55 protein-coding genes (1 of these 55 running past the window's edge) are annotated in these 57,018 nt (G+C 71.3%); 34 read left to right on the top strand and 21 right to left on the bottom strand.

Annotated features, from left to right (window positions below; all coding sequences use genetic code 11):
* Together ACZ619_RS03815 and ACZ619_RS03810 are read right to left on the bottom strand one after the other, a co-directional pair.
* Positions 1-460, bottom strand: partial view of an MBL fold metallo-hydrolase gene (locus ACZ619_RS03815; RefSeq protein ID WP_469593703.1) — the 5' portion only. The gene continues 197 nt to the left of window position 1, outside the view; the window shows 460 of its 657 coding nt (coding positions 1-460); it begins with the start codon at positions 458-460; its stop codon lies off the left edge, out of view.
* A 44-nt stretch (positions 461-504) separates the two neighbouring features.
* Positions 505-1,194, bottom strand: a complete 690-nt coding sequence (locus ACZ619_RS03810; RefSeq protein WP_469593701.1) for a maleylpyruvate isomerase family mycothiol-dependent enzyme — start codon at positions 1,192-1,194, stop codon at positions 505-507.
* Between the two features lie 224 nt (positions 1,195-1,418).
* On the opposite strand from ACZ619_RS03810, the gene uvrA reads away from it, so the two are divergent.
* Complete coding sequence (gene uvrA, locus ACZ619_RS03805; protein WP_469593699.1) at positions 1,419-4,469, top strand: excinuclease ABC subunit UvrA; 3,051 nt, start codon at positions 1,419-1,421, stop codon at positions 4,467-4,469.
* Between the two features lie 178 nt (positions 4,470-4,647).
* Here uvrA and ACZ619_RS03800 read toward each other — a convergent pair whose 3' ends face one another.
* Positions 4,648-5,559: a carbohydrate kinase family protein gene (locus ACZ619_RS03800; RefSeq protein ID WP_469593697.1), complete on the bottom strand. Its 912-nt coding sequence runs from the start codon at positions 5,557-5,559 to the stop codon at positions 4,648-4,650.
* Entirely contained in the window at positions 5,556-6,806 is a 1,251-nt protein-coding gene (locus ACZ619_RS03795; RefSeq protein ID WP_469593695.1) for a LacI family DNA-binding transcriptional regulator, read from the bottom strand. Before ACZ619_RS03795 ends, ACZ619_RS03800 begins: the two co-directional genes overlap by 4 nt.
* 237 nt (positions 6,807-7,043) lie before the next feature.
* Between ACZ619_RS03795 and ACZ619_RS03790 the strand changes: the two genes are divergently transcribed.
* Positions 7,044-7,472, top strand: coding sequence for a Rieske (2Fe-2S) protein (locus ACZ619_RS03790; protein ID WP_469593693.1), 429 nt, complete (start codon positions 7,044-7,046; stop codon positions 7,470-7,472).
* Between the two features lie 142 nt (positions 7,473-7,614).
* Here the strand turns inward: ACZ619_RS03790 and ACZ619_RS03785 are convergent, their stop codons facing one another.
* Positions 7,615-8,562 carry a hypothetical protein gene (locus ACZ619_RS03785; protein ID WP_469593691.1) on the bottom strand — a complete coding sequence of 316 codons (948 nt, stop codon included), beginning with the start codon at positions 8,560-8,562 and terminating at the stop codon, positions 7,615-7,617.
* 758 nt (positions 8,563-9,320) lie between these two features.
* Between ACZ619_RS03785 and uvrC the strand changes: the two genes are divergently transcribed.
* The 12 genes from uvrC (at position 9,321) to pgi (ending at position 25,201) form a co-directional block, all read left to right on the top strand.
* Positions 9,321-11,528 carry an excinuclease ABC subunit UvrC gene (gene uvrC / locus ACZ619_RS03780; protein ID WP_469593690.1) on the top strand — a complete coding sequence of 736 codons (2,208 nt, stop codon included), beginning with the start codon at positions 9,321-9,323 and terminating at the stop codon, positions 11,526-11,528.
* Positions 11,525-12,565, top strand: a complete 1,041-nt coding sequence (gene rapZ, locus ACZ619_RS03775) for an RNase adapter RapZ (RefSeq protein ID WP_469593688.1) — start codon at positions 11,525-11,527, stop codon at positions 12,563-12,565. Before uvrC ends, rapZ begins: the two co-directional genes overlap by 4 nt.
* Positions 12,562-13,629 carry a gluconeogenesis factor YvcK family protein gene (locus ACZ619_RS03770; RefSeq protein WP_469593686.1) on the top strand — a complete coding sequence of 356 codons (1,068 nt, stop codon included), beginning with the start codon at positions 12,562-12,564 and terminating at the stop codon, positions 13,627-13,629. The genes rapZ and ACZ619_RS03770 overlap by 4 nt, the downstream gene beginning before the upstream one ends.
* The gene (gene whiA, locus ACZ619_RS03765; protein ID WP_030791337.1) at positions 13,620-14,609 is read left to right on the top strand and encodes a DNA-binding protein WhiA; all 990 of its coding nucleotides are present in this window, start codon (positions 13,620-13,622) and stop codon (positions 14,607-14,609) included. The genes ACZ619_RS03770 and whiA overlap by 10 nt, the downstream gene beginning before the upstream one ends.
* A 168-nt stretch (positions 14,610-14,777) precedes the next feature.
* Positions 14,778-17,729 carry a M14 family metallopeptidase gene (locus tag ACZ619_RS03760; RefSeq protein ID WP_469593684.1) on the top strand — a complete coding sequence of 984 codons (2,952 nt, stop codon included), beginning with the start codon at positions 14,778-14,780 and terminating at the stop codon, positions 17,727-17,729.
* Positions 17,730-18,026: 297 nt separating this feature from the next.
* Positions 18,027-19,037 carry a type I glyceraldehyde-3-phosphate dehydrogenase gene (gene gap / locus ACZ619_RS03755; RefSeq protein WP_469593683.1) on the top strand — a complete coding sequence of 337 codons (1,011 nt, stop codon included), beginning with the start codon at positions 18,027-18,029 and terminating at the stop codon, positions 19,035-19,037.
* 150 nt (positions 19,038-19,187) lie between these two features.
* Entirely contained in the window at positions 19,188-20,399 is a 1,212-nt protein-coding gene (locus tag ACZ619_RS03750; protein WP_469593681.1) for a phosphoglycerate kinase, read from the top strand.
* Positions 20,400-20,405: 6 nt separating this feature from the next.
* Positions 20,406-21,182 (top strand): triose-phosphate isomerase, encoded by a 777-nt coding sequence (gene tpiA / locus ACZ619_RS03745; RefSeq protein WP_469593679.1) that lies wholly within the window; start codon positions 20,406-20,408, stop codon positions 21,180-21,182.
* 131 nt (positions 21,183-21,313) lie between these two features.
* Positions 21,314-21,550 (top strand): preprotein translocase subunit SecG, encoded by a 237-nt coding sequence (gene secG, locus ACZ619_RS03740; protein WP_469593677.1) that lies wholly within the window; start codon positions 21,314-21,316, stop codon positions 21,548-21,550.
* 258 nt (positions 21,551-21,808) lie between these two features.
* The gene (locus tag ACZ619_RS03735; protein ID WP_007448238.1) at positions 21,809-22,096 is read left to right on the top strand and encodes an RNA polymerase-binding protein RbpA; all 288 of its coding nucleotides are present in this window, start codon (positions 21,809-21,811) and stop codon (positions 22,094-22,096) included.
* Positions 22,097-22,216: 120 nt separating this feature from the next.
* Positions 22,217-23,476 (top strand): MFS transporter, encoded by a 1,260-nt coding sequence (locus ACZ619_RS03730; protein WP_469593675.1) that lies wholly within the window; start codon positions 22,217-22,219, stop codon positions 23,474-23,476.
* A gap of 72 nt (positions 23,477-23,548) precedes the next feature.
* Positions 23,549-25,201 (top strand): glucose-6-phosphate isomerase, encoded by a 1,653-nt coding sequence (gene pgi / locus ACZ619_RS03725; protein WP_469593673.1) that lies wholly within the window; start codon positions 23,549-23,551, stop codon positions 25,199-25,201.
* A 75-nt stretch (positions 25,202-25,276) separates the two neighbouring features.
* Here pgi and pgl read toward each other — a convergent pair whose 3' ends face one another.
* The 5 genes from pgl to tkt are packed head-to-tail and all read right to left on the bottom strand — an operon-like array spanning position 25,277 to position 31,917.
* Positions 25,277-26,059, bottom strand: coding sequence for a 6-phosphogluconolactonase (gene pgl / locus ACZ619_RS03720; protein WP_469593671.1), 783 nt, complete (start codon positions 26,057-26,059; stop codon positions 25,277-25,279).
* Positions 26,056-27,141 carry a glucose-6-phosphate dehydrogenase assembly protein OpcA gene (gene opcA, locus ACZ619_RS03715; protein ID WP_469593670.1) on the bottom strand — a complete coding sequence of 362 codons (1,086 nt, stop codon included), beginning with the start codon at positions 27,139-27,141 and terminating at the stop codon, positions 26,056-26,058. The genes pgl and opcA overlap by 4 nt, the downstream gene beginning before the upstream one ends.
* Positions 27,138-28,676, bottom strand: a complete 1,539-nt coding sequence (zwf, locus tag ACZ619_RS03710) for a glucose-6-phosphate dehydrogenase (RefSeq protein ID WP_469594479.1) — start codon at positions 28,674-28,676, stop codon at positions 27,138-27,140. The genes opcA and zwf overlap by 4 nt, the downstream gene beginning before the upstream one ends.
* A gap of 3 nt (positions 28,677-28,679) precedes the next feature.
* Positions 28,680-29,798, bottom strand: a complete 1,119-nt coding sequence (gene tal / locus ACZ619_RS03705) for a transaldolase (RefSeq protein ID WP_469593668.1) — start codon at positions 29,796-29,798, stop codon at positions 28,680-28,682.
* 31 nt (positions 29,799-29,829) lie between these two features.
* Positions 29,830-31,917, bottom strand: a complete 2,088-nt coding sequence (gene tkt / locus ACZ619_RS03700; protein WP_469593666.1) for a transketolase — start codon at positions 31,915-31,917, stop codon at positions 29,830-29,832.
* Positions 31,918-32,295: 378 nt separating this feature from the next.
* Here tkt and ACZ619_RS03695 point away from each other — a divergent pair, with 378 nt between their 5' ends.
* From ACZ619_RS03695 to ACZ619_RS03680, 4 genes are all read left to right on the top strand, one after another.
* Entirely contained in the window at positions 32,296-33,249 is a 954-nt protein-coding gene (locus ACZ619_RS03695; RefSeq protein WP_469594476.1) for a heme o synthase, read from the top strand.
* Between the two features lie 73 nt (positions 33,250-33,322).
* Positions 33,323-33,643 carry a hypothetical protein gene (locus ACZ619_RS03690; RefSeq protein ID WP_469593664.1) on the top strand — a complete coding sequence of 107 codons (321 nt, stop codon included), beginning with the start codon at positions 33,323-33,325 and terminating at the stop codon, positions 33,641-33,643.
* Between the two features lie 149 nt (positions 33,644-33,792).
* Entirely contained in the window at positions 33,793-34,899 is a 1,107-nt protein-coding gene (locus tag ACZ619_RS03685) for an amidohydrolase family protein (protein ID WP_469593662.1), read from the top strand.
* A gap of 18 nt (positions 34,900-34,917) precedes the next feature.
* On the top strand, positions 34,918-35,673 hold the full coding sequence (locus tag ACZ619_RS03680; protein ID WP_469593661.1) for a DUF4111 domain-containing protein: 756 nt from the start codon (positions 34,918-34,920) through the stop codon (positions 35,671-35,673).
* Here ACZ619_RS03680 and ACZ619_RS03675 read toward each other — a convergent pair.
* The 7 genes from ACZ619_RS03675 to ACZ619_RS03645 form a co-directional block, all read right to left on the bottom strand.
* On the bottom strand, positions 35,628-36,647 hold the full coding sequence (locus ACZ619_RS03675) for a COX15/CtaA family protein (RefSeq protein WP_469593659.1): 1,020 nt from the start codon (positions 36,645-36,647) through the stop codon (positions 35,628-35,630). The two genes, ACZ619_RS03680 and ACZ619_RS03675, sit on opposite strands and share 46 nt — an antisense overlap.
* Positions 36,648-36,672: 25 nt before the next feature.
* On the bottom strand, positions 36,673-36,900 hold the full coding sequence (locus ACZ619_RS03670; RefSeq protein WP_469593656.1) for a hypothetical protein: 228 nt from the start codon (positions 36,898-36,900) through the stop codon (positions 36,673-36,675).
* Positions 36,901-36,941: 41 nt separating this feature from the next.
* The gene (locus ACZ619_RS03665; protein WP_469593653.1) at positions 36,942-37,073 is read right to left on the bottom strand and encodes a hypothetical protein; all 132 of its coding nucleotides are present in this window, start codon (positions 37,071-37,073) and stop codon (positions 36,942-36,944) included.
* A 10-nt stretch (positions 37,074-37,083) separates the two neighbouring features.
* Positions 37,084-37,422, bottom strand: a complete 339-nt coding sequence (locus tag ACZ619_RS03660; RefSeq protein ID WP_469593651.1) for a glycogen debranching N-terminal domain-containing protein — start codon at positions 37,420-37,422, stop codon at positions 37,084-37,086.
* A 122-nt stretch (positions 37,423-37,544) separates the two neighbouring features.
* Positions 37,545-38,315, bottom strand: a complete 771-nt coding sequence (locus ACZ619_RS03655; protein ID WP_469593649.1) for an ABC transporter permease — start codon at positions 38,313-38,315, stop codon at positions 37,545-37,547.
* Positions 38,312-39,235 (bottom strand): ABC transporter ATP-binding protein, encoded by a 924-nt coding sequence (locus tag ACZ619_RS03650; RefSeq protein WP_469593646.1) that lies wholly within the window; start codon positions 39,233-39,235, stop codon positions 38,312-38,314. The genes ACZ619_RS03655 and ACZ619_RS03650 overlap by 4 nt, the downstream gene beginning before the upstream one ends.
* A 46-nt stretch (positions 39,236-39,281) precedes the next feature.
* Complete coding sequence (locus ACZ619_RS03645) at positions 39,282-40,085, bottom strand: AAC(3) family N-acetyltransferase (RefSeq protein ID WP_469593643.1); 804 nt, start codon at positions 40,083-40,085, stop codon at positions 39,282-39,284.
* Between the two features lie 171 nt (positions 40,086-40,256).
* Here ACZ619_RS03645 and ACZ619_RS03640 point away from each other — a divergent pair, with 171 nt between their 5' ends.
* The 8 genes from ACZ619_RS03640 to ACZ619_RS03605 are packed head-to-tail and all read left to right on the top strand — an operon-like array spanning position 40,257 to position 46,828.
* The gene (locus tag ACZ619_RS03640; RefSeq protein WP_469593640.1) at positions 40,257-41,000 is read left to right on the top strand and encodes a helix-turn-helix transcriptional regulator; all 744 of its coding nucleotides are present in this window, start codon (positions 40,257-40,259) and stop codon (positions 40,998-41,000) included.
* Positions 40,997-42,418: a Fe-S cluster assembly protein SufB gene (gene sufB / locus ACZ619_RS03635; protein WP_469593637.1), complete on the top strand. Its 1,422-nt coding sequence runs from the start codon at positions 40,997-40,999 to the stop codon at positions 42,416-42,418. Before ACZ619_RS03640 ends, sufB begins: the two co-directional genes overlap by 4 nt.
* 55 nt (positions 42,419-42,473) lie before the next feature.
* Entirely contained in the window at positions 42,474-43,658 is a 1,185-nt protein-coding gene (sufD, locus tag ACZ619_RS03630) for a Fe-S cluster assembly protein SufD (protein ID WP_469593635.1), read from the top strand.
* Complete coding sequence (locus ACZ619_RS03625; protein WP_469593632.1) at positions 43,655-43,984, top strand: non-heme iron oxygenase ferredoxin subunit; 330 nt, start codon at positions 43,655-43,657, stop codon at positions 43,982-43,984. Before sufD ends, ACZ619_RS03625 begins: the two co-directional genes overlap by 4 nt.
* Before the next feature lie 8 nt (positions 43,985-43,992).
* Positions 43,993-44,757: a Fe-S cluster assembly ATPase SufC gene (sufC, locus tag ACZ619_RS03620; protein ID WP_469593630.1), complete on the top strand. Its 765-nt coding sequence runs from the start codon at positions 43,993-43,995 to the stop codon at positions 44,755-44,757.
* Positions 44,754-46,010: a cysteine desulfurase gene (locus tag ACZ619_RS03615; RefSeq protein ID WP_469593627.1), complete on the top strand. Its 1,257-nt coding sequence runs from the start codon at positions 44,754-44,756 to the stop codon at positions 46,008-46,010. Before sufC ends, ACZ619_RS03615 begins: the two co-directional genes overlap by 4 nt.
* Positions 46,011-46,028: 18 nt before the next feature.
* Complete coding sequence (gene sufU / locus ACZ619_RS03610) at positions 46,029-46,499, top strand: Fe-S cluster assembly sulfur transfer protein SufU (RefSeq protein WP_469593625.1); 471 nt, start codon at positions 46,029-46,031, stop codon at positions 46,497-46,499.
* Positions 46,496-46,828 (top strand): metal-sulfur cluster assembly factor, encoded by a 333-nt coding sequence (locus ACZ619_RS03605; protein ID WP_031166063.1) that lies wholly within the window; start codon positions 46,496-46,498, stop codon positions 46,826-46,828. The genes sufU and ACZ619_RS03605 overlap by 4 nt, the downstream gene beginning before the upstream one ends.
* An 84-nt stretch (positions 46,829-46,912) precedes the next feature.
* Here ACZ619_RS03605 and ACZ619_RS03600 read toward each other — a convergent pair whose 3' ends face one another.
* Complete coding sequence (locus ACZ619_RS03600) at positions 46,913-47,809, bottom strand: AbfB domain-containing protein (protein WP_469593622.1); 897 nt, start codon at positions 47,807-47,809, stop codon at positions 46,913-46,915.
* A 255-nt stretch (positions 47,810-48,064) separates the two neighbouring features.
* Between ACZ619_RS03600 and ACZ619_RS03595 the strand changes: the two genes are divergently transcribed.
* A complete protein-coding gene (locus ACZ619_RS03595; protein ID WP_469593619.1) occupies positions 48,065-49,066 on the top strand; it encodes a sulfotransferase family protein in 1,002 nt (333 codons plus the stop codon).
* On the opposite strand, the gene ACZ619_RS03590 is transcribed toward ACZ619_RS03595, so the two are convergent.
* A complete protein-coding gene (locus ACZ619_RS03590) occupies positions 49,056-49,676 on the bottom strand; it encodes an endonuclease/exonuclease/phosphatase family protein (protein WP_469593616.1) in 621 nt (206 codons plus the stop codon). The two genes, ACZ619_RS03595 and ACZ619_RS03590, sit on opposite strands and share 11 nt — an antisense overlap.
* Positions 49,677-50,005: 329 nt before the next feature.
* Between ACZ619_RS03590 and ACZ619_RS03585 the strand changes: the two genes are divergently transcribed.
* The 3 genes from ACZ619_RS03585 to dapD are packed head-to-tail and all read left to right on the top strand — an operon-like array spanning position 50,006 to position 51,921.
* Positions 50,006-50,326: a DMT family transporter gene (locus ACZ619_RS03585; RefSeq protein WP_469593614.1), complete on the top strand. Its 321-nt coding sequence runs from the start codon at positions 50,006-50,008 to the stop codon at positions 50,324-50,326.
* Positions 50,326-50,889: a TetR/AcrR family transcriptional regulator gene (locus ACZ619_RS03580; RefSeq protein WP_469593612.1), complete on the top strand. Its 564-nt coding sequence runs from the start codon at positions 50,326-50,328 to the stop codon at positions 50,887-50,889. Before ACZ619_RS03585 ends, ACZ619_RS03580 begins: the two co-directional genes overlap by 1 nt.
* 45 nt (positions 50,890-50,934) lie before the next feature.
* Complete coding sequence (gene dapD / locus ACZ619_RS03575) at positions 50,935-51,921, top strand: 2,3,4,5-tetrahydropyridine-2,6-dicarboxylate N-succinyltransferase (protein WP_469593611.1); 987 nt, start codon at positions 50,935-50,937, stop codon at positions 51,919-51,921.
* Between the two features lie 53 nt (positions 51,922-51,974).
* Here dapD and ACZ619_RS03570 read toward each other — a convergent pair whose 3' ends face one another.
* Positions 51,975-52,484 (bottom strand): hypothetical protein, encoded by a 510-nt coding sequence (locus tag ACZ619_RS03570; RefSeq protein WP_469593608.1) that lies wholly within the window; start codon positions 52,482-52,484, stop codon positions 51,975-51,977.
* 150 nt (positions 52,485-52,634) lie between these two features.
* Here ACZ619_RS03570 and ACZ619_RS03565 point away from each other — a divergent pair, with 150 nt between their 5' ends.
* Positions 52,635-53,195, top strand: coding sequence for a SigE family RNA polymerase sigma factor (locus ACZ619_RS03565; protein WP_469593605.1), 561 nt, complete (start codon positions 52,635-52,637; stop codon positions 53,193-53,195).
* On the top strand, positions 53,192-54,409 hold the full coding sequence (locus ACZ619_RS03560; protein WP_469593603.1) for a WD40 repeat domain-containing protein: 1,218 nt from the start codon (positions 53,192-53,194) through the stop codon (positions 54,407-54,409). Before ACZ619_RS03565 ends, ACZ619_RS03560 begins: the two co-directional genes overlap by 4 nt.
* 19 nt (positions 54,410-54,428) lie before the next feature.
* On the opposite strand, the gene dapA is transcribed toward ACZ619_RS03560, so the two are convergent.
* On the bottom strand, positions 54,429-55,358 hold the full coding sequence (gene dapA / locus ACZ619_RS03555) for a 4-hydroxy-tetrahydrodipicolinate synthase (RefSeq protein WP_469593601.1): 930 nt from the start codon (positions 55,356-55,358) through the stop codon (positions 54,429-54,431).
* 336 nt (positions 55,359-55,694) lie between these two features.
* Here dapA and ACZ619_RS03550 point away from each other — a divergent pair, with 336 nt between their 5' ends.
* Complete coding sequence (locus tag ACZ619_RS03550) at positions 55,695-56,183, top strand: DUF3618 domain-containing protein (RefSeq protein ID WP_469593598.1); 489 nt, start codon at positions 55,695-55,697, stop codon at positions 56,181-56,183.
* Positions 56,184-56,328: 145 nt separating this feature from the next.
* Positions 56,329-57,018, top strand: a 690-nt coding sequence (locus ACZ619_RS03545) for a helix-turn-helix domain-containing protein (RefSeq protein ID WP_469593595.1), incomplete at its 3' end; no start/stop codon positions are given.

Raw genomic sequence — 57,018 nt, 5'->3', positions numbered from 1 at the left:
CGGTGAAGACGTGCGGATGGCCGTGCGGGTCGTCGTAGACCAGGGCGATGGAGCCGGGAGTGTGCCCGACGAGATGACGGGCGGTCAGTTCGACGCGGCCGACGCGGATGACGTCGCCGTCGTCCACGGCCACGTCGGTGGCGACCGGGATGCCGGCGGCGTCCTCGCGGCCCGCGTACGTCCGGGCGCCCGTGGCGGCGACCACCTCGGCCAGCGCCTGCCAGTGGTCGCCGTGCTGGTGCGTGGTGACGACGGACGCGATCCCGTCGTCACCGATCATGCCCACCAGCGTCTCCGCGTCGTTGGCCGCGTCGATCAGCAACTGCTCGTCCGTGGCCCGGCAGCGCAGCAGATAGGCGTTGTTGTTCATCGGCCCGACCGCGATCTTGGTGATCATCAGGTCCTTGAGCTCGTGCACGTCCGCCGGCCCGCCGACCGTCACCTCTCCGCTGTACGTCATGGCGCTCAGCCTATAGCCGCCGGGCGCCGGCACGGCGCCGCGTGCTAGAGCGGCGGGAGCACCGGCAGGGCGCCGCCCGTCACCTTCAGGGCCGAGCCGTCGCGGCGCCCGGCGAGCCAGCCGAGCAGGTCGGCCGCCGTCCCCTCGACCCCGACCGGGCCTCCCGGCGCGCCGCCGCCCGTCGTCCAGACGCGGCCGCCGGTGCTGCGCAGCCCTGTCGACGGGACGTCCGGATGGCCGCCGAAGCGCTCCGCGAGGAAGTCGATCTCCCGCTCCGCGAAGTCCGCCGGGACGTCCTCCAGCTCGTACCCGATCCCCAGGTCGACATGGTGCAGCTCGACCTCGGTCCAGCGCCGGAACGGCACCCGCGCGGCCAGGTCGGTGACCCCGTTGCGCAGCTCCACCGTGCGCGTCCAGTCCGCGGGCCCGGCGCTCCCCGTCCGGAAGCGGGCGTCGCTCTCGCGGAGGTCCGCGAGGTGCGCGGCGAGCGGGCGCGGCGCGTCCCGCTCGATGTCGGCGTCCCGGGCCTCGGCCGAGGCGTACATGGGGCGTCCTTCGAGGACGTTGGCGAGGGCGTCCGCGTTGCGGGCGAGGTGGGCCAGGATGTGACCGACCGTCCACCCCGGCAGCCGTGACGGTCGCGCGACGGACGCGTTGTCCAGTTCGGCGGCTGCGGTGAGGAGTCGCTCTGTCGCTTCCTGTACAGACGCCAGGTCATGAGCGTGATCAATCATGGAGCCGACAGTAGACCCGCCACACCTTCGGGTGAAGGTTTCGCACCAGCTCCGTAAATCGAATGCGCGTGCTATATCGTCGGTGGCGGCGTCGGGCATGCTGGATGGTCGGGGATTGTTGAGTCATCCAGGAATCCGACCGGCGTTGTCAGTGGCTCCCCCTAGGCTGAAGAAGCACGGGGCCCTGCCCCTGCCACTTCTCTCAAGAAAGGTGCGGACCGGCTGTGGCCGACCGTCTCATCGTCCGTGGCGCGCGCGAGCACAACCTCAAGAATGTCTCGCTCGACCTGCCTCGTGACTCGCTCATCGTCTTCACGGGCCTGTCCGGGTCGGGCAAGTCCTCCCTGGCCTTCGACACGATCTTCGCCGAGGGGCAGCGCCGCTACGTGGAGTCGCTCTCCTCGTACGCCCGCCAGTTCCTCGGGCAGATGGACAAGCCGGACGTGGACTTCATCGAGGGCCTGTCCCCGGCGGTGTCCATCGACCAGAAGTCGACCTCGCGCAACCCGCGCTCGACGGTCGGCACCATCACCGAGGTCTACGACTACCTGCGGCTGCTCTTCGCGCGCATCGGCAAGCCGCACTGCCCCGAGTGCGGCCGCCCGATCTCCCGCCAGTCCCCGCAGGCCATCGTCGACAAGGTCCTGGAGCTGCCGGAGGGCAGCCGCTTCCAGGTGCTGTCGCCGCTGGTGCGCGAGCGCAAGGGCGAGTTCGTCGACCTCTTCGCGGATCTCCAGACCAAGGGCTACAGCCGCGCGCGCGTGGACGGCGAGACCATCCAGCTCTCCGAGCCGCCGACGCTGAAGAAGCAGGAGAAGCACACCATCGAGGTGGTCGTCGACCGCCTCACGGTGAAGGACACCGCCAAGCGCCGTCTCACCGACTCCGTGGAGACCGCGCTCGGCCTGTCCGGCGGCATGGTCGTGCTCGACTTCGTCGACCTCCCCCAGGACGACCCCGAGCGCGAGCGCATGTACTCGGAGCACCTGTACTGCCCGTACGACGACCTGTCCTTCGAGGAGCTGGAGCCGCGCTCCTTCTCCTTCAACTCGCCCTTCGGCGCCTGCCCCGAGTGCACCGGCATCGGCACGCGCATGGAGGTCGACCCCGAGCTGATCGTCCCGGACGAGGACAAGTCCCTCGACGAGGGCGCCATCCACCCCTGGTCGCACGGGCACACCAAGGACTACTTCGGCCGCCTGGTCGGCGCCCTCGCCGACGCGCTGGGCTTCCGCACCGACATCCCCTTCGCGGGCCTGCCGCAGCGCGCCAAGAAGGCGCTGCTCCACGGCCACAAGACGCAGATCGAGGTCCGCTACCGCAACCGGTACGGCCGCGAGCGCGTGTACACCACGCCCTTCGAGGGCGCCGTGCCGTTCGTCAAGCGCCGGCACAGCGAGGCCGAGAGCGACGCCAGCCGCGAGCGCTTCGAGGGCTACATGCGCGAGGTGCCCTGTCCGACCTGTAAGGGCACCCGCCTGAAGCCGATCGTCCTCGCGGTCACGATCATGGAGAGGTCGATCGCCGAGGTCTCGGCGATGTCCATCAGCGACTGCGCCGACTTCCTGGGCGAGCTCAAGCTCAACGCCCGCGACAAGAAGATCGCCGAGCGCGTGCTCAAGGAGGTCAACGAGCGGCTGAAGTTCCTGGTCGACGTCGGCCTGGACTACCTCTCGCTCAACCGTGCGGCCGGCACCCTCTCCGGCGGCGAGGCCCAGCGCATCCGCCTGGCCACCCAGATCGGCTCCGGCCTCGTCGGCGTCCTGTACGTCCTCGACGAGCCGTCGATCGGCCTGCACCAGCGCGACAACCACCGGCTCATCGAGACCCTGGTCAGGCTCCGGGACATGGGCAACACGCTTATCGTCGTCGAGCACGACGAGGACACCATCAAGGTCGCCGACTGGGTCGTCGACATCGGCCCCGGCGCCGGCGAGCACGGCGGCAAGGTGGTGCACAGCGGCTCCCTGAAGGAACTGCTCGCCAACGACGAGTCGCAGACCGGCCAGTACCTGTCGGGCAGGAAGTCGATCCCGCTGCCCGACATCCGCCGCCCGCAGGACCCGTCCCGCAGGCTCACCGTGCACGGCGCCCGGGAGAACAACCTCCAGGACATCGACGTGTCCTTCCCGCTGGGTGTCTTCACCGCCGTCACGGGTGTGTCCGGCTCCGGCAAGTCGACGCTGGTCAACGACATCCTGTACACGCACCTCGCCCGCGAGCTGAACGGCGCGCGCAACGTCCCCGGCCGGCACACGCGCGTGGACGGCGACGACCTCGTCGACAAGGTCGTGCACGTCGACCAGTCGCCCATCGGCCGCACCCCACGGTCCAACCCGGCGACGTACACCGGCGTCTTCGACCACATCCGCAAGCTGTTCGCCGAGACCACCGAGGCGAAGGTCCGCGGCTACCTGCCGGGCCGCTTCTCCTTCAACGTCAAGGGCGGCCGCTGCGAGAACTGCGCGGGCGACGGCACCATCAAGATCGAGATGAACTTCCTCCCGGACGTCTACGTCCCGTGCGAGGTCTGCCACGGCGCCCGGTACAACCGGGAGACCCTGGAGGTCCACTACAAGGGCAAGTCCATCTCCGAGGTCCTGAACATGCCGATCGAGGAGGCCACGGGGTTCTTCGAGGCCGTCCCGTCGATCGCCCGGCACCTGAACACGCTGAAGGACGTCGGCCTCGGCTACGTCCGGCTCGGCCAGTCCGCCACCACCCTGTCCGGTGGCGAGGCGCAGCGGGTGAAGCTCGCCAGCGAACTGCAGAAGCGCTCCACCGGACGCACGGTCTACGTCCTCGACGAGCCGACCACCGGTCTGCACTTCGAGGACATCAGCAAGCTGCTGAAGGTCCTGGCGGGCCTTGTCGACAAGGGCAACACGGTCATCGTCATCGAGCACAACCTCGACGTGATCAAGACCGCCGACTGGGTCGTCGACATGGGTCCGGAAGGCGGCGCCGGCGGCGGACTCGTCGTCGCGGAGGGCACGCCCGAGGAGGTCGCGGCGGTCCCGGCCAGCCACACCGGCAAGTTCCTGCGCGAGATCCTCGGCGCCGACCGCGTCAGCGACGCCAGCTCCGTCAAGGCCCCGCGCAGGCCGGTGGCGAAGAAGGCGGTCGCGGCCAAGTCGACGGCACGGAAGACGGCGACCGCCAACACCGCCACCACCGCCAACAACACGGCCACCAAGAAGGCGGCCGGGGCCACGAAGAAGGCGACGCCCGCCAAGGCGCCCGCGAAGAAGACGACACGGGCCCGCAAGGCCTGAGGCCTCGGACCGGATGCATCCGGTAAATCCAGAAAAATGCGGCGCCCCGCGGGAACTTCCCGCGGGGCGCCGCACGTTGCAGAATCAGCCGCCCGATCTCCGCGGCCACGACGAACCTTGACTCCTCAACAGTGGAATCAGCGGACGCCGCACACCGGCCGGACAGTGCCGGGCGTCCTCACACATCCCCGAGTTCGGAGGCGTACGGCGGCTCCGCACCCGCCCGGGAGCAGGTGACCGCGGCTGCCCGCGCCGCGAACCGCAACAGCCTCGTCCAGCCGTCGGCGCCCAGTCCCAGGAGCGCCTCGGCGGACAGCGCGCCCTGGGCCGCCAGGCCGTGCAGCAGAGCCGCGTTCACGGTGTCCCCGGCGCCGATCGTGTCCACGACGTCGACCTTCTCACCCGGCACCGAGTGCACGGCACCACCCTTGGTGAAGACACTCAGCCCGTCACCGCCCATGGTGACCACGACGGCCGAGGGCCCCGCGTCCAGCCAGTCACGCGGGGTGCCGCCCAGCCACAGCGCGTCCTCCTCCGAGAGCTTCAGCAGCGACACCGACGGCAGCCAGCTCCTGAAGCGCGCGCGGTAGGCGTCCGCGTCCGGGATCAGTCCCGGCCGGATGTTGGGATCCAGGGCGGTGAACACACCCTGCGCGGAAGCCGTCCGCATCAGCTCCCCATAGGCGCTCGCCCCGGGCTCCAGGACGAGCGAACACGTGCCGAAGGACACCGCTCTGGTCCCGGCGGGGAGGGCCGCGGGCGCCGTGAACAGCCGGTCGGCGGTGCCCTTCACATAGAAGGAGTAGGCGGCCGAGCCGTCGCCGTCGACGGTCGCGACGGCGAGGGTGGTCGGTTCCGCACCCCGCTCCACCAGGGAGACGTCCACGTCCGCCCGGCGCAGGCCGTCCAGCAGGGCCTCGCCGAAGGCGTCCAGCGAGGTGCGGGAACAGAAGGCGGTGGGGGAGCCGAGGCGGCCGAGGGCCACGGCCGTGTTGTACGGGCCGCCGCCGAGCGCCGGCTGCAGCCCCGCGAGGGCGCCAGTGCCCTGCGGTACCAGGTCGATCAGTGCCTCACCGGCGACGACGATCACGAGAGGGTTCCTTTCTCGGGGTGCTCGGAGTTCTCGGACTGCTCGGAGTACTCGGGGTGCTCAGGCTGCTCGGAGGGCTTGGCGTACTCGGGCTGCTCGCCGTGCGCGGACCGCGGGATCCCCGTGGAGTGCGCGGACCGCAGTCGGGTCCCGGCGGGCGGCCCGGCCTGCGTGGACCGCTGCCGGGAGTGTGCCGACCCGGCCCGCGCGTTCGCCCGCGCGTCGCCGTCCTCCAGCCGGCACCCGCACGACGTCCGGTGCGCGAAGGAGCACGGGAGCCGCAGGGTCCGGGCCGGCCGGTCCGGCGAGGCCAGCCGGTCGAGCAGCACACGGACCGCCTCCGCCCCGATCTCCCTGCTGGGCTGGGCGATGGCGGTGAGCCGGGGCGAGAAGAGGTCGGCCCAGGCGAAGTCGTCGAAGCAGCACAGCGCGATGTCGTCCGGCACGGACAGGCCGTGGGCGCGCAGGGCACGGAGGGCGCCGATGGTCATCGCGTTGTTGGCGGTGACGAGCGCCGTGGGCGGATCGGCGAGCGACAGCAGGTCGGCGGTGGCCCGCTCGGCGCCGGCGGACTCGGAGTTGCCCGGGACGACCAGCTGCTCGTCGAGGGGCAGTCCGGCGGACGTGAGCCCCTGCCGGTAACCGGAGATCCGCTCGCTGGTGGTGCTGAGCCCGGGCAGCCCCGCGACCAGGCCGATCCGGCGGTGCCCGAGAGCGGCGAGGTGGGTGACCAACTGGGCCGTCGGCTCGGTGTTCTCGGCGCAGACCTGGTCGAAGCGAGGGCCGGTGTCCGCGCGGCCGTCGATCACCCGGTCGAGGAGCACGGCCGGTACGGCGTGGCGGTCGAGGTAGGCGAGCAGTTCGCGCGGGTCGGCGGAGGGTGCCACGATCATGCCGTCGACGCGGCGTTCGTGCAGGAGCTGGACGACCTTGCGTTCGTGCTCGGGGTCGTCGTGCGGGTCGGCGATGAGCAGGCTGTAGCCGTGCTCCAGGGCGGCGGCCTCGACGCCCTGGAGGATCTCTGTGAAGTAGGGGTTGCTGATCGCCGACACCGCGAGCCCGATGGAGCGGGTGCGGGAGGTCACCAGGGAGCGGGCAAGGGTGTTCGGGGTGTAGCCGAGTTCCTCGATGGCGTCGAGCACGGCCTGACGGGTGTGGGGCAGCACCGGACGTGTCTCGTTCAGCACATGGGAGACGGTCGCCACGGAGACACCGGCACTCCGGGCGACGTCGGCCATGGTGGGCATGGGGTTACCTTCCGGGACTCGGCGGACTTCCGGCCCGGAAGGTACCTCATGGAAGCGCGCCGCGTAAACGCTTACGCAAGCGTTTACGCGCTATGGGTGAACCTTCGCCCACGCCCATGCGCACACCCGTGGCCCGCGTACTCTCACCGCTGTCCGACCCGCCCCGAAGCGGGACGATCCGCCCGGGTATCGTCGCGGCGACCCCGGCCTTCCGCCCCCGACCCATCTGGAGCCCTCATGCCCGCCCGTCCCTCCGCGAGCCGCCGTACCGTCCTGCGCGGGGCGGCGGTCACACCGGTCGCCGGGCTGGGACTGGCCGCCTGCTCGGCTCCCGGTGGCGGAGCCTCCGCGGCGGCGACACCGACCGCGCCCGTCGACCTCGGGGCCGAGAGCGAGCTGGCCGAGGGCGACGCCAGGCTCGACCGCGAGAACAACGTGGTCGTCGGCCGGACCACCGACGGCACGCTCAAGGCATACAGCTCGATCTGCACGCACGCGGGGTGCCCGATCAACAAGCTCCAGGGCACGACGCTGGTCTGCCCCTGCCACGGAAGCGAGTTCGACGCCATGACAGGCAAGGTGGTGCGCTCGCCGGCCACCGAGCCGCTGAACGAACTGCCGGTCAAGGCCGCGAAGGGCCGGATCGTCGCAGGGCCGGGAGCCTGACCCGAGGCTAGGTCCCAGTGCCTGGCTCCAGGACCAGGTTCCCGGCCAGGTTCCCGCGTCTGATCCGGGCGGCTGGTCCGGAGCCTGGTCAGGTCCCAGAGGCGTGGTCAGTGCCGGATCCGGCACTCGCTCCAGGTGCGCTTCACTCCCAGTCCCAGCCGATCCCGAGGATGCCCGGTCGCACCCGTGGCTCGACCAGGTGGACGGAGCGGTGCGGCCCGCTCAGCAGCAGCGTCTGCCGGCCACTGCGCGGCGCCGCGGCCGAGTGCTGGGCGAACCGGTGGCAGCGCGCCGGCAGCGTGTCGGCGGTGAAGCGCACCTGGAGCGTGTACTGGCCGCCGGGAAAGCCGAAGCCGCGGACGTACTCGCGTGAGGCACCGGCCGTGCCGTCCTCGATGGCGTACCGGAAGAGGAAGGTGTCGCCGGAGCGCAGCCGGGTGCCGAAGAGGAGTTCGGCGACGAGCAGGCCGGTCTCCTGGTCCGAACGGACGCGTCCCGTGCGGCAGTTCTCCAGGGCGTGCACGGTCATGTGCCGAGGGGCGCAGCCGGGATCGCCGTGGTGGACGGCGACGAAGCGGTCGACGCCGTCCCGGTGGGCCCGCACGATGTGCTGCGACTCCCGGGCGGCCAGTTCCCGGTGGGCGCCTATGCGCACCCGCTCATGGTGTCCCAGGGTGTGCAGACCGCCGTCGAGGGACCAGCCGAGCTCGCCCTGCAACTGGTCCATGACGTCGGAGGCCTCGATCAGGGCGCGGTAGGAGCGGGACGCGGGACGGCGTACGACCGGGTCCTGGTCGGCCTCGGCGAGGAGCCGGATCAGGGACTCGTCCGGGAGCTGAAGGATCTCCTCCAGCGCGCGGACGGCCCGCAGCGACTCGGGGCGCTGCGGGCGGCGGGCGCCCTGCTGCCAGTAACTCAGACTGGTCACGCCCACCTTGACCCCGTACCGCGACAGATGGTGCTGCACGCGCTGGAGCGGCAGACCGCGGGCGGCTATCGCTGCGCGCAGGGCCACGTGGAAGGGGCCGCCGCGCAGGGCCGAGTCCAGTTCCGCGGTGGCGACGTCCGCGTGCTGTGTGCCGTGCCGCATGCAGGGGGGCCTTTCTCTTGGGGGTGCACAACGGCTGGTCAGGCCGCCGGCGAGGGTTCGGGGCGGCCCGTCGGCGCGCCGGGGCGGCCGCACCTGGGTACGCCGCGTCCGCAGGCCGACGCTCACGGCCCCGAGTTCCCCCGCATTGAAGCGTGTTGACCAATCCCCGACAACACCTTCAGCCGCCCGAGGGCGCCGACCTGGCCGAGGCACGACACCGCCGGGGACGGGATCGGCAGGAGGAGGCGGGGGTGTCCTTGTCCGGGATGCCGGAGAGCGTTCGCGTGAAGGGTGCCGATTTACGGAGGAAGCCGCGCAAGGTCCGCCGGGATCGGCTCAGGGGCTCCGTTCGGGTCGGGGACCTGGGCTGTGTGCGCGGGGTGCAGGCGTGGTTCGGGACGGTCGTGAGGTGGCCGATTCCGAGAACCGCGGGTCCGGGTGGGCCGAGGTGGGCCGGGGGGAGCCGGTTGCTCGGCCGGAGGTCCCGCCGTGCCCGGAGGTCCCGCCGTGCCCGGAGGTTCCGGCCGCGCCCGGAGGGTGGGAGCGGCACGTTCTCGCGAGGGAGCGCCGTGTCACCGTGGGCCTCCGGCCGCAAGCCTGGGTCCAGGGAGCCGTCGATCCGGCCCAGCCGGCCCCGCATCCCCGCACACCCGCCGCACCCGCAGCCCCCGGCGCCGTCGTCCCACCGCTCTCCGACCCCGTCCGGCGTTGTCCACAGGCACGTCGCGGTGTCGGTGCTCGCCAGTAGGGTGTGAGACATGGCCGACCCCTCCAGCTACCGCCCCAAGCCGGGACAGATCCCGGACACTCCCGGGGTGTACAGGTTCCGTGACGAGCACCGCCGGGTGATCTACGTCGGGAAGGCGAAGAGCCTGCGCCAGCGTCTGGCGAACTACTTCCAGGACCTGGCGAGCCTGCACCCGCGCACCCGGACGATGGTCACCACCGCCGCGTCCGTGGAGTGGACCGTGGTGTCCACGGAGGTCGAGGCGCTCCAGCTGGAGTACTCCTGGATCAAGGAGTACGACCCCCGGTTCAACGTCAAGTACCGCGACGACAAGAGCTACCCGTACCTCGCGGTGACGATGAACGAGGAGTTCCCGCGGGTCCAGGTGATGCGGGGTCACAAGAAGAAGGGCGTGCGCTACTTCGGTCCCTACGGCCACGCGTGGGCCATCCGGGACACCGTCGACCTGCTGCTGCGCGTGTTCCCGGTGCGCACCTGCTCCGCCGGGGTGTTCAAGAACGCCACCCGCACCGGACGCCCGTGTCTGCTCGGCTACATCGGAAAGTGCTCCGCGCCCTGTGTCGACCGGGTCTCCCCGGAGGAGCACCGCGAACTCGCCGAGGAGTTCTGCGACTTCATGGCCGGCCGCACCGGTACCTACCTCCGCCGCCTGGAGAAGCGGATGATGGAGGCGGCCGAGGAGATGGAGTACGAGCGGGCCGCCCGGCTGCGCGACGACATCGAGGCCCTGAAGAAGGCCATGGAGAAGAACGCGGTCGTGCTCGCCGACGCGACCGACGCGGACCTCATCGCCGTCGCCGAGGACGAGCTGGAGGCGGCCGTCCAGATCTTCCACGTGCGCGGCGGGCGCGTGCGCGGTCAGCGTGGCTGGGTGACGGACAAGGTCGAGGAGGTCACCACCGCGGCCCTCGTCGAGCACGCCCTCCAGCAGCTCTACGGCGAGGAGAGCGGCGACGCGGTGCCCAAGGAGGTGCTGGTCCCGGCCCTGCCCGACCCGGTCGAGCCGGTCCAGGAGTGGCTGACCGGCCGTCGTGGGTCGAACGTCTCGCTGCGCATCCCGCAGCGCGGCGACAAGAAGGCCCTGATGGAGACCGTGGAGCGCAACGCCCAGCAGGCGCTCGCGCTGCACAAGACCAAGCGCGCCTCTGACCTGACCACCCGCTCGCGCGCGCTGGAGGAGATCGCCGACGCCCTGGACCTGGACAGCGCGCCGCTGCGGATCGAGTGCTACGACATCTCCCACCTCCAGGGCGACGACGTGGTGGCCTCGATGGTGGTCTTCGAGGACGGGTTGCAGCGCAAGAGCGAGTACCGCCGCTTCCAGATCAAGGGCTTCGCCGGTCAGGACGACGTGCGCTCCATGCACGAGGTGATCACCCGCCGCTTCCGCCGGTATCTCGCGGACAAGGAGCGGACCGGTGAGTGGGCGGCGGAGGACGGCAGCGAAAGCGCCCTCGCGGACGCTGCCACCCCCACGGACGCCGGGTCCGGTCCCGCCGACGGTCCCGCCGACGGCCCGGGCAATGGTTTCACGGCCACCGACGGTTTCACGGCCACCGACGGTCTCCAGGGCGCCGAGGGCCCCCAGGACGCGGACGGCGACGGGTTCAAGGACGAGGACGGGCGGCCCAAGAAGTTCGCCTACCCGCCACAGCTCGTCGTCGTCGACGGCGGCCGGCCCCAGGTCGCCGCGGCCAAGCGTGCGCTGGAGGAGCTGGGCATCGACGACATCGCCGTCTGCGGCCTCGCCAAGCGTCTCGAAGAGGTCTGGCTGCCCGAGGACGACGACCCCGTCGTGCTGCCCCGCACCAGCGAGGGCCTCTACCTGCTCCAGCGCGTCCGGGACGAGGCGCACCGCTTCGCCATCACCTACCAGCGCGCCAAGCGCGCCAAGCGCTTCCGTTCCGGCCCCCTGGACGACGTCCCCGGCCTGGGCGAGACCCGGAAACAGGCGTTGATCAAGCATTTCGGCTCGGTGAAGAAGCTCCGGTCCGCCACAATCGAACAGATCCAGGAGGTGCCCGGGATAGGCCGCAAGACGGCCGAGACCATCGCCGCGGCCCTCGCCCAGGCTGCCCCGGCCGCACCCGCCGTGAACACGGCGACTGGAGAGATCATGGATGACAGGGAAGACGAGGTGCCCGAGACGACGGCGGACGCCTCGGGGGAGCCCGTACCCGCGGGCGCCCCGGACGATCGACGGGGGCAGGAGAGATGACCGAGCACGAGGCACAGCCCACAGCCGGGCGAGATCCTGCGTTCAGCCGAACGCGGGGCGAGCCAGAGGAAACACACAACAAGGCACGCCAGGATCAGCCGCAGCAAGCGGAAGCGGTCCAGGAAAACGGAGCAGAAGTGAGTACGGACGTCACCCCGGCCGGGGTGCCCGAGGCGGCCATCCCCGAGCTGGTGATCATCTCCGGCATGTCGGGAGCCGGTCGTTCCACGGCCGCCAAGTGTCTGGAGGACCTCGGCTGGTTCGTCGTGGACAACCTCCCGCCGGCCCTCATCCCCACCATGGTCGAGCTGGGCGCTCGCTCCCAGGGCAACGTGGCCCGGATCGCGGTCGTCGTCGACGTGCGCGGCCGGCGCTTCTTCGACAACCTGCGGGAGTCCCTCGCCGACCTCGACAGCCGGGCCGTCACCCGCCGGATCGTCTTCCTGGAGTCCTCCGACGACGCCCTGGTCCGCCGCTTCGAGTCGGTGCGCCGCCCGCACCCGCTCCAGGGCGACGGCCGGATCGTCGACGGCATCGCCGCCGAACGGGAGCTGCTGCGCGAGCTGCGCGGCGACGCCGACCTGGTGATCGACACCTCCAGCCTCAACGTGCACGAACTGCGCGCCAAGATGGACGCCCAGTTCGCCGGCGAGGAGGAGCCCGAGCTGCGGGCGACCGTGATGTCGTTCGGGTTCAAGTACGGTCTGCCGGTCGACGCGGACCTGGTCGCCGACATGCGGTTCCTGCCGAACCCGCACTGGGTGCCGGAGCTGCGCCCGTACACCGGCCTCAACGAGGAGGTGTCGGCGTACGTCTTCAACCAGCCGGGCGCCAAGGAGTTCCTCGACCGGTACGCGGAGCTGCTGCGGCTCATCGCGAGCGGCTACCGGCGTGAGGGCAAGCGGTACGTGACCATCGCCATCGGCTGCACGGGCGGCAAGCACCGCTCGGTCGCCGTGTCCGAGAAGCTCGCCGCCCGCCTGGCCGCCGAGGGAGTGGAGACCGTAGTCGTACACCGGGACATGGGGCGCGAGTGACCGGACGTTCTCCACGGCTGGGCAGGCTGCGCCGGGCGGTGCCCGAGACCCGCTCGGGCCGTGCCGTCGAGGCCCGCGGCGCGCGGCCGCGCCGTCGCGGTGCCCAGCCCAAGGTGGTCGCCCTGGGCGGCGGCATGGGCCTGTCCGCCTCGCTCGCCGCGCTGCGCCGGATCACCGGTGACCTGACGGCCGTCGTCACCGTGGCCGACGACGGCGGCTCCAGCGGGCGGCTCCGTGACGAGCTGGGTGTGCTCCCTCCGGGTGATCTGCGCAAGGCTCTCGCCGCGCTGTGCGGGGACGACGACTGGGGCCAGACCTGGGCCCGGGTGATCCAGCACCGGTTCCAGTCCCAGGGCGAGCTGCACGAGCACGCGGTCGGCAATCTGCTGATCGTCGCGCTGTGGGAGCAGCTCGGCGACCATGTCCAGGCCCTGGACCTGGTCGGCAAGCTGCTCGGCGCGCACGGGCGGGTGCTGCCCATGTCCGCGGTGCCGCTGGAGCTGCAGGCGCTGGTCAAGGGGCACGACCCGGAGCGGCCGGACGAGGTGGACATCGTCCGGGGGCAGGCCACCGTGGCGCTCACGCCGGGCGAGGTGCACTCCGTGCACCTGGTGCCGCACGACCCGCCGGCCGTGCCGGAGGCGGTCGAGGCGGTGCTGGACGCGGACTGGGTGGTGCTGGGGCCCGGGTCCTGGTTCTCCTCGGTGATCCCGCACCTGCTCGTGCCGGAACTGCTGGACGCGCTCACCGAGACCAAGGCCCGTAGGGTGCTGTCCCTGAACCTGGCACCGCAGCCCGGAGAAACCGAAGGCTTCTCCCCGCAGCGTCATTTGGAGGTTTTGGGGCGACACGCCCCTAAACTCGCCCTGGACGTGGTGCTGGCCGACGAGGCCGCCGTGCCCGACCGCGACTCGCTCACCGAGGCCGCCAAGCGACTCGGAGCCGCGGTCGAGCTGGCCCCCGTGGCCCGGACCGACGGTTCACCCCGGCATGATCCGGAGCTGTTGGCCGCCGCGTACGACCGTATTTTTCGGATGCATGGAAGGATCGGCCCATGGCGATGACGGCAGCGGTGAAGGACGAGATCTCCCGGCTACCCGTCACCCGGACCTGCTGCCGGAAGGCGGAGGTCTCCGCCATTCTGCGGTTCGCGGGCGGCCTCCACCTGGTGAGCGGGCGCATCGTGATCGAGGCGGAGCTGGACACCGCGATGGCGGCCCGGCGCCTCAAGCGGGACATCCTGGAGATCTTCGGCCACAGTTCCGAGCTGATCGTGATGGCGCCCGGCGGGCTGCGCCGCGGCTCCCGCTACGTCGTGCGGGTGGTCGCGGGCGGCGACCAGCTGGCCCGTCAGACCGGACTCGTGGACGGCCGGGGCCGACCGATCCGCGGGCTGCCCCCGCAGGTCGTCTCGGGGGCGACCTGTGACGCGGAGGCGGCCTGGCGCGGTGCGTTCCTGGCGCACGGCTCGCTGACCGAGCCCGGCCGCTCCTCCTCCCTGGAGGTGACCTGCCCGGGTCCGGAGGCCGCGCTCGCCCTGGTCGGGGCCGCCCGGCGGCTGTCGATCGCGGCGAAGGCCCGTGAGGTGCGCGGCGTGGACCGGGTGGTGGTCCGCGACGGCGACGCGATCGGCGCCCTGCTGACCCGCCTCGGCGCGCACGAGTCGGTGCTGGCCTGGGAGGAGCGCCGGATGCGCCGCGAGGTGCGGGCCACCGCGAACCGCCTCGCCAACTTCGACGACGCCAACCTGCGCCGCTCCGCGCGCGCGGCCGTCGCCGCCGGGGCCCGGGTGCAGCGCGCCCTGGAGATCCTCGCCGACGAGGTGCCCGAGCACCTCGCGGCGGCCGGCCGGCTGCGCATGGAGCACAAGCAGGCCTCCCTGGAGGAGCTGGGCGCGCTCGCCGACCCGCCGCTGACCAAGGACGCCGTCGCGGGCCGGATCCGGCGGCTCCTCGCGATGGCCGACAAGCGCGCCTCCGACCTGGGCATCCCGGGCACCGAGGCCAACCTCTCCGAGGAGCTCGCGGACAACCTCGTGGGCTGAGGCCGCGTCACATCGCCGGTGCCGGTGGCGGATCGAGGCCGGCGGCACCGGCGTTTGCAAGTCTGTGAATTGGTCATGGGCTGTCCGTGAGTCGCCCTTGACTCGATCAAGCGGTGTCATGAGCCTGGCATGGTCCGTCGCCGTGGCGGACCACTGCTAGGGGGGTTCATGAGACACAGAGCGAGATCGATCCTCGCTGTCGTCGCGCTCCTGATCGGCGGAGCAGGCCTCGCACCCGTGGCCCAGGCACAGACCGGCGGTTCACCGAAGCCCGACCCCGCCGAGGTCAAGGTCTTCCGCGCCGACGTCACCAAGAAGCAGATTCCCCTGTTGCTCAAGGCCGGCCAGGACGGTCACGAACTCGGCGACCAGGTCACCGGATCCGGCAGGACGCGGGTCGAGCTGTACCTCACCGACCAGCAGGCGAAGAAGCTGGCGCAGCAGGGCGTCGACCTCACCGAGCACACGCTCTCGGCCAGGGCCGAGGCACGGGTCGAGGACGCGGCGCAGGGCGTGTTCCGGCCGTACAGCGGCAGCGGCGGGCTCGAGGCGGAGATCCTCGCGACCGCGCAGGCCAACCCCGGCCTCACCAAGGTCGAGTCGATCGGCAGGACCGTCGACGGGCAGGACATCCTCGCGCTCAGACTGACCAAGGGCGCGAAGAAGTCGAAGGACGGTTCCAAGCCCTCCGTGCTGTACATGTCCAACCAGCACGCGCGCGAGTGGATCACGCCGGAGATGACCCGCCGGCTGATGCACTACTACCTGGACAACTACAGCAGCGACAAGCGTGTCAGGAAGATCGTCGACTCGACCGAACTGTGGTTCGTGCTCTCGGCCAACCCCGACGGCTACGACTACACGTTCCAGGACTCCGACACCCGCCTGTGGCGCAAGAACCTCAGGGACGTCAACGGGGACGGCACCATCTCCACCGGCGACGGCGTCGACCTCAACCGCAACTTCGGCTACAAGTGGGGCTACGACGACGAGGGATCGTCCCCCAACCCCACCAGCGAGACCTACCGCGGCGCGAGCGCCGGGTCCGAGCCCGAGACCAAGGCGCTGGACGGCTTCGAGAAGCGGATCGGGTTCACGTACGGCATCAACTACCACTCGGCCGCCGAGCTCCTCCTCTACGGTGTCGGCTGGCAGGTGGCCACCCTGACCCCGGACGACGTCCTCTACAAGGCGCTCGCCGGCACCCCGGACAACCCGGCGATCCCCGGCTACCACTCGCAGGTCTCCTCGGAGCTGTACACCACCAACGGCGAGGCGGACGGCCACGCGTCGAACGTCAACGGCATGGCGATGTTCACCCCGGAGATGTCGACCTGCCAGACCGCCTCGGACCTCGACCCGGACGACGCCTGGAACGCCGCCGACTGCCAGTCGGTCTTCAACTTCCCGGACGACGAGAAGCTGATCCAGGACGAGTTCGAGAAGAACGTCCCGTTCGCGCTCTCCGTCGCCGAGACCGCCGCCCACCCGGACCGGCCCAGCTCCTCGGTGGGCCTGAGCGCGGCCGACTTCACCCCGGCCGCGTTCACCACGTCGTACGCGCGCGGCGCCGACCAGGAGGTCTCCGTCGTCGCCCGGAAGTCCGTCAGCGACAAGCGGCTGAGGTACCGCGTCAACGGCGGCCGCACCCACGACACGGCGCTCAGGGCCTGGAAGGGCGGCGAGACGTACGGCGGCGACGACAACCTCTACTTCGACGAGTACCGGGCCGCGGTGAAGGGCGCCGACCCGGGCGACCGGGTCGAGGTGTGGTTCACGGGGAGGACGCGGAGCGGCGCGAGCGGGAGTGCGCACTTCACCTACACCGTCGCGCGGCGCGCCGCGGCCGACACGCTCGTCGTCGCCGAGGAGGGCGCCGAGGCCGCCGAGGCGCAGACCTACGTCGACGCGCTGAAGGCCGCCGGCCGCAAGGCGGTCGTCTGGGACGTCGCCACCCAGGGCGCGCCCGACGCGCTCGGCGTGCTGAAGCACTTCAGGACCGTCGTCCACTACTCCGGCACCGGCGGCCCCGGCAACGACACCCAGCTCCAGCTGCGCGCCTACCTCAACGAGGGCGGCAGGCTGATCGAGGCCGGCGAACTCGCCGGCGGCAGCGTCGACCTCGGCGACGGCACCCCGTCCAACGACTTCAGCCAGTACTACCTGGGCGCCTACTCCCGTACGTCGACCCCCGGCGCCACCGGGTTCACCGGGTCCGGCGCGCTGGACGGCTCCGGCGGGCCGCTGAGCGGCACCTCCGCCAACCCGCTCGACAAGGCCGGCACCTACGCCGTGACCTCCGACGAGCTGTCCCCGGACACGTACCCGCAGTTCGCCAGCGCGGGCGCGGGCCAGTTCACCGGGACCGTCAACCCGTACGGGCCGTACTCGGGCTCGTACATGGCCGCGGCCGTCCACACCGACGACGCCTACAAGCGCCTCACCCGCACCGTCGACCTCACCGGTGTCAGCGCGGCCGACAAGCCGACGCTCGGCACCGAGCTGCTGTGGGACACCGAGCCGGGCTACGACCACGCGGTGGTCGAGGCGCACACCACCGGTGCCGACGACTGGACGACGCTGCCCGAGGCGGGCGGCGCCACCAGCTCCGCCGTACCGAGCGAGTGCGGGGCCGGGTTCCTGATCGCCGAGCACCCGTGGCTCCGGCACTACCTCACGATCAGCGGCAACCAGTGCGCCGCGACCGGCAGCAGCGGCTCCTGGAACAGCTTCACCGGCAGCTCCAGCGGCTGGGAGCCGGTCAGCTTCGACCTGAGCGCGTACGCCGGCAGGTCGGTCGAGGTCTCGCTCACCTACATCACCGACCCGAGCACCGGCGGGCACGGCGTCCTCGCCGACGACACCTCGCTCGTGACCGGCGGCACGGCCACCCAGACCGAGGGCTTCGAGAGCTCGCTCGGTGCCTGGAGCGTCACCGGTCCGCCCGCGGGCAGCCCGGCCGTCCTGAAGGACTGGACACGCACCGGCGCCCTCTTCAAGACGTACGGAGCGGTCACCACCGACGACACCGTGCTGCTCGGATTCGGCCTGGAACAGGTCGCCTCCGCGGCCGATCGTGCGGCCCTGGTGAAGAAGGCGCTGGCCGCACTCGACAGATGATCGGGAGCCCGCTCGAAAGGTGACCGGAACGCCACTCGACAAGTGAGCCGACCCGCTCACGAACGAGTGAAACCGCAGCGAAAAAGGGTCGGCATTCCGTGAGAAAACGGTGCGATACGACCCTCGGTCCGAGGCGGTCCGTACCCCTACTGGCGGGTACGGACCGCCTCGCCGTGTATGAGGCATCTGGATGTCACCACGGGAGCCTCAGGGAGGTAGGGTCGTGGGTGGTCGGGGACATCCCAAATACAGCTCGCCGGCACCGCATGGCCGGCGTACCAACGAGGAGATCGGTTCGTGACGATCCGCGTAGGCATCAACGGCTTCGGTCGTATCGGTCGCAACTACTTCCGCGCGCTGCTGGAGCAGGGCGCTGACATCGAGATCGTGGCTGTCAACGACCTGGGTGACACCGCGACCACCGCACACCTGCTGAAGTACGACACGATCCTGGGCCGCCTCAGGGCCGAGGTGACGCACACCGCCGACACGATCACCGTCGACGGTCACACCATCAAGGTGCTGTCCGAGCGCAACCCCGCCGACATCCCGTGGGGCGAGCTGGGCGTCGACATCGTCATCGAGTCGACCGGCATCTTCACGAAGAAGGCCGACGCCGAGAAGCACATCGCCGGCGGCGCCAAGAAGGTCCTCATCTCGGCTCCGGCCAAGGACGAGGACATCACCATCGTGATGGGCGTCAACCAGGACAAGTACGACCCGGCGAACCACCACGTCATCTCCAACGCCTCCTGCACCACCAACTGTGTGGCGCCGATGGCCAAGGTACTCGACGAGAACTTCGGCATCGTCAAGGGCCTGATGACGACGGTCCACGCGTACACCAACGACCAGCGCATCCTGGACTTCCCGCACTCGGACCTGCGCCGCGCCCGCGCCGCCGCCGAGAACATCATCCCGACCACCACCGGTGCCGCCAAGGCCACCGCACTGGTCCTCCCGCAGCTCAAGGGCAAGCTGGACGGCATCGCCATGCGCGTCCCGGTCCCGACCGGCTCGGCCACCGACCTGGTCGTCACCCTCCAGCGCGAGGTCACCAAGGACGAGGTCAACGCCGCGTTCAAGAAGGCCTCCGAGGACGGTGACCTCAAGGGCTTCCTGGCGTACACCGAGGACCCGATCGTCTCCTCGGACATCGTCAGCGACCCGGCCTCCTGCACCTTCGACTCCTCCCTGACCATGGTCCAGGAGGGCAACTCGGTGAAGATCCTCGGCTGGTACGACAACGAGTGGGGCTACTCGAACCGCCTCGTCGACCTCACGGTCTTCGTCGGCAACCAGCTCTGATCGGCGGAGCAGGCGCCTCGATGCGGTAGCAGGGCTCGGACAGCGCACGGTCGCGCTGCCCGAGCCCTGACGCGCGTAAGGATCGCCCCGCCCGTCCACGGTTCGATCAGCCCTCGTACGATCAAGAGCCCTCCCCAGGAGTCCCCAACCATGAAGACGATCGACGAACTCCTTGCCGAAGGAGTCGACGGCAAGCGGGTCTTCGTCCGCGCCGACCTCAACGTGCCGATGGCCGACGGTCTCATCACCGACGACGGCCGCATCCGCGCCGTCCTGCCGACCGTCAAGGCCCTTGCCGACGCGGGCGCCAAGGTGGTCGTCGCCTCCCACCTGGGCCGTCCCAAGGGCGCCCCGGACCCGAAGTTCTCCCTGCTCCAGGCCGCCGAGCGGCTCGGTGAACTGCTCGGCGCCCCGGTCGCGTTCGCCCAGGACACCGTCGGCCCCGCCGCCCACGACGCGGTGAACGGCCTCCAGCCCGGCCAGGTCGCGGTCATCGAGAACCTGCGCTTCAACGCCGGCGAGACCGCCAAGGACGACACCGAGCGCGGCGAGTTCGCCGACCGGCTGGCCGCCCTCGCCGACGTCTACGTGGGCGACGGCTTCGGCGCCGTGCATCGCAAGCACGCCTCCGTCTACGACCTGCCGGCCCGGCTGCCGCACTACGCCGGCTACCTCATCGCCACCGAGGTCGGCGTCCTCAGGCAGCTCACCGAGGACGTCAAGCGCCCCTACGTGGTCGTGCTCGGCGGTGCCAAGGTCTCCGACAAGCTCGCCGTCATCGACGAACTGCTCGGCAAGGCCGACCGCATCCTGATCGGCGGCGGCATGGTGTTCACCTTCCTCAAGGCCAAGGGCTACGAGGTCGGCAGCTCCCTCCTCCAGGAGGACCAGCTCGCCCAGGTCGCCGAGTACGTCGAGCGCGCCGAGAGGACCGGTGTCGAGCTGGTCCTGCCCGTCGACGCCCTGGTCGCCGCCGAGTTCCCGGACCTGTCGGCCAAGACCCCGGCCCACCCCGCCACGGTCGCCGCCGACGCCATGCCGGCCGGCCAGATGGGCCTCGACATCGGCCCCGAGACCGCCAAGCTGTACGCCGCGAAGCTCGCCGACGCCCGGACCGTGTTCTGGAACGGGCCCATGGGCGTCTTCGAGCACCCCGACTACGCCGAGGGCACCCGGGCGGTCGCCCAGGCCCTGGTGGAGTCCAACGGCTTCACCGTCGTCGGCGGCGGTGACTCCGCCGCCGCCGTGCGCATCCTCGGCTTCGACGAGAACGCGTTCGGACACATCTCGACCGGAGGCGGCGCCTCCCTCGAATACCTCGAGGGCAAGACGCTCCCCGGCCTCGCCGCACTGGAGGACTGACCCCGCATGACCACTCGCACGCCGATCATGGCGGGCAACTGGAAGATGAACCTCAACCACCTCGAGGCCATCGCGCACGTCCAGAAGCTCGCCTTCGCCCTGGCCGACAAGGACTACGAGGCCGTCGAGGTCGCCGTCCTGCCGCCCTTCACCGACCTGCGCTCCGTGCAGACCCTGGTCGACGGCGACAAGCTCAAGATCAAGTACGGCGCCCAGGACATCTCGGCGCACGACTCCGGTGCCTACACCGGCGAGATCTCGGGCCCGATGCTGGCCAAGCTGAAGTGCACGTACGTGGTCGTCGGCCACTCCGAGCGCCGCCAGTACCACAACGAGACCGACGACGTCGTCAACGCCAAGGTCAAGGCCGCCTACAAGCACGGCCTGACCCCGATCCTGTGCGTCGGCGAGGAGCTGGAGGTCCGTGAGGCGGGCGACCACGTCTCCCACACCCTCACCCAGGTCGAGGGCGGCCTCAAGGAGATCACCGCCGAGCAGGCCGAGACCGTCGTCATCGCCTACGAGCCCGTCTGGGCCATCGGCACCGGCAAGGTCTGCGGTGCCGCGGACGCGCAGGAGGTCTGCGCCGCCATCCGCGCCAAGCTCGCCGAGCTGTACGGCCAGGAGCTGGCCGACCAGGTCCGCATCCAGTACGGCGGCTCCGTCAAGGCCGGCAACGTCGCCGAGATCATGGCGCAGGCCGACATCGACGGCGCCCTCGTCGGCGGGGCCTCGCTGGACGCCGACGAGTTCGTCAAGATCGTGCGCTTCCGCGATCAGTGAGCAGACGAGTGAGTAGGCGGTAGCCGCGATCCGTCGTACCCTTGCGGGGCCGAGGCTGTCATTCGGAGCGTGAGACTTCGAGTAGGCTCCGGCCCCGCAGTCCATCCGTATCCGAGGAAGTTGGTCCAGCCGTGGTTTTGGGGTTCTCGATCGCCCTGATCGTCTTCAGCCTGCTGCTGATGCTGCTGGTGCTGATGCACAAGGGCAAGGGCGGCGGCCTCTCCGACATGTTCGGTGGCGGCATGCAGTCCTCCGTCGGCGGCTCCTCGGTCGCCGAGCGGAACCTGGACCGGATCACCGTGGTGATCGGTCTGCTCTGGTTCGCGTGCATCGTGGTCCTCGGCATCGTCATGAAGACGAACGGCTGACCCGCGGCTCGCACACACGCACAATCCGCACGTAAGGCCCCATGTTCGGTACGCGCACCTGAGCGCGGCCTATCATGGGGCTTGCGTCTAGGTGCGGGGGGCGGTAACTCCCAACACTGGACGCGCGTTGGGCCTTACGTAGACTGAGGCGCTCGCAACGAAGCGACACGCCGACTCGCTTCGCGGCACCATCACGCAGGGAGTTACACCGTGGCAAGTGGCAACGCGATCCGAGGTAGCCGGGTCGGGGCGGGGCCGATGGGCGAGGCCGAGCGCGGCGAGTCCGCGCCGCGTCTGCGCATCTCCTTCTGGTGTTCCAACGGGCACGAGACGCAGCCCAGCTTCGCCAGCGACGCGCAGGTGCCCGAGACCTGGGACTGCCCGCGCTGCGGCTTCCCGGCCGGCCAGGACCGGGACAACCCGCCGGACCCGCCGCGCACCGAACCGTACAAGACGCACCTCGCGTACGTACGGGAGCGGCGCAGCGACGCGGACGGCGAGGCGATCCTCGCCGAGGCACTCGCCAAACTGCGCGGCGAGATCTAGGAGTTGGAAGCGGCCGGGTGCCCGAGGGCGCCTGGCCGGAGCTGTCTTCGCGGCCGGACCCGGCCCGTTGTCAGTGCTGCCCCGTACGGTTCGTGAAGAGGCGAACCGCGAGGGGGAGTTGTGGCGGCGGACGGGAAGGCGGGCGCGCCCGCCTGGCGCGGGGGATTCGGACGGCTGTGGAGCGCCGCCGTGCTCCCCGGCTTCGGGGACGCGCTGCGCAACGCCGCCCTGCCCCTGCTGGCCGTCACGCTCACCGGCCGGCCCCTGCTGATCGCCGCCGTCACCGCCTGCGGCTACCTGCCGTGGCTCCTGTTCGGGCTGCTCGGCGGCGCCGTCGCGGACCGCGTCGACCAGCGGCGCGCGATGTGGACGGTGGACGCGGCGCGCGGACTGCTGGTCGCGGCCTTCGCCCTCGCCGTGGCGCTCGGCCACGCCTCGATCGGCCTCCTGATCGCCCTCGCCTTCACCCTGACCACCCTCCAGACCCTCTTCGACAACGCGGCCACGGCCCTGCTCCCGGCACTGGTGGACGGCGCGGCGCTCGGCCGGGCGAACGCCCGCCTGATGACCGGGCAGCGGATCGCGGGCGGACTCCTGGGCGCGCCCCTGGTGCCCCTGCTGCTGGCCGCCGGGGCCGCCGCCCCGTTCGCCGTCGACGCGGCCACCTTCCTCGCCGCCGCCGCCCTGGTCGCCACGCTGCGCACCGCACCGCCCGAGCGGACCCCGAGCGCCGCGGGCAGCACCCTGCGCCGCGAGATCGCCGAGGGCCTGCGCACCCTGTGGGCGGACCGGGCGCTGCGCGCGCTGTGCACCGCCACCGCCCTGTGCAACATCGGCATGGGCGCCCTGATCGCCACCCTGGCCCTGCTGGTCACCCGCCGGCTCGACGCCGGCACCACCGGTTACGCGCTGGCGGCCACCGCCTACACCCTCGGCAGCCTGGGCGGGGGAGCGGTGAACGGCAGACTCGTCGCCCGGCTGGGCGACACGCGCGCGGTGCTGCTGGCCGGCGCGGTGCAGACCGGCGCGCTGGCGGTGATGGGCCTCGTGCGCTCGCTCGCCGCCCTGGTGGCGGCCATGGCCGTCTTCGGCTTCATGGGCATGGTCTGGAACGTCGGCACCAGGACCCTGATGCAGCAGCGCGCCCCCGCCCGGATGCTCGGCCGGGTCTCCGCCGCCTTCCGGACCCTCGCCGTCGCCGGGGCGCCCCTCGGCGCGCTGCTCGGCGGCGCCGCGGCCACCTGGCACCTCGCCGCCCCGCCGCTGCTCGCGGCCGCCTTCTTCGTTCCGGCCGTCGTCGCGCTGATACCCGCGCGCCGAACGGACGTACCTGTTGTTGCCCCGTCGGACGGCGCCACGACAGGCCGCGCCACCAGCTGATCAACTAGGTTGGAGCGGGCACCCGCAAGAAACGCAGCAGGACAGGTGCAAGGAAGAAGGCTGAAGTCCCACATGAACGCAGACGGCCGTACCAGGCTCAACCAGATGCCCGAGTGGACCGCGCTCGCCGACCACCGGGAGGAGCTCGCCGACACCCGTCTGCGGGACCTGTTCGCCGCCGACCCCGGGCGCGGCACGGGCTACACCCTCCAGGTCGGCGACCTCCACATCGACTACTCGAAGCACCTGGTCAACGACGAGACGCTGCGGCTGCTGCGCGAGCTGGCCGCCGCCACCGACGTGGCCGGGCTGCGGGACGCCATGTTCCGCGGCGAGAAGATCAACGTCACCGAGGACCGGGCGGTGCTGCACACCGCGCTGCGCGCCCCGCGCGACGCGGTGATCGAGGTCGACGGCGAGAACGTCGTGCCGCAGGTGCACGCGGTCCTCGACAAGATGGGCGCCTTCGCCGACCGGGTCCGCTCGGGCGAGTGGACCGGCCACACCGGCAGGCGCATCCGCAACGTCGTCAACATCGGCATCGGCGGCTCCGACCTCGGACCGGCGATGGCCTACGAGGTGCTGCGCAGCTTCACCGACCGCGACCTGACGGTCCGCTTCGTCTCCAACGTGGACGGCGCCGACCTGCACGAGGCCACCCGCGACCTGGACGCGGCGGAGACGCTGTTCATCATCGCCTCCAAGACGTTCACCACGATCGAGACCATCACCAACGCGACCTCGGCCCGCAACTGGGTCCTCGGCGAGCTGAAGGCCGGTCAGGAAGCCGTCGCCAAGCACTTCGTGGCCCTCTCCACGAACGCCGAGAAGGTGTCGGACTTCGGCATCGACACGGCCAACATGTTCGAGTTCTGGGACTGGGTCGGCGGCCGCTACAGCTACGACTCGGCGATCGGCCTCTCGCTGATGATCGCCATCGGCCCGGACCGGTTCCGCGAGATGCTCGACGGCTTCCACCTGGTCGACGAGCACTTCCGCACCGCCCCCGCCGAGTCCAACGCGCCGCTCCTGCTCGGCCTGTTGGGCATCTGGTACGACAACTTCCACGACGCCCAGTCGCACGCGGTGCTGCCGTACAGCCACTACCTCTCCAAGTTCACCGCCTACCTCCAGCAGCTGGACATGGAGTCCAACGGCAAGTACGTGGCACGGGACGGCAAGGAGGTCGACTGGACCACCGGCCCGATCGTGTGGGGCACGCCCGGCACCAACGGGCAGCACGCGTACTACCAGTTGATCCACCAGGGCACGAAGCTGATCCCGGCGGACTTCATCGGCTTCGCCGAGCCGGTGGCCGAGCTGAGCGGCGAACTCAGGGCCCAGCACGACCTGCTGATGGCGAACTTCTTCGCGCAGACACAGGCGCTGGCCTTCGGCAAGACCGCCGACGAGGTCCGCGCGGAGGGCGTCGCCGAGGAACTGGTCCCGCACAAGACCTTCCAGGGCAACCGCCCGACGACGACCATCCTCGCCCGCGAACTGACCCCGTCGGTCCTCGGCCAGCTGGTCGCCCTCTACGAGCACAAGGTGTTCGTGCAGGGCGCGGTCTGGGACATCGACTCCTTCGACCAGTGGGGCGTGGAGCTGGGCAAGGTCCTGGCCAAGCGCATCGAGCCCGTGCTGACCGAGGGCGCCGACGTCCCCGGCCTCGACGCGTCCACCAAGGCACTGGTGGCCAAGTACCGGGAGCTGCGCGGGCGTTAGGCCCCGCCACGCAGAAGAGCCCGTACGGTCGAGGACCGTACGGGCTCTTCTGCAGGACCGGGTCGGGCCCCTGTGTCAGGCCGAAGCCGGCGGGTACAGGGACCGCGGCAGCTGGGCCGCGGCCGCCGAGTCCAGCAGCCACAGCGTGCGCTGACGGCCCTGGGCACCCGCCGCCGGGGCCTGGATCTCGCCGGCGCCCGAGAGGGCGATGGCGACGGCCTCGGCCTTGTCCTCGCCCGCCGCCAGCAGCCAGACCTCACGGGCCGAGCGGATGGCGGGCAGGGTGAGGGAGACCCGGGTCGGCGGCGGCTTGGGCGCGCCGTGCACGCCGACCACCGTGCGTTCCGTCTCGCGGACCGCGGGCAGCTCCGGGAAGAGCGACGCCACGTGGGTGTCCGGGCCGACGCCCAGCATCAGGACGTCGAAGGTGGGCACCGAGCCGTGGTTCTCGGGGCCGGCCGCGCGGGCCAGCTCCGTCGCGTAGGCCTCGGCCGCCGCGTCCGCGTCCTTACCCCAGGGACCGTCCGACGCGGGCATGGCGTGCACGCGCTTCGGGTCCACCGGGACCTGGTCGAGCAGGGCCTCGCGGGCCTGGGTGACATTGCGCTCCGGGTCGCCCTCGGGCAGGAAGCGCTCGTCGCCCCACCACAGGTCGAGCCGGCTCCAGTCGACGGCGTCCCGGGCGGGCGCCGCCGCCAGGGCAGCCAGCAGACCGTTGCCGTTGCGGCCGCCGGTGAGGACCACGGACGCCTCGCCCCGAGAGGCCTGGGCGTCCACGATCTTCGTGATCAGACGGGCCGCCGCGGCCTGCGCCATCAGCTCCTTGTCGCGGTGCACGACCAGCTGGGGGGTGCTCATGTCGCCTTCGCCCTCTTCTTCAGCGGTGCCGGTTCCTGCGGTGCCGCTTCTGCCGCGGGAGCCTCGGCAGCGGCCGCGGGGGCTGCTGCGACGGCGACCGGTTCTCCTTTGGGCGACGGGTCCGCCGTGGCCGCGGCGGGCGCCGACGACGACGCCGACGCGTTCAGCCGCTCCACCCCGAACCGCAGCGCCGACGCGTAGGTGTCGTCCGGGTCGAGCCGCCGCAGTTCCTCCGCGATCAGCTCGGCCGTCTCCCGCCGCTTCAGTGCCACCGCGCGGTCCGGCTGGCCGTCGATGGACAGGGTGGCGAGGGAACCGTCCGCGCGGTCCAGCGCGATCGGGCCCTCGCTGGTGTCCAGGCGGACCGCCGTCAGACCGGGACCGGCCGACAGCGACCGCTTGACCGGCACGTCCAGCCGGTCAGCCAGCCACATCGCCAGCAGCTCGCAGCTCGGGTTGAACTCCTCGCCCTCCACCTCGACGGCCTTGACCTCGCAGACCACCTGGTCCAGGGCCGCCGCCAGCATCGAGCGCCAGGGCGTGATCCGGGTCCAGGACAGGTCCGTGTCGCCGGGCGTGTAGGCGTCCGCGCGCGCGGACAGCTCCCGTACCGGCTGCTCGGAGGAGTAGGTGTCGGTGACCCGGCGCTGGGCGAGGGCGCCCAGCGGGTCCTTCGCCGGGTCGAGCGGGGCGTTGACCGGCCACCAGACGACGACCGGCGCGTCCGGCAGCAGCAGCGGCAGCACGACCGAGTCGGCGTGGTCGGCGACCTCGCCGTACAGCCGCAGTATCACCGTCTCGCCGGAGCCGGCGTCCGCGCCCACCCGGACCTCGGCGTCCAGACGGGACGCCGTGCGGTCGCGGGGGGAGCGGGAGACGCGCTTGATGACGACCAGGTTGCGCGAGGGGTGCTCGTGCGAGGCGTCACCGGCGGCCTTCAGGGCGTCGTACGCGTTCTCCTCGTCGGTGACGACGACGAGGGTCAGCACCATGCCCACGGCCGGTGTGCCGATGGCGCGGCGGCCCTGCACCAGCGCCTTGTTGACCTTGCTGGCCGTGGTGTCCGTGAGGTCTATCTTCATGGCCGGCGCCAGCTCCGTCCCTCTCGTGCGAGCATCTCGTCGGCCTCGGCCGGACCCCAGGTGCCCGACTTGTACTGTGCGGGCCTGCCGTGCTTGTCCCAGTGCTCCTCGATGGGGTCGAGGATCTTCCAGGACAGCTCGACCTCCGCCGTGCGCGGGAACAGGTTGGAGTCGCCGAGCAGCACGTCCAGGATCAGCCGCTCGTAGGCCTCCGGGGACGACTCGGTGAAGGACTCGCCGTACGCGAAGTCCATCGACACGTCCCGGATCTCCATCGAGGTGCCCGGCACCTTGGAGCCGAAGCGGACCGTGATGCCCTCGTCCGGCTGGACGCGGATGACGATCGCGTTCTGGCCGAGCTCCTCCGTCGCCGTGTGGTCGAAGGGGGAGTGCGGGGCCCGCTGGAAGACCACCGCGATCTCGGTGACCCGGCGGCCCAGCCGCTTGCCGGTGCGCAGGTAGAAGGGGACGCCCGCCCAGCGGCGGTTGTCGACCTCGACCTTGATCGCCGCGTAGGTGTCGGTCTTCGACTGCGCGTCGATGCCGTCCTCTTCGAGGTAGCCGATGACCTTCTCGCCGCCCTGCCAGCCGGCCGCGTACTGACCGCGCACGGTGTCGCGGCCCAGGTCCTTCGGCAGCCGGACGGCGCCGAGCACCTTCTCCTTCTCGGCGGCCAGCGCGTCCGCGTCGAAGGAGGCGGGCTCCTCCATCGCGGTGAGGGCCATCAGCTGGAGGAGGTGGTTCTGGATGACGTCACGGGCGGCGCCGATGCCGTCGTAGTAGCCGGCGCGGCCGCCGATGCCGATGTCCTCCGCCATGGTGATCTGCACGTGGTCCACGAAGGACCGGTTCCAGATCGGCTCGAACATGGTGTTGGCGAAGCGCAGCGCCAGGATGTTCTGGACGGTCTCCTTGCCGAGGTAGTGGTCGATCCGGAACACCTGGTCCGGCTCGAACACCTCGTGCACGACCTTGTTGAGCTCCTCGGCCGACTTCAGGTCGTGGCCGAAGGGCTTCTCGATGACCGCGCGCCGCCAGGAACCGCTGCTCTGGTCGGCCAGCCCGTGCTTCTTCAGCTGCTGGATGACGACCGGGAAGGAGCGCGGCGGCACGGACAGGTAGAAGGCGAAGTTGCCGCCGGTGCCCTGTGCCTTGTCCAGCTCCTCGATGGTGGAGCGCAGCCGCTCGAACGCGTCGTCGTCGTCGAAGGTGCCCTGGACGAAGCGCATCCCCTGGATGAGCTGCTGCCAGACCTCCTCGCGGAACGGGGTGCGGGAGTGTTCCTTGACGGCGTCGTGGACCTCGGCGGCGAAGTCCTCGTGGGCCCACTCGCGGCGGGCGAAGCCGACCAGGGAGAAGCCCGGCGGCAGCAGACCCCGGTTGGCGAGGTCGTAGACGGCGGGCATCAGCTTCTTGCGGGAGAGGTCGCCCGTGACGCCGAAGATGACCAGGCCCGACGGCCCCGCGATACGCGGGAGCCGTCGGTCGGCGGGGTCACGAAGCGGGTTCGCTCCGGTACCGGAAAGAGGGGACAGAGTTCAGCCCTCCGAAGGGGCCAGGCGCTCCAGCTCCGCCTGGGTCGACTTGAGCAGGTCGTTCCAGGACGCCTCGAACTTCTCGACGCCCTCGTCCTCCAGGACCTGGACCACGTCGTCGTACGAGATCCCGAGCTTCTCGACGGCGTCGAGGTCGGCGCGGGCCTGCTCGTAGGTGCCGGCGATGGCGTCGCCCGTGATGCCGCCGTGGTCCTCGACCGCGAGGAGGGTGGCCTCCGGCATGGTGTTCACGGTGTTCGGCGCGACCAGGTCGTCGACGTACAGGGTGTCCTTGTACGCCGGGTCCTTGACGCCGGTGGAGGCCCACAGCGGACGCTGCTTGTTGGCGCCCGCGCTCTCCAGGGCCGTCCAGCGGGCCGTGGAGAAGACCTCCTCGTACGCCTGGTAGGCGAGGCGCGCGTTGGCGACGGCGGCCTTGCCGCGCAGCGCCTTGGCCTCGTCGGTGCCGAGGTCGTTCAGGCGCTTGTCGATCTCGGTGTCCACCCGGGACACGAAGAACGACGCCACCGAACGGATCAGCGAGAGGTCGAGACCGCGCTCCCTGGCCTTCTCCAGACCGGCCAGGTAGGCGTCCATGACCTCGCGGTAGCGCTCCAGCGAGAAGATCAGCGTGACGTTGACGCTGATGCCGAGGCCGATGACCTCGGTGATCGCCGGCAGGCCCGCCTTGGTGGCCGGGATCTTGATGAGCGTGTTGGGGCGGTCCACCAGCCAGGCCAGCTGCTTGGCCTCGGCGACCGTCGCCGCGGTGTGGTGCGCCAGGCGCGGGTCGACCTCGATCGACACGCGGCCGTCCTGGCCGTCCGTGGCCTCGAACACCGGGCGCAGGATGTCGGCGGCGTCACGGACGTCCGCCGTCGTGATCATGCGGATGGCCTCTTCGACGGTCACCTTGCGGGTGGCCAGGTCGGTGACCTGCTGCTCGTAGCCGTCGCCGCCGCTGATCGCCTTCTGGAAGATCGACGGGTTGGTGGTGACGCCCACGACGTGCTGCTGGTCGATCAGCTCGGCGAGGTTGCCGGACGTGATCCGCTTGCGCGACAGGTCGTCCAGCCAGATCGCGACGCCCTCCTCGGAGAGGCGCTTGAGTGCGTCTGTCATGGAAATTACATCTCCTACGTGTTGGTGAGCGTCAGCGCTGGGCGGCGGCGATGGATTCCCTGGCCTTGTCGGCCACGTTCTCGGCAGTGAAGCCGAACTCCTGGAAGAGCACCTTGCCGTCGGCGGAAGCACCGAAGTGCTCCAGGGAAACGATGCGGCCGGCGTCCCCGACGTACTTGTGCCAGGTGAGGCCGATGCCCGCCTCGACCGACACCCGCGCCTTGACGGACGGCGGCAGGACGCTGTCCCGGTACCCCTGGTCCTGCTCCTCGAACCACTCCACGCACGGCATGGACACGACCCGGGTGGGCACGCCCTCGGCCTCCAGCCGCTCACGCGCCTCGACGGCCACGTGCACCTCGGAGCCGGTCGCGATGAGGATGACCTCGGGGGTTCCGGTCGACGCCTCGAACAGGACGTAGCCGCCCTTGACGGTGTCCTCGTTGGACTCGTACACCGGCACGCCCTGGCGGGTCAGCGCGAGGCCGTGCGGGGCGCCCTTGCCGAACACCTTGGTGTAGCGCCGGAGGATCTCGCGCCAGGCGATCGCGGTCTCGTTGGCGTCCGCCGGGCGGACCACGTTCAGACCGGGGATGGCACGCAGCGAGGCGAGGTGCTCGACCGGCTGGTGCGTCGGGCCGTCCTCGCCGAGGCCGATGGAGTCGTGGGTCCACACGTACGTCACCGGCAGGTGCATCAGCGCCGAGAGACGGACGGCGTTGCGCATGTAGTCGGAGAACACGAGGAACGTACCGCCGTAGACACGGGTGTTCCCGTGCAGGGTGATGCCGTTCATCTCCGCGGCCATGGAGTGCTCGCGGATACCGAAGTGGATGGTGCGCCCGTAGGGGTTCGCCTCCGGCAGCGGGTTGTCCGCGGGCAGGAAGGACGAGGACTTGTCGATGGTCGTGTTGTTCGACCCGGCGAGGTCGGCGGAGCCGCCCCACAGCTCGGGGATCACGGCACCGAGCGCCTGGAGCACCTTGCCGGAGGCCGCACGGGTCGCGACGCCCTTGCCGGGCTCGAAGACCGGGATCTTCTCCTCCCAGCCCTTGGGCAGCTCGCCCGCGGCGATGCGGTCGAACTCGGCGGCGCGCTCGGCGTCGCCGTCCCGCCACAGCTGGAACGACTTCTCCCACTCGGTCCGGGCGGCGGCACCGCGTTCCACGGCCTCGCGGGCGTGCGCCAGCACCTCGTCGGCGACCTCGAAGGTCTGCTCGGGGTCGAAGCCGAGGACGCGCTTGGTGGCCGCGACCTCGTCGTCGCCGAGCGCCGAGCCGTGGGCGGCCTCGGTGTTCTGCGCGTTCGGGGCGGGCCAGGCGATGATCGAGCGCATCGCGATGAAGGACGGCTTGTCCGTCACCTTCTTCGCGGCCTCGATCGCGTTGTAGATGGCGTGCGGGTCCAGGTCGCCGTCCGGCTTCGGGGCGATGCGCTGGACATGCCAGCCGTACGCCTCGTAGCGCTTGACGGTGTCCTCGGAGACGGCCGTCTCGGTGTCGCCCTCGATCGAGATGTGGTTGTCGTCCCACAGCAGGATCAGGTTGCCGAGCTCCTGGTGGCCGGCCATCGAGGACGCCTCGGCGGAGATGCCCTCCTGGAGGCAGCCGTCACCGGCGATGCAGTACACGAAGTGGTCGAAGGGCGACTCGCCCTGCGCCGCGTCCGGGTCGAACAGACCGCGCTCGTAGCGGGCGGCCATGGCCATGCCCACGGCGTTGGCGACACCCTGGCCCAGCGGGCCGGTGGTGGTCTCCACACCCTTGGTGTGGCCGTACTCCGGGTGGCCCGGGGTCTTCGAGCCCCAGGTGCGGAAGGCCTTCAGGTCGTCCAGCTCCAGGCCGAAGCCGGCCAGGTAGAGCTGTGTGTAGAGGGTCAGGGACGAGTGACCGGCGGACAGCACGAAGCGGTCGCGTCCCACCCAGTCGGGGTCGGACGGGTCGTGTCGCATCACCTTCTGGAAGAGGGTGTACGCGGCCGGCGCCAGGCTCATCGCCGTACCCGGATGGCCGTTGCCGACCTTCTGTACGGCGTCGGCGGCCAGGACGCGGGCGGTGTCGACGGCCCGCTGGTCCAACTCGGTCCAGTCGAGGTCTGTGGTGGTCGGCTTGGTGCTCACCCTGGGTCAGGGCTCCTCTCCACATGTTCGGTTACCGGTCCCCGGGCACACGCCCGCACCGGCTGCCGGTGCACTGGGTGCCCACCGGCCGTTGTCGAGCCTACCCCCGTGAGGACGTGCATTTTTTCGAGTGTTTCCAGACTGCCGGGCCGCGCGGGGATCCGCCTCCCGACCGGCCGAGAAGCCATTCGGCACATGAATACGGAGCCGCTCATCTGACTGCTCAATCGAGCCACCTGACCCCTCTCCCGAGACGCCTCCCAACACGACCCCACCCCCGCGAAGATCGAGGTATGGGCAACGTCTAAAGTGGCGTGGTACGCGCGAGCCTTTACCGTGAGTTCACACGGCGGGCTCGCTGGGATGTCTCTGTCAGGGGTGTGCGTGACGGCCGTCGAATCCCGTCCAGCGGGGGTACTCGGTGCGAGCGAGAGCCCGAGTCACCGGCCGTTCGGGGCCCGTGTGAAAGCTTTCGTGGCGCTGACCAAGCCACGGATCATCGAGCTGCTGCTCATCACCACCGTTCCGGTGATGTTCCTGGCCCAGCAGGGCGTGCCCGACCTGAAGCTGGTGCTGCTCACCTGCCTCGGCGGCTACCTGTCCGCGGGCGGCGCCAACGCGCTGAACATGTACATCGACCGGGACATCGACGCGCTGATGGACCGCACCTCGCAGCGCCCCCTGGTGACCGGCATGGTCGGCCCGCGCGAGTGCCTCGCCTTCGGCATCACCCTGGCGGTCGTCTCCACCCTGCTCTTCGGGTTCACCGTCAACTGGCTGAGCGCCTGGCTGTCACTCGGAGCGCTCCTTTTCTACGTCGTCGTCTACACGATGATCCTCAAGCGCCGCACCTCCCAGAACATCGTCTGGGGCGGTATCGCGGGCTGCCTGCCGGTGCTGATCGGCTGGTCCGCGGTCACGGACTCGATGTCGTGGGCGCCGATCATCCTCTTCCTCGTCATGTTCTTCTGGACGCCGCCGCACTACTGGCCGCTGTCCATGAAGGTGAAGGACGACTACGCGCGCGTGGGTGTCCCGATGCTCCCGGTCGTCGCCTCCAACAAGGTGGTCGCCAAGCAGATCGTCCTCTACAGCTGGGTGATGGTCGCGGTCTCCCTGCTCCTCACCCCCCTCGGCTACACCGGCTGGTTCTACACGCTGGTCGCCCTGGTGGCCGGCGGCTGGTGGCTGTGGGAGGCGCACGCGCTGCAGAACCGCGCGAAGGCCGAGGCGACGGGCGGCAAGCTCAAGGAGATGCGCCTGTTCCACTGGTCCATCACCTATGTCTCGCTGCTCTTCGTGGCGGTCGCGGTGGACCCCTTCCTGCGGTAGGGGCCACTCCTGAGGCAAGGGTCACTCGGCCCGTCCGTCGCCAATCGATCTACCCGTCGGTAGCATCCTGGTCATGGCAGACACGCAGCAGGTTGACCAGAAGGCGGAGCGCAAGGCGGCCCGCCTCGCCCGGCAGATCAGCGCCTTCGCCAAGGCCCACGGCGGCGCCGAGGGTCAGGTGGCCTACATCGGCGAGCGCGGCGCCCGTATCGTCCTCGTCGGCGAGGACGGCGGCTGGGGCGACCTGGTGGCCCCGACCTACGAGATCGCCGAACAGGCCGTCGCCAAGTCCGGCATCACCGCCCACGAGTCCTTCGACGGCGAGTTCGCCGCGAAGGTCCGCACCGGCCCGTACGAGTGGAAGCGCATGGCCGGCATCCAGCTCGGCGGCTGATCCGGCCCCCGCAGGGGCGCGGGCAACCGCGCGACCGGCCGCACACGGCCCGCCCCCGCCGCACGACCGGTACCACCCGCCCCGAACCGCGACCTCCGTCACGGTTCACCCGTTAAGACGGACACACAGCCGTCCACACGGGAGCCAGGATGATCGAAACGCCGTCCCTGGTGGACCAGTACTGCCACGGCGTCCTCCGTACGGAACTCGGCCTCGGCACCTTCGAGGCCCAGCTCGCCCGCACCGAAGGCCCCCCGGCGCCCGGCACCACCCTCTTCGACACCCAGACCGGCTTCGCCGTACGGCGCTGGTGCCCGCCGCTCCTCGGCCTGGAACCCCACTGCCCGCCCGCCCGCTACCTGGCCCGCCGCCGTGAACTCGGCGTCCTGGAGGCGGGCCGCCGTCTCCTGCGCGGCTCCGGCATCACCACCTACCTCGTCGACACCGGCCTGCCCGGCGACCTCACCGGCCCCGCCGAGATGGCCTCGACCGGCGACGCCGAGGCCCGCGAGATCGTGCGCCTGGAACTCCTCGCGGAGCAGGTCGCCGACACCTCCGGCACCGTCGAGTCGTTCCTGGCCAACCTCGCCGAGTCCGTGCACGGCGCGGCGGCGAACGCGGTCGCCTTCACCTCCGTCGCCGGTGTCCGGCACGGCCTCGCCCTGGCCCCGGAGCCGCCCGGCCCCGGCGAGGTCCGGGGCGCCGCCGGCCGCTGGCTCGCGGCCCGCCGCGTCGGCGGCGAGCTGGCCGACCCGGTCCTGCTGCGGCACCTGCTCTGGATCGCGGTGGCCTCCGGCCTCCCGCTCCAGCTGCACGCGGGCCTCGGTGAGCCCGGCGCCCGCATCGACCGGACCGACCCGGTCCTGCTCACCGACTTCGTGCGGGCCACCGCCGGTCTCGGCACCGACCTCGTCCTGCTGCACGGCTACCCCTACCACCGCCACGCCGCCCACCTGGCCGGCGTCTTCCCGCACGTCTACGCCGACTCGGGCGCGGCCCTGGTCCGCACCGGCGCCCGCGCCGCCACGATCCTCGCCGAGATCCTGGAACTCGCCCCCTTCGGCAAGATCCTCTTCTCCAGCGGCGCCCACGGCCTGCCCGAACTGCACGTCGTCGGCGCCCGCCTCTTCCGCCACTCCCTCGGCCGGGTCCTCGGCACCTGGGTCGCCGACGGCGCCTGGTCCCTCGGCGACGCGCAGCGCGTGGCCAGACTGGTCGCGGCGGGAAACGCGAATCGGGTGTACGGGCTGGAGTGAGCTGTACAGACTGGACGGATGCAGACCGAGACATCACGGACCGAGGCACTGCTGACCCGCTTTTGCCGGGAACTGACGGCCGTGCGCCCGGTCGCCGTCTGGGCCCACGGCTCGCTCGCCGCGGGCGACGACTACCAGGAGGGCCGCAGCGACCTGGACCTGGTCGCGGTGCTGCCGGGCCGGGTGACCCCGGCCGTGGTGTGGAAGGTCGCCGTGGCGCACGCCCGGCTGCGCGCGCTGCCGCTCGCCGCCGGTCTGCACTGCACCTATCTGACCCCGGCGACCGCGGCCGACCCCGCCCGGCGCCATCTGACCTGGGCGCACGAGGAGCTGTTCCGACGGACGGTCAGCCCGGTCACCCGGCGTGAGCTGCACGCCTTCGGACGGGTGCTGGACGGGCGGCCGCCCGCCGGACTGCTGCCTCCGGTGCCGGACCGGGAACTCGTCGGCTTCGTCCTCGCCGACCAGCGGGACTTCTGGCGGCCCGCCGTCGACGACGCCCCGCTGTGGACCCGGGACGTCTGGGTCGACATGGGCCTGATCACCCTCGCCCGCGCCACCGTCACCGTCCGCGAGGGCCGGCTGATCTCCAAACGCGAGGCCCTGGACCTGCTGCCCGGCCTCGGCGCCCCCGCCGAGGTCGTCGACGACATCCGCCGACGCCGCTACGGCGACCCCGCGCCGCCCGCCGAGGGGTGGACGGCGCGCAGGGCCCGGCTGACCCGGGGCTACCTGGGTCCGGCGATCGACGCGCTCACCGCGTCGTGCGGCTGAGCGGGCAGCTCGGCCGTCACGCCGTCGCGCTCCCGCAGCGACAGCAGGACCCGCAGCACACCGATCCACACCAGGCAGGAGCCGAACATGTGCAGGCCGACCAGGACCGTCGGCAGGTGCGTGAAGTACTGGACGTAACCGATCACGCCCTGGCCGAGCAGGATCAGGAACAGGTCGCGTACCCGGTCGCGCGGCCCCTGGGGCGCGTCGACGCCCTTGAGGAAGAACCACAGCGCGAAGGTCAGCGACACCACGATCCAGGCCAGCACCGCGTGCAGCTCGGAGACGCCCTCCCAGCTGACGTGGATGCGCTCCACCTCGCCGGAGTCGCCCGGGTGCGGCCCGGCACCGGTCACCACCGTGCCGACCGCGATGAGCAGCAGCGACGCGGTCACCAGGGCCCACACCAGCTGCCGCACGGCCCGTCCGACCAGCGGCCGGGGCTCGCCGTCGCCCTCGCGGGTGCGCTGCCACATCAGGGCGGCGACCGTGATCAGGGCCGTCGCCAGCAGGAAGTGGGCGGCGACGGTGTACGGGTTGAGCCCGACGAGCACCACGATCCCGCCGAGGACCGCGTTGCTCATCACGAGCCAGAACTGAGCCCAGCCCAGCCGGGTCAGACCGCGCCGGTACGGCTTCTCGGACCGGGCGGCGATGATCGCCCAGCCGACCGCCGCGCACAGCACGTACGTCAGCATCCGGTTCGTGAACTCGATGGCGCTGTGATAGGTCAGCGCGGTCGTCGGGGTCAGCGAGCCGTCGGTGCACTCGGGCCAGGTCGGGCAGCCGAGGCCGGAGCCGGTGAGCCGGACGGCGCCGCCGGTGACCACGATGACCACCGACATGACGAGCGCGGCGAGGGCCGCACGCCGGACCGTCCGGGGATCCGGGGTCCAGTGGTCGGCGATGAAGGCGAGCGGGTTGCGCAGGGCCGCTACGGCGTCGGTGGGGGTCAGCTTTGCCACGCGCACCATCGTAGGGGGCCGCTTGTGCACGCGTTCACGAGGGTGCCCCGTCGGGCGCGACCGACAGCTGCGCCGCAGGTGGCGTCTCGCTGTGGAGCGCCGCCTTGATCTGCCGGGCACGGTCGCGCAGCATCGGCTTCTGCGCTGGGTCCGTGGTGCACTGGGCGAGACGCTCGTAGACGGCGACGAGGCAGGGGTGACTCTCTCCGAGACGGGACTGGAAGATCTCCTCGGCCAGCCGCAGCGTCTGCTCGGCGTTCACCTCCTGGCCCGTGGAGAGGACGACCGTGCTGCCGGTCGCGATCAGGACACCAGGTCCCGCAGCCGCCGGTCGGCGGTCTCGACGACCGGCTCCCGCCAGGGCGCGGGTTCGCGGGGGCGCACCGGGTGTCCCGACGGCTCGGGCACCGCGCGGCCCTCGACGTTCACCGTCACCTGCCAGGACTCACCGGAGGACCACCGGCGACCAGGTGAGGGTGCCGCCCTCGGGGCCGCCTGCGACCGTGGGACCGGCCGTGGCGCCGGTGGCCCGGAGCCGGGCGTGCCCGGAGGGGGAGTGCCACTCCAGGCCCGCGTCGTTGTCCGCCCCGGAAGCGGTGCACGGCACGGGCTCCCGGCGGCGGCCCCGCTTCACCTCGGCGATGTCCGCCAGGTCGGTCGCCGCGGCCAGTTCCACCCGCAGCCTGCGCCCGGTGGTGCCGATGTTGCGCAGCGAGATGGTCTCGCCCTCGCCGGCGGTGCGGATGCGGTCGACGATCAGCGTCGGGTCGTCGGTACTGTCCACCGGGTCGCGGTGGACAGCGGTGAACCGTACTTTGTCCGGGAGCGGTCCTCCCGGTGTGCGTACGTCTCCTCGCACGGGTCGCGCGAAGATGTGGCCCGCAATGCATACGCGGTTACATTGCGTTACTCCCAGCGGAAGAACTTCCCTGCCGCCCCCAGGCCCGCCACCGCCCACACCGCCAGGATCCCCAGGTCGCCCCACGGCATCCCCGCCCCGTGCTGGAGCACGTCGCGCAGGCCGTCGGAGAGGGCCGAGATGGGGAGCAGGCCGAGCACCTGCTGGGCGCCGCCGAACCGGTCCAGCGGGACGATGACCCCGCCGCCCACCAGCAGCAGCAGGAACACCAGGTTGGCCGCGGCCAGGGTCGCCTCCGCCTTGAGGGTGCCCGCCATCAGCAGGCCGAGGCCGGAGAAGGCGGCCGTGCCGAGGACGAGGAGGAGCAGGACGGCGAGGGGGCTGCCGTGCGGGGACCAGCCGAGGGCGAGGGCGATCACCGTCAGCAGGATCACCTGGAGGATCTCGGTGACCAGGACGGCGGCGGTCTTGGCGGTCATCAGGCCCCAGCGGGGCAGCGGCGAGGAGGCGAGCCGCTTCAGGACGCCGTAGCGGCGCTCGAAGCCGGTCGCGATGGCCTGGCCGGTGAAGGCCGTGGACATGACGGCGAGGGCGAGGACGCCGGGGGCGAGGAAGTCGACCGCCCTGCCCGCACCCGTGTCGACGACGTCCACCGAGCTGAACAGGACCAGCAGGAGGGTCGGGATGACGACCGTCAGCAGCAGCTGCTCGCCGTTGCGCAGCAGCATCCGCGTCTCCAGGGCCGCCTGCGCCGCGATCATGCGGGGGAGCGGGGCGGCGCCGGGCCGGGGGGCGTAGGTACCTGTCGTGGTGGTCATGAGCGCAGCTCCTTGCCCGTGAGCTCCAGGAAGACGTCCTCCAGGGTGTGGCGTTCGACCGAGATGCGGTCGGGCATGACGCCGTGCTGGGCGCACCAGGAGGTCACCGTCGCCAGCAGCTGGGGGTTGACCTTGCCGACGACCCGGTAGGAGCCCGGGGTCAGCTCGGCGGCCGTGCAGTCGGCCGGGAGCGCCTTGAGGAGCGAGTTGACGTCGAGGCCGGGGCGGCCGGTGAACCGCAGGGTGTTCTCGGCGCCGCCCCGGCACAGCTCCTCGGGGGAGCCCTGGGCGATCACCCGGCCGGCGTCGATGACGGCGACGTCGTCGGCGAGCTGCTCGGCCTCCTCCATGTAGTGGGTGGTGAGGACGATCGAGACGCCGTCGGCGCGCAGGTCCCGCACCAGGTCCCAGGTGGCCCGGCGGGCCTGCGGGTCGAGGCCGGCCGTGGGCTCGTCGAGGAAGACCAGTTCCGGGCGGCCGACCACGGCCATGGCGAGCGCGAGGCGCTGCTGCTGGCCGCCGGAGAGCCGGCGGTAGGAGGTGCGGCCGCAGCTCCCGAGGCCGAGCCGCTCGATCAGCGCGTCCACGTCGAGCGGGTGCGCGTGCAGCCTGGCCACGTGCCGCAGCATCTCGTCGGCGCGGGCACCCGAGTAGACACCGCCGGACTGGAGCATCACGCCCACTCTGGGGCGCAGCTCGGCGGACTGGCGCACCGGATCGAGGCCCAGGACGCGCACCGAGCCGGAATCCGGCTTCCGGTACCCCTCGCAGGTCTCGATCGTCGTCGTCTTCCCCGCGCCGTTGGGGCCGAGTACGGCCGTCACGCCCGGCCGGGTCACCAGGTCGAGGCCGTTGACGGCGGTTTTCGTGCCGTACCGCTTCACCAGGTCCCGCACCTGGACCACGGGCTCACTTCGCATGGGGACAGAGTCTAGGTACGCGCCCCGTCACCCGGACGGCCGGGTGCTAGATCTCCTCCTCACGGGGCCGGTGCACGGCCAGCCACCGCTCGGCGTAGGCCACGGCCTCGGCCACCGGGAAGAGCCGGCTCCCGGCCGCTCCGACCGTCCCGCGCACGACCACGGGCCGGTCGCGTTCGAAGTCGTAGCCCAGTTCGTCGAAGCGGTCGGAGGTGATCGACACCTCGGTCACCTCCTCCCAGCCGCCGCCGGGCGCGGGGCGGCCGACCGGGACGCGCGGCGTGGGGATGCGGTACTCGGCCAGGTGGAAGCTGGTGCAGGTGGCGTAGCCGGTGCCGAGCAGGAGCACGCGCGCGTCCAGCTTCTCCAGCCGGGCCAGCGGGCTGCGCTCGCCGAGCCGGCAGTCGGTGGCGTGGCCGTCGGTGATCTCGGCCGCGCGGGGGCCGACCGCCGCGAAGGAGGTCTGCGGGTGCGCGCTGCGCCGGGCGCCCGGCCAGTTCCGTACGGTCTCGGGGATCACCCCGACCCCGCGCGAGGGGGTGACGAGGGGGTCGTACCCGGACATGGTCGCGCGGACGGCCGCCCACCACTCCTCGGGCACCGGCGGGTTCCGCCAGAGCGCCGGGTCGGAGAGGTCGCCGGTCTGGGTGGGGACCACCAGGGTGCCGTCCGGGCCGAGAGCGTCGAGAAGTCCCTGGACGACGGCCACGGCTCCGCCGTTGACCCAGCCGAGGGAACTGAGCGAGGTGTGCGCGAGGAGGGTCTCGCCGCTCTTGACACCGAGCTCGCCGAGCTCCTTCGCGAGGGTGGCGCGGGTGACAAGAGGGCCGGTCGGAGGGGGTGTGGACATGGGACGGGAGTGTTCCGGAGGGGGCGGGCGCGCGCCACCGGATCGGTGGAGGATGATCGATCAAAGATCGTTTCCGCAGGTCAGATTAGGTATACCTAAGTGACGCAGGGCACCGTCCGGTCGCCCGGACGCGGCTTGCCTGGCTCTGAGGAATTACGCAACAATGGCGTTGTGAAAAACGTCGGCGAGGCTCGGGAGACCCCCACGGGGACCCAGCAGGAGGAACTCGCGACCGGTGAGCGCTCGACGCGCAACCGGGTCGCGCGGTCGATCCTGGACCACGGCCCGTCGACCGTCACCGAGCTGGCCGGGCGCCTGGGCCTGACTCCGGCGGCGGTACGGCGCCACCTCGACGCGCTGGTCGCCGACGAGGTCGTGGCGGCGCGCGAGCAGCGGGTGTACGGCGCGCGGACGCGCGGCCGGCCCGCCAAGGTCTTCGCGCTCACCGACTGCGGCCGCGACGCCTTCGACCAGTCGTACGACAAGCTGGCCGCCGACGCGCTGCGCTGGATCGCCGAGCAGGGGGGCGGCCAGGAGGCCGTCGCCACCTTCGCGCGGGCCCGGATCGCCGCCCAGGCGAACGCCTACCGCAGGGCGATCGAGGGCGTGAGCCCCGACGAGCGCACCGAAGCGCTGGCCAAGGCCCTGAGTCTGGACGGGTACGCTGCAACGGCGCGCACCGCACCGGTCGGCGAACAGCTGTGCCAGCACCACTGCCCGGTCGCCCACGTCGCGGAGCAGTTCCCCCAGCTGTGCGAGGCGGAGACGGAGATCTTCGCCGAGCTGCTCGGAACACATGTCCAGCGACTGGCGACCATCGCGCACGGCGACGGCGTCTGCACGACGTTCATCCCAAAGATCTCCACGACTTCCACTGACGCATCTGCTAGCACGGCCGGGAGGAACCCCGCATGACTCTCCCCACGGAGACTGCCCACCCTGAGCTGGAAGGTCTGGGCACGTACGAATACGGCTGGGCCGACTCCGACGAGGCCGGCGCCTCGGCGAAGCGCGGTCTGAACGAGGACGTGGTCCGGGACATCTCGGCGAAGAAGTCCGAACCGGAGTGGATGACCAAGCTCCGCCTCAAGGGCCTGCGCCTCTTCGAGAAGAAGCCCATGCCGAACTGGGGCTCGGACCTCTCGGGCATCGACTTCGACAACATCAAGTACTTCGTGCGCTCCACGGAGAAGCAGGCGGAGTCCTGGGAGGACCTGCCCGAGGACATCAAGAACACCTACGACAAGCTGGGCATCCCGGAGGCGGAGAAGCAGCGCCTGGTCGCCGGTGTCGCCGCCCAGTACGAGTCGGAGGTCGTCTACCACCAGATCCGCGAGGACCTGGAGGAGCAGGGCGTCATCTTCCTCGACACCGACACCGCGCTGAAGGAGCACCCGGAGCTCTTCAAGGAGTACTTCGGCACCGTCATCCCGGTCGGTGACAACAAGTTCGCCTCGCTGAACACCGCCGTGTGGTCGGGCGGCTCCTTCATCTACGTGCCGAAGGGCGTGCACGTCGAGATCCCGCTCCAGGCCTACTTCCGCATCAACACGGAGAACATGGGCCAGTTCGAGCGGACCCTGATCATCGTCGACGAGGGTGCCTACGTGCACTACGTCGAGGGCTGTACGGCGCCGATCTACAAGTCGGACTCGCTGCACTCCGCGGTCGTCGAGATCATCGTCAAGAAGAACGCCCGCTGCCGCTACACGACCATCCAGAACTGGTCGAACAACGTCTACAACCTGGTCACCAAGCGCGCCGTCGCCTACGAGGGCGCCACCATGGAGTGGATCGACGGCAACATCGGCTCCAAGGTGACGATGAAGTACCCGGCCGTCTACCTGATGGGCGAGCACGCCAAGGGCGAGACCCTCTCCATCGCCTTCGCGGGCGAGGGCCAGCACCAGGACGCCGGTTCCAAGATGGTCCACATGGCGCCGAACACCTCGTCCAACATCGTGTCGAAGTCCGTCGCCCGCGGCGGTGGCCGGACGTCCTACCGCGGTCTCGTCGAGATCGGCGAGGGCGCCGCCGGCTCCAAGTCCAACGTGCTGTGCGACGCGCTGCTGGTCGACACCATCTCCCGCTCGGACACGTACCCGTACGTCGACGTCCGCGAGGACGACGTGTCCATGGGCCACGAGGCGACCGTCTCCAAGGTCTCCGAGGACCAGCTCTTCTACCTGATGAGCCGCGGTCTGACCGAGTTCGAGGCGATGGCGATGATCGTGCGCGGCTTCGTCGAGCCGATCGCCAAGGAACTGCCCATGGAGTACGCCCTCGAGCTGAACCGGCTGATCGAGCTCCAGATGGAGGGCGCGGTCGGCTAAGCGACCGCCGTCACCGTCACGCCACTCACGTAAGAAAGCGAGCAGACCGACAGCCATGGCTGAGGCTCAGAACACCCCGGTGGGCTCCACCACCGCCGGCGCCATCGCGGTGGCCGCCGAGTCGACCGTCGCCACCCGCATGAGCGCGCCCCCGTCCTTCGCCGTCGCGGACTTCCCGGTCCCGCACGGCCGCGAGGAGGAGTGGCGGTTCACCCCGCTGGAGCGCCTGCGCGGGCTGCACGACGGCACCGCGGTCGCCACCGGCGAGGGCGTCAAGGTCGTCGTCGAGGCCCCCGAGGGCGTCACCGTCGAGACCGTCGACCGCGACGACGCGCGGATCGGCCGGGCCGGCACCCCCGTGGACCGCGTCGCCGCCCAGGCGTACTCGGCGTTCGAGAAGGCCGGCGTGGTCACCGTCCCCAAGGAGACGGTCCTCACCGAGCCGATCCGGATCGCGGTGCACGGCGAGGGCGGTACCGCCTTCGCCCACCAGGTGATCGAGCTCGGCGCCTTCGCCGAGGCCGTCGTCGTCATCGACCACACCGGTGACGCCGTGCTCGCCGCCAACGTCGACTACCTGCTCGGCGACGGCGCCAAGCTGACCGTCGTCTCCGTCCAGGACTGGGACGACAAGGCCGTGCACGTGGCCCAGCACAACGCCCTCGTCGGCCGCGACGCCTCGTTCAAGTCGGTCGTCGTGACCTTCGGCGGCGACGTCGTACGACTGCACCCGCGCGTGCAGTACGCGGGCACCGGCGGCGAGGCCGAGCTGTTCGGCCTGTACTTCACCGACGCCGGCCAGCACCAGGAGCACCGCCTGCTGGTCGACCACAACACCCCGCACTGCAAGTCCAACGTCGTCTACAAGGGCGCGCTCCAGGGCGAGGAAGCGCACGCGGTCTGGATCGGCGACGTCCTCATCGAGGCCAAGGCCGAGGGCACCGACACCTACGAGATGAACCGCAACCTGGTCCTCACGGACGGCGCGCGGGTCGACTCGGTGCCGAACCTGGAGATCGAGACCGGCGAGATCGTCGGCGCCGGCCACGCCTCCGCCACCGGCCGCTTCGACGACGAGCAGCTCTTCTACCTGATGGCCCGCGGCATCCCGCAGCACGAGGCCCGCCGCCTCGTCGTCCGCGGCTTCTTCGCCGAGCTGGTCCAGCAGATCGGTGTCGCCGACATCGAGGAGCGCCTGCTCGCCAAGATCGAGGAGGAGCTGGAGGCCTCGGTCGCATGACAGCCTCGACCGCCTTCGTACGCGCCTGCGCGCTGAGCGAGCTGGAGGACGACACCCCCAAGCGGGTGGAGCTCGACGGCACGCCGGTCTCGGTGGTCCGCACCGGGGGAGAGGTGTTCGCCATCCACGACATCTGCTCCCACGCCAACGTCTCGCTCTCCGAGGGCGAGGTGGAGGACTGCCAGATCGAGTGCTGGCTGCACGGCTCCAGCTTCGACCTGCGCACCGGCAAGCCGTCCGGCCTCCCGGCCACCCGCCCCGTCCCCGTTTACCCCGTAAAGATCGAAGGGGACGACGTGCTCGTCTCCCTCACCCAGGAGTCCTGAGGCAACCCATGGCAACGCTTGAAATCCGAGACCTGCACGTCACCGTCGAGGCCGACAACGCCACGAAGGAGATCCTCAAGGGCGTCGACCTGACCGTGAAGCAGGGCGAGACGCACGCCATCATGGGCCCCAACGGCTCCGGCAAGTCGACCCTCGCCTACTCGCTGGCCGGTCACCCGAAGTACGCGATCACCGGCGGCACCGTGCTGCTCGACGGCGAGGACGTCCTGGAGATGTCCGTCGACGAGCGTGCCCGCGCGGGCCTGTTCCTGGCGATGCAGTACCCGGTCGAGGTCCCCGGCGTCTCGGTCTCCAACTTCCTGCGCACCTCCGCCACCGCGATCCGCGGCGAGGCCCCCAAGCTGCGCACCTGGGTCAAGGAGGTCAAGGAGGCCATGGAGCGCCTCAACATGGACTCCTCCTTCGCCGAGCGCAACGTGAACGAGGGCTTCTCCGGCGGTGAGAAGAAGCGCCACGAGATCCTCCAGCTCGAACTGCTCAAGCCGAAGATCGCGATCCTCGACGAGACCGACTCCGGCCTCGACGTCGACGCCCTTCGCATCGTCTCCGAGGGCGTCAACCGCGTCCGCGAGAGCGGCGAGGTCGGCACCCTGCTGATCACGCACTACACGCGCATCCTGCGCTACATCAAGCCCGACCACGTCCACGTCTTCGCGGGCGGCAGGATCGTCGAGTCCGGCGGCCCCGAGCTCGCCGACAAGCTCGAGAACGAGGGCTACGAGGCTTACACGAAGGGTGGCGCATCCGAGTGACACAGCTGCCGGGCCTCCTCGACACCGAGGCGATCCGCAAGGACTTCCCCGTCCTGGACCGCACGGTCCACGACGGCAAGAAGCTCGTGTACCTGGACAACGCGGCGACCTCGCAGAAGCCGCGCCAGGTGCTGGACGCCCTGAGCGAGTACTACGAGCGCTACAACGCCAACGTCCACCGCGGTGTGCATGTGCTCGCCGAGGAGGCCACGGCGCTGTACGAGGGCGCGCGTGACAAGGTCGCCGAGTTCATCAACGCGCCCAGCCGCGACGAGGTCATCTTCACCAAGAACGCCTCCGAGTCGCTGAACCTCGTGGCGAACATGCTGGGCTGGGCCGACGAGCCCTACCGGGTGGACCACGAGACCGAGATCGTCATCACGGAGATGGAGCACCACTCCAACATCGTGCCGTGGCAGCTGCTCGCGCAGCGCACGGGCGCGAAGCTGAAGTGGTTCGGGCTCACCGACGACGGCCGCCTCGACCTGTCCAACATCAACGAGATCATCACCGAGAAGACGAAGATCGTCTCCTTCGTGCTGGTGTCGAACATCCTGGGCACGGTCAACCCGGTCGAGACGATAATCCGCCGTGCCCAGGAGGTCGGCGCGCTCGTCTGCATCGACGCCTCCCAGGCGGCGCCCCACATGCCGCTGGACGTCCAGGCCCTCCAGGCCGACTTCGTGGCCTTCACCGGCCACAAGATGTGCGGCCCGACCGGCATCGGCGTCCTCTGGGGCCGCCAGGAGCTGCTGGAGGACCTGCCTCCGTTCCTCGGCGGCGGCGAGATGATCGAGACCGTGTCGATGCACTCGTCGACGTACGCTCCCGCCCCGCACAAGTTCGAGGCGGGCACCCCGCCGATCGCCCAGGCGGTCGGTCTCGGCGCGGCGATCGACTACCTGAACGCCATCGGCATGGACAAGATCCTCGCCCATGAGCACGCGCTGACCGAGTACGCGGTCCGCCGCCTGACGGAGGTCCCGGACCTGAGGATCATCGGCCCCACCACGGCCGAGGACCGGGGCGCGGCGATCTCCTTCACGCTCGGGGACATCCACCCGCACGACGTGGGCCAGGTCCTCGACGAGCAGGGCATCGCGGTCCGCGTCGGCCACCACTGCGCGCGGCCCGTCTGCCTCAGGTACGGAATTCCCGCGACCACGCGAGCGTCGTTCTACCTGTACTCCACTCCGGCCGAGATCGACGCTCTGGTCGAGGGACTGGAGCACGTACGGAACTTCTTCGGCTGAAGGGCGTGAGCTGAAACCGTGAAGCTGGATTCGATGTACCAGGAAGTCATCCTGGACCACTACAAGCACCCGCACGGGCGTGGTCTGAGGGATGGCGACGCCGAGGTGCACCATGTGAACCCGACGTGCGGTGACGAGATCACCCTCCGAGTGAAGTACGACGGCTCGACGATCGCGGACGTCTCGTACGAGGGCCAGGGCTGCTCGATCAGCCAGGCGAGCGCCTCCGTACTGAACGACCTGCTCGTCGGCAAGGAGCTGGCCGAGGCGCAGCGGATCCAGGAGACCTTCCTGGAGCTGATGCAGTCCAAGGGCAGGATCGAGCCCGACGACGCGATGGAGGAGGTGCTGGAGGACGCGGTCGCGTTCGCCGGTGTCTCCAAGTACCCGGCCCGGGTCAAGTGCGCCCTCCTGAGCTGGATGGCGTGGAAGGACGCGACGGCCCAGGCGCTGGGCGGCGCGGCCGACGCCGAAAGGAAGACGGCATGAGCGAGACCGCTGAGATGAAGCCGGCCTCGGAGGAGGAACTCCGCGAGGCGCTGTACGACGTCGTCGACCCCGAGCTGGGCATCGACGTCGTCAACCTCGGGCTGATCTACGGCATCCACATCGACGACGCGAACATCGCGACGATCGACATGACCCTGACCTCGGCGGCCTGCCCGCTGACCGATGTCATCGAGGACCAGGCCAAGTCCGCCACGGACGGCCTCGTCAACGAACTGCGCATCAACTGGGTCTGGATGCCCCCGTGGGGTCCCGACAAGATCACCGACGACGGCCGCGAGCAGCTCCGGGCGCTCGGGTTCAACGTCTGATCCGACGCCGGGGCGCGGACACACGAGAGCGGCGGCACCTTCGGGTGCCGCCGCTTTTTCCCGTGTGGTGACTCTCGTGTCCGCTCAGGCCAGCGGGGCGGCCAGCCGGAAGGAGGAGTCCGCGCGGTAGAGGTCGCTGTTCTGGTACGGGTCCAGCCTGAGCTGGAAGTTCTGGTGACGCAGGTAGCGGCCGGGGTAGTTCACCGACTCCAGCGTCACCGCGCCGGAGTAGGACGAGGCGCGGGCGCAGAAGGTGGCGTCCTGCTTGAACAGGGACGAGCCGTCGTAGCCCTCGGCGCGCAGGATGAAGTTCCGGTGCCGCAGGTACCTGCCGTCGGCCGTCCTGAACGAGTAGCAGGAGCTGTTCGCCAGGCCCTTGACCACGGTGAACGTGGAGTCCTCACGGGACTCCGAGCCGCGTGGCGCGTCCAGCTTCACCAGGCCGTCGCTCACGTGCCAGTAGCGGTCCGGGTAGTTGACCGAGCGGACCGATGTGCTGGTGCTGCCGGTCTGCGTGCCCGAGCCGCTGGAGCCGCTGGAGCCTCCGGAGCCGCCGGTACTGCCCGAGCCGCCCGAACTTCCGCCGGACGAGGAGGACTTGGACGGTGCGGCGGCGGACGCGGTGGACCCGGAGGCCGAGCCGTGCCGGGTCGACGTGGCGGACGGGCTCGCGACGGGTCCGGCCGACGACATGCCCGAGGTGCCCTTGGGGGGAGCGGTCGTGACCGTCGTCGTCGGCGAGGCGAAGGAGAGCAGGCCCGGGCCGTTGCCGGCGGCGGAGTCGGTCGTCGGGGAGTCCGACGCCTTCTGGTCGGGAGTGGGGCGGCTGACGGCTATCGCCGTGGCACAGGCGACGATCGTGGCGATCGCCAGTGTGCCGGCCAGCCAGAGTCTTCGGGTTCCCGGGGCCCGGGAACTGTCGGGGGCCCAGCCGTTCTCCCAGGCGGGGTGCGGCGGGGGTTGGGGGGTGTTTTCTGGCATGCGCGTGTTTCCTCCAGCGGCGCCAAGGCAGCGGCCGGGGATGTGAAGGTGGGGTGGATGAACTGTGAAGCGCGGGTGGATCACAGAGGTGCACACACTAGTGGAGCCAAGGGGCTGAGGGGGCCCGTTTCAGCTAGCGGTTTCTATGAGGATTGAACATCCTCATGCGGAACCCGGATGTTCATATCGTTTTCTTACCTTGGGCCCAGGACCGGCTCATGGCCGGGCGGCACCCTGGCGCGGGTGGCCACTCCAGTGATTTCTCCCGTTCGCCCTGTTTTCGTCGTCGGCTGTCCCCGCTCCGGGACGACCCTGCTCCAGCTGATGCTGCACGCCCACCCGCGGATCGCCCTCCCGCCGGAGACGCGCTTCGTCCTGCCCGCCTACGAACGCCGGCTCAGCTTCGGCGATCTGCGCGAGCCGCTGAACCGGGCCGGACTCGCCCGGTGGATCACCGGCCGCGAGGAGACCCGTTTCCATGAACTGGGCCTGGACGCCCAGGCCGTGGCCGGCCGGATCACCGACGGCCCGCCCACCCTCGGCTCGGCCCTCGGCATCGCCCTCAAGGCGTACGCCGAGAGCCACGGCAAGGCCCGCTGGGGCGACAAGCGGCCCGCCTACGCCCTCCACGTCGAGGAGATCCTGCGGCTCTTCCCGGACGCCCAGTTCGTGCACCTGGTCCGCGACGGCCGGGACTGCGCGGCCTCGCTGCTCGGCATGCCCTGGTGGCACCGCGGCTTCCACGAGGCCGTCGCCACCTGGGCCCAGGTGATGGACGTGACCGGACGCTACGCCCGCCGGCTCGGCCCCGGCGCCTGGCACGAGGTCCGCTTCGAGGACCTGGTCGCCGACCCCGAACCCCAACTGCGGTCGATCTGCGCCTACCTGGGCGAGGAGTACGACCCGGCCATGACCGAGCCGCACCGTCTGGCCAAGGCGGCCGTACCCGCCCGCAAGACCTGGCACCGCCGTACCCACGGCGCCCTGGACACCTCCCGCGCCGGCAGCTGGCAGCAGCGGCTGACCCCCGATCAGATCCGCCTCGCGGAAGCCGTGCTGGGCGACCGCCTCACCCGCAACGGCTACGAACTGAGCGGAGCGGTCCGGCCCGACCCGGCCGAACTGCTCCGCTACCGGCGCGTCCTCACCCTGCGCCGCGCGGCCCACGCCAAGCGCAGGCTGCTCGACCGGATGATCCGGCTGCGCGAACCGGGCCCCGTGGCCGCGGCCCGGTCCGCCTACGAGTTCACGGCGTGATGCGGACGACCTGCGGGTCGTGATCGCTGGTCTGGTCCGAGAACTCGCCGTTGATGTGCACGATGTCGTAGTCGTACGACGTGACCGCCGAACTCACCGGCGTGTGGTCGAGGACCTGGGAGTTGCCGTCATAGACGTACGTGTACTGCTGCGCGGCCGGGAGGGTGTCCACCAGGTCGGTGAGCACCCCGCCCTTCGGGTTCGAGACCGCGGTCGAGATCGTGTGGTCGTTCAGGTCGCCGAGCACGATCACGTTCGCGCCGGACTGGGCGGCCGGGACCGAGTCGACGAACGCGTTCTCCACCGAACCCCGGCTGCCCCGTTGCGTCTCGGACGAGCGGGCCGGCGCCTGGTACTGGCTGTGCAGCGAGTAGTCGCCGCCCTTGGAGACGGAGTGGTTGGCGATCACGAAGTGCTTCTCGCCGTCGAACGTGAACTCGGCCGCCGGCGGCTTGCGGCTGTCCGTCCACGCCGAGCCGGCCGGGGCGACGCGGCCCGGGTCGTAGGTGAGCTGCGCGACGCCGCTCACCGCCGTCACCGAGTTCGCGGTGGTCGCGGTGGCGCTGCCGCGCGAGGTGAAGCCCACCCGGGCCGGGTTGTACAGGAGCACCTGGCGGATGTTGCCGCCGGTCCCCCGCCGTCGGCGTCGTTCGCCGGGTTGATCTGGGTGTGCGCGTAGGCGGGACCGCCCGCCGCGCTGATCGCGGAGACCGGCGTCGAGAGGGTCCTGCTCGCCGACACCGTCCCGTTGCCCGTCGCCCCGCTGCAGGGTGTCGCCGACCGTCTCCGTCGGGAAGGCGGACGACAGCAGCGTGCCCACCTGGAGCCGCCCCGAGTTCTGGCTGTCATCTACGCGCCTCGTTGGGTGTCCATCGGTGTCCCACGTCGACATGGCGCCGTTGCGTACGCCCGTACGCAACGATGCGTACACTCGTACACATGGGATATCTGACACTCGCCGGCGCCATAGCTGCCGAGGTCGCCGCCACGACGGCGATGAAGTACAGCGACGGCCTCAGCAGACTGTGGCCCTCGCTGCTGGTCGCGCTGGGATACGTCGTCTCCTTCCTCCTGCTGGCCCAGACGCTCAAGACCGTCTCCGTCGGCACGGCGTACGCCATCTGGTCCGGCGCCGGCACCGCCGCCATCGCGCTGCTCGGCCTGATGCTGTTCGGGGAGGGACTGAGCCTGGTCAAGGTCGCCGGGCTGGCGCTGATCATCGGGGGAGTGGTGGTCCTCAACCTGGGAGGCGCGCACTGATGACACGCCGCTACGACCCCGAGCGCCGCCGGCGGATCATCGAGGCGGCCATCCGGGTGGTCGGGGCGAAAGGCCTCGCCGGACTGACCCACCGCTCCGTCGCCGCCGAGGCCGACGTGCCGCTCGGCTCCACGACGTACCACTTCAAGACCCTCGACGAACTGCTGGTGGCCGCGCTGCGCCAGGCCAACGAGGGCTTCGCCAAGGTGATCGCCTCACGCGGCGGCCTGGAGGACCCCGGCTCCGACCTCGCCACGGAACTGGCGGGCTGGATGGCCGAGTGGCTCGCCGGCGACTCCACCGGCGTCGAGCTGGAGTACGAGCTGTACCTCGCCGCCCTGCGCCGCCCGGCCCTGCGCCCGGTCGCCGCCGAGTGGACCGACGACCTCGCCCACCGCCTCGCCCACCGCACCGACCCGGTCACCGCGCGGGCCCTGGTCGCGCTGATGGACGGCATCTGTCTCCAGGTACTCCTGACGGGCACCGCCTACGACGAGGAGTACGCCCGGGAGATGCTGCACCGGGTGATCCGGGGCACCCGGGCTCCCGATACCGGCACGTGAGACGCGGTTCGCCTGCATCGGCCCGCTCACGTTAGGTTTCTCATCATGACCGACACGAACGTTCGCACCACCGGCGCCGTGGCCGCCGGCCTCGCCACCATCGCCGCCGACGGCACCGTTCTCGACACCTGGTACCCCGCCCCCGAGCTGGTCGCCGAGCCCGGCCCGGCCGGCACCGAGACGCTGTCCGCCGAGCAGGCCGTGGAACTCCTCGGCGCGGGTGCGGCCAAAGCGATCGGCCCGGACGCCCGCCGCGGCGTCGAGGTCGTCGCGGTCCGTACGGTCATCGCCTCGATCGACGAGAAGCCGACCGACGCGCACGACGTCTACCTCCGCCTCCACCTGCTCTCGCACCGCCTGGTCAAGCCGCACGGCCTGAGCCTGGAGGGCCAGTTCGGCTTCCTCGCCAACGTCGCCTGGACCTCCCTCGGCCCGGTCGCCGTCGACGAGATCGAGACGGTCCGGCTCAACGCCCGCGCCGAGGGCCTGCACCTCCAGGTCACCTCGATCGACAAGTTCCCGCGGATGACCGACTACGTCGCCCCCAAGGGCGTCCGCATCGCCGACGCCGACCGGGTCCGCCTCGGCGCGCACCTCGCCGCGGGCACCACCGTCATGCACGAGGGCTTCGTCAACTTCAACGCCGGCACGCTCGGCACCTCCATGGTCGAGGGCCGCATCTCCGCCGGTGTCGTGGTCGGCGACGGCTCGGACATCGGCGGCGGCGCCTCCACCATGGGCACGCTCTCCGGCGGCGGCAACGTCATCATCTCCATCGGCGAGCGCTGCCTGGTCGGCGCCGAGGCGGGCGTCGGCATCGCCCTCGGCGACGAGTGCGTGGTCGAGGCCGGCCTCTACGTCACCGCGGGCACCCGCGTCACCATGCCCGACGGCCAGATCGTCAAGGCCCGCGAGCTGAGCGGCGCCTCCCACATCCTCTTCCGCCGCAACTCGGTCACCGGCGCCGTCGAGGCCCGTCCGAACAACGCGGTCTGGGGCGGCCTGAACGAGGTCCTGCACAGCCACAACTGACGCACGGCCCCGCGCACGGCACCGAGCGCCCTTCCGCCCGCGCGGGAGGGCGCTCAGTCGTCGTGCGGCAGGGACGCCGCGAACCGCGCGAGGGCGGCGAAGTCGGCCGGGCGCAGGCCGATCCGGGGATCGACGTGGTGGAGCAGCGCGGGGCCGGGGTGGTGGGCGCCGACGTACCGCGTGTCCGCCGGGCTCTGCTCGTCGTCCACCCAGGCGAACGGACGTCCCCCGGCGTACGCCACGATCGCCTCGGTCTTCCAGTGGACCCCGTCCGGGCGCTCCGCCAGCAGGCCCTTGCCGAACTCGACGTACGGCAGCTCGGGGAGGCCGACGACCGGCGCGATCCAGCGGTTGGCCTCGGCCATCCAGGTCGTCGCCCAGCACAGCTCGAAGCCGAGGGCGAGCAGCGCCGGACCGTGGGCCGGGTTCAGCCACACCCGCAGCGGGCGCCCGGGACGGACGGTCGCCCGCACCGTCGTGTACCCCTCGGGCCGCCGCTCGGGCCGCGCCGCGTACGGGTTGAGGGGACCGTCGACATCCAGGAACAGCAGGGGCCGGCTCACGGGGCCAACGTACGACGGCGGGGGCACCGGACACCGGCGAATATTCCCGTGTCCTCGCGTGCCGGACAGGCATAGTGACGCTCCGCCGCACGCGTCACCACGGGTAGAGGGTCCGGACACGAGGTGGGCCCGGGGGAAGAGAAGGTGACGATGGATGCGGAACTGCAGGAGAGCTTCCGGGAGTTCGTGGACAGCCGGTCCACGGCGCTGCTGAGGACGGCCGTGCTGCTGACCGGCGGCGACCGGCACGCGGCCGAGGACCTGCTGCAGAACGCCCTCGTCAAGGCGGCCGGCCGCTGGCAGCGCATCGACGAACCCGAGGCCTACGTACGGCAGATCCTCTACCGGCAGCAGATCAGCCGCTGGCGGCTGAAGTGGCGGCGGCGCGAACTCTCCGTCGCCGAACCGCCGGAGAGCCCGCCGGTACCCGACACCGCGTCCGCGGCCGACCTGCGCCTCGTGCTGCGGGCGGCCCTGTCCCGGCTCACCGCCCGCCAGCGCGCCGTCCTCGTCCTGCGCTACTTCGAGGACCTGCCGGAGGCCGACGTGGCCCGGCTGCTCGGCTGCTCCGTCGGCACCGTACGGTCCACCACCCACCGCTCCCTGGCCCGGCTGCGCGCCCTCGCGCCCGAACTGGCCGCCCTCGGCCCGGACACCGGCCGCGGACAGCCGCCGTCCCGTGACTACTCGCCCGTGGAGGTGCGGCCGTGAACGTCGAGGAACTCGTGCGGGACACCCTGCGCGCACAGGCCGCCGAACAGCCTTCGGCGGGACCGGGGTTCGCCGACCGGGTGCTGGCCGTCCGCCGCCGGCGCCGCACCCGCAGGCTCGCCTCCGTCGCCGCGGCGACGGCCGCCGTGGTCGCCGTCGCGGTGGCCGTGCCCCTGCTGGACTCCGGCAAGAGCGACGTGCGCCCGTCCGGAGTGGTGCGGCAGGACGGGATCACCGGCCACCCGGACCAGTCGCCGCCGCGCGAGCTGATCGCGGCCGGGCGGACGGTGCTCGCCGCCTACTACACCTGGCGGACCGTGCCGCAGACGGCCGAGCGGGCCATCGGCCAACGCACGTACCGGCTGCTCGACCAGAGGACCGGCACCTACACGGAGGACTCCCGGTGGTCCTTCGTCGCCGTCGCGCCGGGCCTGCGGACGGCCGCCGTACTGGAGCAGAACCTGCCCGTCCGACGGATCGGCCTGCTCGACCTCGCGACGCGGAAGGTCGAGCGGTGGATCCCGGTCGGGCACCCCGTGGCCGGCCTCGCCTTCTCGGACGACGGGACCCGGCTCCTGGCCACGACGTACGACGACAACCCCGACGCGCGGACCAGGTACCAGAACACCGAGGGAGGCTGGGACTGGGGAGCCACGTTCGCCGATTCGAGCCGCACCGGCTTCTACGACCTCGGCGTGACCTCCGGCAAGGGCACCTGGACCGGGGTCGCCTCCGACCGCGCCACCCCCGCGCGCGGCGACTTCGCCTTCAGCCGCACCGGCCGTGAGGTGTACGCGCAGGTCATCGGCGGCCGGGACGGAACACAGCAGTTCTACGACCTCGACGGCGACACGGTCGCCGCACCGGCGGACGAGCGGTACCTGCGCACGGACGTCGGCGCGCGGCTGTCCCCGGACGGCCGGCTCGCCGCACTCGGCCTGACCAAGGAGGTCGCGCCCGGCAGGTCGTACTCGTCGATCCGCGATCCCCGCACCGGCAAGGAGATCACCAGGGTCCGCGGCGGCCACCTGCTCGCCTGGGCCGACGACCGCAGGCTCGTCGCCTGGGAGCGGGCCAGCCGCCTGGACGAGCCGTACCGGGCCCGGCTCGTGCTGGTGACGATCGGCAGCGACAAGGTCGTACCGCTGAGCGGTGTCCAGGAGCAGATGTACGACGACCTGAAGGCGTGGCAGCCCGTCTTCGCCCCCCGCTGACGCTTCGGCCGCTCGCCGGTCAGCCGGCCGCGACCTCCCCGTACACCGCCCGCAGCCCGTCGGCCGTCCGCCGGCCGGCGGGGCGCAGGGGGGCGCGGACCGGCCCGGCGGGCAGGGCGAGGCCGGTGAGCAGGGACTTTGCGGTGACCGTGCCCGGCAGGCCCGCCGCCATCATGGCCTCGATCAACGGCGTGATGCGCAGCTGGAGTTCGGTGGCACGGGCCGTGTCGCCCGCGTCGAACGCGTCGAGGACCGCGGCGACCCGGGCCGGGACGACGTTCGCGACCGTGCTGACGCAGCCCGCCGCGCCCACCGCGTACAGGGCGAGGATGTGCTCGTCGCAGCCCGTGTAGTACGCCAGGTCCGTGCGGGCGAGCACCTTCTGGGTGCCGAGGAAGTCGTACGAGCAGTCCTTCACCGCCACGATCCGGGGGTGCGCGGCCAGGCGGATCAGCGTGTCCGGCTCGATCCGGGTGCCGGTGCGGCCGGGGATGTCGTAGAGCATCACCGGCAGCCCGCTCGCCTCCGCCACCTCCAGGAAGTGCGCCTCCAGCGCGTCCTGCGGCGGCCTGCTGTAGTACGGCGACACCACCAGGACGCCGTCCGCGCCCGCCTTCTCGGCCGCCAGCGCCAGCTCGACGGTGTGCCGGGTGTCCGCCGTGCCCACGCCCGCCACCAGCGGGACCTCCGCGCCCACCGCCTCCCGGACGGCCGTGATCAGCTCGGCCTTCTCCGTGTCCGAGGTGGTCGGCGACTCGCCGGTCGTGCCGTTCAGCACCAGGCCGTCGCAGCCCTCCGCCACCAGGTGCGCGGCCAGCCGCCGGGCGCCGTCGAGATCGAGCGCCCCGGTGTCGGTGAACGGCGTGACCATCGCGCAGAGGGTGCGGCCGAACGGGCGTCGTGGCCGGGGCTGCCGGGGCGGCCGGTTCGTGTCGTTCTGGTTCGTCATGGGGGTAGTCTCGGCGGAGCGACGTCTTAGCTCCACTTAATTTTCCTAAGGTGTACGTCTTAGAAACGCTAAGCTGTCGGACTTTGGCGCTGCTCGAAGCCCCGGTCCTCGGCGCCCGCGTCCGCCGTCGGTGACCCGGCGGCCGCCGCCGGTCCGGGCGGATCCGAACTCGGCGGGAGGAGTCCCTGCCGCAGGCCCGCCTCGACCGGTTCCGGACCGGGCCGGCCCGGCTCGGCTCGGTGAGCCCGGCGCGCGAGGCTACAGGGCTGATCCCGGCCCGACCGGGTACCCGGTGCCCATGGGGGGCGGACGCCGACGGGACCAGGAGGGACAGCCATGACGAAGAGGACCGCACACGGGACGGGAGCCCGACTGGCCGACACGGCGGGCGCGTTGGCCGCGAAGGCCGACCCCAGGGAACAGGCCCGGGCGCGCGCCGCCGATCTCAGGGACAGGGCGGGCGAGCTGACCGCGCAGCTGCGCGAGGGCGCCACCAGGGCCGGCCGCCAGGCCCAGGAGCGGGCGGTGCACGGGGGCCACACGGCCCAGGAGCGGATGACGAAGGCGCGGCACACGCTTCAGGAGGGGGCGCTCAGGACCGGACACGCCGTACGGGAGCGGGCGGGCCGCGCCGGGCGGTCGGCGACCGGCAAGGCCGCCGGGGCCGGGCGCGCGGCCGGGGAACACCTGCCGCAGCCCGCGCGCACGGCCGCCCGGACCGCGGCGCGGCACCCGCGCCCGGTGCTGATCGCGGGCGCGGGCGCGGTCGTGACCCTGGGAGGCGTGGCGGCCGTGCGCGCGCTGCGTCGGAGCCGACGGCGCTGAGAAACACCGGGAACCGGGGAAACACCGGGAACCGGGGAAACGCCGAGAGCCGGGGAAACGCCGGGAACCGGGCGGGGGAGATCCGCCTCCTGCCGAAAAATCCATCCGCCTGGACAAAAAAAGTTTTCGGTGGGACGGTGGGGTCATGCTGGACGTCACCGTGATCGAGGACCCCGAGGCCGCGGCCGTGTCGCTGGACCCCATACGGGCCCGGCTGCTCGCCGAACTGGCCGCCGCGCCCGCGTCGGCCGCGATGCTGGCCGGCAAGGTCGGGCTGCCCCGGCAGAAGGTGAACTACCACCTCAAGACGCTGGAACGGCACGGCCTGGTCGAGCTGGCGGGCGAGCGGCGCAAGGGCAATGTCACCGAGCGGCTGATGCGCGCGACCGCCGCGTCGTACGTCATCTCGCCGGCCGCCCTGCCCGCCGTGCAGCCGGACCCGGACCGCTTCCGCGACCAGCTCTCCGCGCGCTGGCTGCTGGCGCTCGGCGCCCGGCTGGTGCGCGACGTCGGCACGCTGGTCAGCGGCGCCGCCAGGGCCCGCAAGCGGCTGGCGACCTACGCGCTGGACGGTGAGGTCCGCTTCGCCTCGGCCGCCGACCGCGCGGCCTTCGTGCAGGAGCTGACGGCGGGCGTGAGCGCGCTCATCCGCAAGTACGACGCGCCCGACGCGCAGGGCGGCCGGGACCACCGGATCGTCGTCGCCGTCCACCCCACGGTCAAGGACCTTCCCCCGGTCGAGGACCTTCCCCCGGTCGAGGACCTTCCCCCGGTCGAGGACCTTCCCCCGGTCGAGGACCTTCCCCCGGTCGAGGACCTTCCCCCGGTCGAGGAC

Source organism: Streptomyces sp. NPDC104367, assembly GCF_055583825.1.
This window is presented reverse-complemented; position numbering and strand designations above follow the sequence as displayed.

Coding starts and splice junctions, on each gene's coding strand:
- ACZ619_RS03605 (WP_031166063.1), top strand. CDS start 46,496: ATGAGCGAGACCGCTGAGATGAAGCCGGCCTCGGAGGAGGAACTCCGC.
- whiA (WP_030791337.1), top strand. CDS start 13,620: ATGGCGATGACGGCAGCGGTGAAGGACGAGATCTCCCGGCTACCCGTC.
- opcA (WP_469593670.1), bottom strand. CDS start 27,141: ATGAAGATAGACCTCACGGACACCACGGCCAGCAAGGTCAACAAGGCG.
- rapZ (WP_469593688.1), top strand. CDS start 11,525: ATGACCGAGCACGAGGCACAGCCCACAGCCGGGCGAGATCCTGCGTTC.
- ACZ619_RS03655 (WP_469593649.1), bottom strand. CDS start 38,315: ATGACCACCACGACAGGTACCTACGCCCCCCGGCCCGGCGCCGCCCCG.
- pgl (WP_469593671.1), bottom strand. CDS start 26,059: ATGAGCACCCCCCAGCTGGTCGTGCACCGCGACAAGGAGCTGATGGCG.
- ACZ619_RS03675 (WP_469593659.1), bottom strand. CDS start 36,647: ATGGTGCGCGTGGCAAAGCTGACCCCCACCGACGCCGTAGCGGCCCTG.
- ACZ619_RS03735 (WP_007448238.1), top strand. CDS start 21,809: ATGGGCGAGGCCGAGCGCGGCGAGTCCGCGCCGCGTCTGCGCATCTCC.
- ACZ619_RS03760 (WP_469593684.1), top strand. CDS start 14,778: ATGAGACACAGAGCGAGATCGATCCTCGCTGTCGTCGCGCTCCTGATC.
- dapA (WP_469593601.1), bottom strand. CDS start 55,358: ATGACGAACCAGAACGACACGAACCGGCCGCCCCGGCAGCCCCGGCCA.
- sufC (WP_469593630.1), top strand. CDS start 43,993: ATGGCAACGCTTGAAATCCGAGACCTGCACGTCACCGTCGAGGCCGAC.
- sufB (WP_469593637.1), top strand. CDS start 40,997: ATGACTCTCCCCACGGAGACTGCCCACCCTGAGCTGGAAGGTCTGGGC.
- ACZ619_RS03625 (WP_469593632.1), top strand. CDS start 43,655: ATGACAGCCTCGACCGCCTTCGTACGCGCCTGCGCGCTGAGCGAGCTG.
- ACZ619_RS03690 (WP_469593664.1), top strand. CDS start 33,323: ATGGCAGACACGCAGCAGGTTGACCAGAAGGCGGAGCGCAAGGCGGCC.
- ACZ619_RS03750 (WP_469593681.1), top strand. CDS start 19,188: ATGAAGACGATCGACGAACTCCTTGCCGAAGGAGTCGACGGCAAGCGG.
- ACZ619_RS03645 (WP_469593643.1), bottom strand. CDS start 40,085: ATGTCCACACCCCCTCCGACCGGCCCTCTTGTCACCCGCGCCACCCTC.
- ACZ619_RS03585 (WP_469593614.1), top strand. CDS start 50,006: ATGGGATATCTGACACTCGCCGGCGCCATAGCTGCCGAGGTCGCCGCC.
- ACZ619_RS03580 (WP_469593612.1), top strand. CDS start 50,326: ATGACACGCCGCTACGACCCCGAGCGCCGCCGGCGGATCATCGAGGCG.
- pgi (WP_469593673.1), top strand. CDS start 23,549: ATGAACGCAGACGGCCGTACCAGGCTCAACCAGATGCCCGAGTGGACC.
- ACZ619_RS03550 (WP_469593598.1), top strand. CDS start 55,695: ATGACGAAGAGGACCGCACACGGGACGGGAGCCCGACTGGCCGACACG.
- tpiA (WP_469593679.1), top strand. CDS start 20,406: ATGACCACTCGCACGCCGATCATGGCGGGCAACTGGAAGATGAACCTC.
- dapD (WP_469593611.1), top strand. CDS start 50,935: ATGACCGACACGAACGTTCGCACCACCGGCGCCGTGGCCGCCGGCCTC.
- ACZ619_RS03565 (WP_469593605.1), top strand. CDS start 52,635: ATGGATGCGGAACTGCAGGAGAGCTTCCGGGAGTTCGTGGACAGCCGG.
- ACZ619_RS03810 (WP_469593701.1), bottom strand. CDS start 1,194: ATGATTGATCACGCTCATGACCTGGCGTCTGTACAGGAAGCGACAGAG.
- ACZ619_RS03795 (WP_469593695.1), bottom strand. CDS start 6,806: ATGCCCACCATGGCCGACGTCGCCCGGAGTGCCGGTGTCTCCGTGGCG.
- ACZ619_RS03680 (WP_469593661.1), top strand. CDS start 34,918: ATGCAGACCGAGACATCACGGACCGAGGCACTGCTGACCCGCTTTTGC.
- ACZ619_RS03790 (WP_469593693.1), top strand. CDS start 7,044: ATGCCCGCCCGTCCCTCCGCGAGCCGCCGTACCGTCCTGCGCGGGGCG.
- ACZ619_RS03600 (WP_469593622.1), bottom strand. CDS start 47,809: ATGCCAGAAAACACCCCCCAACCCCCGCCGCACCCCGCCTGGGAGAAC.
- sufD (WP_469593635.1), top strand. CDS start 42,474: ATGGCTGAGGCTCAGAACACCCCGGTGGGCTCCACCACCGCCGGCGCC.
- ACZ619_RS03650 (WP_469593646.1), bottom strand. CDS start 39,235: ATGCGAAGTGAGCCCGTGGTCCAGGTGCGGGACCTGGTGAAGCGGTAC.
- uvrC (WP_469593690.1), top strand. CDS start 9,321: ATGGCCGACCCCTCCAGCTACCGCCCCAAGCCGGGACAGATCCCGGAC.
- tal (WP_469593668.1), bottom strand. CDS start 29,798: ATGACAGACGCACTCAAGCGCCTCTCCGAGGAGGGCGTCGCGATCTGG.
- ACZ619_RS03785 (WP_469593691.1), bottom strand. CDS start 8,562: ATGCGGCACGGCACACAGCACGCGGACGTCGCCACCGCGGAACTGGAC.
- ACZ619_RS03685 (WP_469593662.1), top strand. CDS start 33,793: ATGATCGAAACGCCGTCCCTGGTGGACCAGTACTGCCACGGCGTCCTC.